The sequence below is a fragment of the Rhodanobacter aciditrophus genome, from assembly GCF_050026795.1.
Lineage (GTDB): Bacteria > Pseudomonadota > Gammaproteobacteria > Xanthomonadales > Rhodanobacteraceae > Rhodanobacter_A.
On the sequence record NZ_JALBWP010000012.1, the window covers coordinates 397584 to 453682 of the forward strand.

General features: G+C 68.4%; 52 protein-coding genes, 1 pseudogene and 1 riboswitch (2 of these 54 cut by a window edge). Of the genes and pseudogenes, 21 read left to right on the plus strand and 32 right to left on the minus strand.

Going from position 1 to position 56099, the window contains the following annotated elements:
- A protein-coding gene (locus tag ACQGNW_RS14820) for an NAD(P)H-quinone oxidoreductase (RefSeq protein WP_426664778.1) crosses the window boundary here: on the plus strand, window positions 1-265 show its final stretch. The gene continues 743 nt to the left of window position 1, outside the view; 265 of the gene's 1008 nt are visible here — the last part of the coding sequence; the start codon falls outside the window, past its left edge; its stop codon occupies window positions 263-265.
- Between the two features lie 37 nt (window positions 266-302).
- Window positions 303-974: a thiopurine S-methyltransferase gene (locus ACQGNW_RS14825; RefSeq protein WP_426663993.1), complete on the plus strand. Its 672-nt coding sequence runs from the start codon at window positions 303-305 to the stop codon at window positions 972-974.
- A gap of 16 nt (window positions 975-990) precedes the next feature.
- Here the strand turns inward: ACQGNW_RS14825 and ACQGNW_RS14830 are convergent, their stop codons facing one another.
- Entirely contained in the window at window positions 991-1389 is a 399-nt protein-coding gene (locus tag ACQGNW_RS14830) for a TonB-dependent receptor (RefSeq protein ID WP_426663994.1), read from the minus strand.
- Window positions 1390-1519: 130 nt separating this feature from the next.
- Window positions 1520-2416, minus strand: a complete 897-nt coding sequence (locus tag ACQGNW_RS14835; protein WP_426663995.1) for a sulfotransferase family protein — start codon at window positions 2414-2416, stop codon at window positions 1520-1522.
- Window positions 2417-2600: 184 nt separating this feature from the next.
- On the opposite strand from ACQGNW_RS14835, the gene ACQGNW_RS14840 reads away from it, so the two are divergent.
- The 3 genes from ACQGNW_RS14840 to ACQGNW_RS14850 all read left to right on the plus strand — a co-directional run bounded on the left by ACQGNW_RS14840 (window position 2601) and on the right by ACQGNW_RS14850 (window position 4562).
- The gene (locus ACQGNW_RS14840) at window positions 2601-3524 is read left to right on the plus strand and encodes an MBL fold metallo-hydrolase (protein ID WP_426663996.1); all 924 of its coding nucleotides are present in this window, start codon (window positions 2601-2603) and stop codon (window positions 3522-3524) included.
- 128 nt (window positions 3525-3652) lie between these two features.
- The gene (locus ACQGNW_RS14845) at window positions 3653-4138 is read left to right on the plus strand and encodes a DUF120 domain-containing protein (RefSeq protein WP_426663997.1); all 486 of its coding nucleotides are present in this window, start codon (window positions 3653-3655) and stop codon (window positions 4136-4138) included.
- Window positions 4139-4163: 25 nt separating this feature from the next.
- Window positions 4164-4562 (plus strand): VOC family protein, encoded by a 399-nt coding sequence (locus ACQGNW_RS14850; protein ID WP_426663998.1) that lies wholly within the window; start codon window positions 4164-4166, stop codon window positions 4560-4562.
- A gap of 77 nt (window positions 4563-4639) precedes the next feature.
- Here ACQGNW_RS14850 and ACQGNW_RS14855 read toward each other — a convergent pair whose 3' ends face one another.
- The 13 genes and pseudogenes from ACQGNW_RS14855 to cmk form a co-directional block, all read right to left on the minus strand.
- Complete coding sequence (locus ACQGNW_RS14855; protein WP_426663999.1) at window positions 4640-5074, minus strand: GNAT family N-acetyltransferase; 435 nt, start codon at window positions 5072-5074, stop codon at window positions 4640-4642.
- A 1-nt stretch (window position 5075) separates the two neighbouring features.
- On the minus strand, window positions 5076-5420 hold the full coding sequence (locus ACQGNW_RS14860; RefSeq protein ID WP_426664000.1) for a tRNA-binding protein: 345 nt from the start codon (window positions 5418-5420) through the stop codon (window positions 5076-5078).
- On the minus strand, window positions 5417-6715 hold the full coding sequence (locus ACQGNW_RS14865; protein WP_426664001.1) for an NAD(P)/FAD-dependent oxidoreductase: 1299 nt from the start codon (window positions 6713-6715) through the stop codon (window positions 5417-5419). The genes ACQGNW_RS14860 and ACQGNW_RS14865 overlap by 4 nt, the downstream gene beginning before the upstream one ends.
- 77 nt (window positions 6716-6792) lie before the next feature.
- Window positions 6793-7128, minus strand: coding sequence for a hypothetical protein (locus ACQGNW_RS14870; protein WP_426664002.1), 336 nt, complete (start codon window positions 7126-7128; stop codon window positions 6793-6795).
- Window positions 7129-7212: 84 nt separating this feature from the next.
- Window positions 7213-8088, minus strand: a complete 876-nt coding sequence (gene galU / locus ACQGNW_RS14875; protein ID WP_426664003.1) for a UTP--glucose-1-phosphate uridylyltransferase GalU — start codon at window positions 8086-8088, stop codon at window positions 7213-7215.
- Complete coding sequence (locus ACQGNW_RS14880) at window positions 8089-9984, minus strand: polysaccharide biosynthesis protein (RefSeq protein WP_426664004.1); 1896 nt, start codon at window positions 9982-9984, stop codon at window positions 8089-8091.
- The gene (locus ACQGNW_RS14885; RefSeq protein WP_426664005.1) at window positions 9971-10993 is read right to left on the minus strand and encodes an MraY family glycosyltransferase; all 1023 of its coding nucleotides are present in this window, start codon (window positions 10991-10993) and stop codon (window positions 9971-9973) included. Before ACQGNW_RS14885 ends, ACQGNW_RS14880 begins: the two co-directional genes overlap by 14 nt.
- Window positions 10994-10998: 5 nt before the next feature.
- Window positions 10999-12171 (minus strand): lipopolysaccharide assembly protein LapB, encoded by a 1173-nt coding sequence (gene lapB, locus ACQGNW_RS14890; RefSeq protein WP_426664006.1) that lies wholly within the window; start codon window positions 12169-12171, stop codon window positions 10999-11001.
- On the minus strand, window positions 12168-12425 hold the full coding sequence (locus ACQGNW_RS14895; RefSeq protein WP_426664007.1) for a lipopolysaccharide assembly protein LapA domain-containing protein: 258 nt from the start codon (window positions 12423-12425) through the stop codon (window positions 12168-12170). The genes lapB and ACQGNW_RS14895 overlap by 4 nt, the downstream gene beginning before the upstream one ends.
- Before the next feature lie 9 nt (window positions 12426-12434).
- Complete coding sequence (locus tag ACQGNW_RS14900; protein ID WP_426664008.1) at window positions 12435-12557, minus strand: hypothetical protein; 123 nt, start codon at window positions 12555-12557, stop codon at window positions 12435-12437.
- A 76-nt stretch (window positions 12558-12633) separates the two neighbouring features.
- Window positions 12634-12942, minus strand: a pseudogene (locus ACQGNW_RS14905) (integration host factor subunit beta); the annotation flags it as partial.
- Window positions 12943-13013: 71 nt separating this feature from the next.
- The gene (gene rpsA / locus ACQGNW_RS14910; protein ID WP_426664009.1) at window positions 13014-14687 is read right to left on the minus strand and encodes a 30S ribosomal protein S1; all 1674 of its coding nucleotides are present in this window, start codon (window positions 14685-14687) and stop codon (window positions 13014-13016) included.
- A gap of 171 nt (window positions 14688-14858) precedes the next feature.
- Window positions 14859-15539, minus strand: coding sequence for a (d)CMP kinase (cmk, locus tag ACQGNW_RS14915; protein ID WP_426664010.1), 681 nt, complete (start codon window positions 15537-15539; stop codon window positions 14859-14861).
- A 92-nt stretch (window positions 15540-15631) separates the two neighbouring features.
- On the opposite strand from cmk, the gene ACQGNW_RS14920 reads away from it, so the two are divergent.
- The 4 genes from ACQGNW_RS14920 (at window position 15632) to ykgO (ending at window position 19333) form a co-directional block, all read left to right on the plus strand.
- Window positions 15632-15889: an acyl-CoA-binding protein gene (locus tag ACQGNW_RS14920; RefSeq protein ID WP_426664011.1), complete on the plus strand. Its 258-nt coding sequence runs from the start codon at window positions 15632-15634 to the stop codon at window positions 15887-15889.
- A 71-nt stretch (window positions 15890-15960) separates the two neighbouring features.
- The gene (locus ACQGNW_RS14925; RefSeq protein WP_426664012.1) at window positions 15961-17979 is read left to right on the plus strand and encodes an FAD-dependent oxidoreductase; all 2019 of its coding nucleotides are present in this window, start codon (window positions 15961-15963) and stop codon (window positions 17977-17979) included.
- 238 nt (window positions 17980-18217) lie between these two features.
- On the plus strand, window positions 18218-19129 hold the full coding sequence (locus ACQGNW_RS14930; protein ID WP_426664013.1) for a LysR substrate-binding domain-containing protein: 912 nt from the start codon (window positions 18218-18220) through the stop codon (window positions 19127-19129).
- Between the two features lie 78 nt (window positions 19130-19207).
- Window positions 19208-19333 (plus strand): type B 50S ribosomal protein L36, encoded by a 126-nt coding sequence (gene ykgO, locus ACQGNW_RS14935; protein WP_007080705.1) that lies wholly within the window; start codon window positions 19208-19210, stop codon window positions 19331-19333.
- A 108-nt stretch (window positions 19334-19441) separates the two neighbouring features.
- Here the strand turns inward: ykgO and greA are convergent, their stop codons facing one another.
- From greA to carA, 3 genes are read right to left on the minus strand one after another with little or no spacing between them, the layout of a single operon-like run.
- Entirely contained in the window at window positions 19442-19921 is a 480-nt protein-coding gene (gene greA, locus ACQGNW_RS14940) for a transcription elongation factor GreA (RefSeq protein ID WP_426664014.1), read from the minus strand.
- Window positions 19918-23145 (minus strand): carbamoyl-phosphate synthase large subunit, encoded by a 3228-nt coding sequence (carB, locus tag ACQGNW_RS14945; protein WP_426664015.1) that lies wholly within the window; start codon window positions 23143-23145, stop codon window positions 19918-19920. Before carB ends, greA begins: the two co-directional genes overlap by 4 nt.
- 1 nt (window position 23146) lies before the next feature.
- Window positions 23147-24274, minus strand: a complete 1128-nt coding sequence (gene carA, locus ACQGNW_RS14950; protein WP_426664017.1) for a glutamine-hydrolyzing carbamoyl-phosphate synthase small subunit — start codon at window positions 24272-24274, stop codon at window positions 23147-23149.
- A gap of 212 nt (window positions 24275-24486) precedes the next feature.
- On the opposite strand from carA, the gene ACQGNW_RS14955 reads away from it, so the two are divergent.
- Entirely contained in the window at window positions 24487-25182 is a 696-nt protein-coding gene (locus ACQGNW_RS14955; RefSeq protein ID WP_426664018.1) for a 2OG-Fe(II) oxygenase, read from the plus strand.
- A gap of 21 nt (window positions 25183-25203) precedes the next feature.
- Here ACQGNW_RS14955 and ACQGNW_RS14960 read toward each other — a convergent pair whose 3' ends face one another.
- The 7 genes from ACQGNW_RS14960 to hrcA all read right to left on the minus strand — a co-directional run bounded on the left by ACQGNW_RS14960 (window position 25204) and on the right by hrcA (window position 32783).
- Window positions 25204-26208, minus strand: coding sequence for a sodium:calcium antiporter (locus tag ACQGNW_RS14960; protein WP_426664019.1), 1005 nt, complete (start codon window positions 26206-26208; stop codon window positions 25204-25206).
- A 65-nt stretch (window positions 26209-26273) separates the two neighbouring features.
- Window positions 26274-26424, minus strand: a riboswitch (yybP-ykoY riboswitch).
- A gap of 15 nt (window positions 26425-26439) precedes the next feature.
- Window positions 26440-27237, minus strand: a complete 798-nt coding sequence (gene dapB / locus ACQGNW_RS14965; protein WP_426664020.1) for a 4-hydroxy-tetrahydrodipicolinate reductase — start codon at window positions 27235-27237, stop codon at window positions 26440-26442.
- Between the two features lie 59 nt (window positions 27238-27296).
- Window positions 27297-28421, minus strand: coding sequence for a molecular chaperone DnaJ (gene dnaJ, locus ACQGNW_RS14970; protein WP_426664022.1), 1125 nt, complete (start codon window positions 28419-28421; stop codon window positions 27297-27299).
- Window positions 28418-28996 carry a TMEM175 family protein gene (locus tag ACQGNW_RS14975; protein ID WP_426664023.1) on the minus strand — a complete coding sequence of 193 codons (579 nt, stop codon included), beginning with the start codon at window positions 28994-28996 and terminating at the stop codon, window positions 28418-28420. Before ACQGNW_RS14975 ends, dnaJ begins: the two co-directional genes overlap by 4 nt.
- Before the next feature lie 65 nt (window positions 28997-29061).
- Window positions 29062-30981: a molecular chaperone DnaK gene (gene dnaK, locus ACQGNW_RS14980; RefSeq protein WP_426664024.1), complete on the minus strand. Its 1920-nt coding sequence runs from the start codon at window positions 30979-30981 to the stop codon at window positions 29062-29064.
- 123 nt (window positions 30982-31104) lie between these two features.
- Window positions 31105-31638, minus strand: a complete 534-nt coding sequence (gene grpE, locus ACQGNW_RS14985) for a nucleotide exchange factor GrpE (protein WP_426664025.1) — start codon at window positions 31636-31638, stop codon at window positions 31105-31107.
- Between the two features lie 83 nt (window positions 31639-31721).
- The gene (hrcA, locus tag ACQGNW_RS14990; protein WP_426664026.1) at window positions 31722-32783 is read right to left on the minus strand and encodes a heat-inducible transcriptional repressor HrcA; all 1062 of its coding nucleotides are present in this window, start codon (window positions 32781-32783) and stop codon (window positions 31722-31724) included.
- A 147-nt stretch (window positions 32784-32930) separates the two neighbouring features.
- Between hrcA and recN the strand changes: the two genes are divergently transcribed.
- Window positions 32931-34601 (plus strand): DNA repair protein RecN, encoded by a 1671-nt coding sequence (recN, locus tag ACQGNW_RS14995; RefSeq protein ID WP_426664027.1) that lies wholly within the window; start codon window positions 32931-32933, stop codon window positions 34599-34601.
- Here the strand turns inward: recN and ACQGNW_RS15000 are convergent.
- Window positions 34598-35233, minus strand: a complete 636-nt coding sequence (locus ACQGNW_RS15000; RefSeq protein ID WP_426664028.1) for a response regulator transcription factor — start codon at window positions 35231-35233, stop codon at window positions 34598-34600. The genes recN and ACQGNW_RS15000 overlap by 4 nt on opposite strands.
- A gap of 68 nt (window positions 35234-35301) precedes the next feature.
- On the opposite strand from ACQGNW_RS15000, the gene ACQGNW_RS15005 reads away from it, so the two are divergent.
- Window positions 35302-36903 (plus strand): MASE1 domain-containing sensor histidine kinase, encoded by a 1602-nt coding sequence (locus tag ACQGNW_RS15005; protein ID WP_426664029.1) that lies wholly within the window; start codon window positions 35302-35304, stop codon window positions 36901-36903.
- A gap of 374 nt (window positions 36904-37277) precedes the next feature.
- Here ACQGNW_RS15005 and fur read toward each other — a convergent pair whose 3' ends face one another.
- Complete coding sequence (fur, locus tag ACQGNW_RS15010) at window positions 37278-37700, minus strand: ferric iron uptake transcriptional regulator (protein WP_426664030.1); 423 nt, start codon at window positions 37698-37700, stop codon at window positions 37278-37280.
- Window positions 37701-37780: 80 nt separating this feature from the next.
- Here fur and ACQGNW_RS15015 point away from each other — a divergent pair, with 80 nt between their 5' ends.
- Window positions 37781-38272, plus strand: coding sequence for an outer membrane protein assembly factor BamE (locus tag ACQGNW_RS15015; protein WP_426664031.1), 492 nt, complete (start codon window positions 37781-37783; stop codon window positions 38270-38272).
- Window positions 38273-38278: 6 nt separating this feature from the next.
- Here ACQGNW_RS15015 and ACQGNW_RS15020 read toward each other — a convergent pair whose 3' ends face one another.
- Complete coding sequence (locus ACQGNW_RS15020; protein ID WP_426664032.1) at window positions 38279-38563, minus strand: RnfH family protein; 285 nt, start codon at window positions 38561-38563, stop codon at window positions 38279-38281.
- Window positions 38556-38987: a type II toxin-antitoxin system RatA family toxin gene (locus ACQGNW_RS15025; protein WP_426664033.1), complete on the minus strand. Its 432-nt coding sequence runs from the start codon at window positions 38985-38987 to the stop codon at window positions 38556-38558. The genes ACQGNW_RS15020 and ACQGNW_RS15025 overlap by 8 nt, the downstream gene beginning before the upstream one ends.
- 273 nt (window positions 38988-39260) lie before the next feature.
- On the opposite strand from ACQGNW_RS15025, the gene smpB reads away from it, so the two are divergent.
- Entirely contained in the window at window positions 39261-39755 is a 495-nt protein-coding gene (gene smpB / locus ACQGNW_RS15030) for an SsrA-binding protein SmpB (RefSeq protein WP_426664034.1), read from the plus strand.
- A 114-nt stretch (window positions 39756-39869) separates the two neighbouring features.
- Here the strand turns inward: smpB and ACQGNW_RS15035 are convergent, their stop codons facing one another.
- From ACQGNW_RS15035 to ACQGNW_RS15045, 3 genes are all read right to left on the minus strand, one after another.
- Complete coding sequence (locus ACQGNW_RS15035) at window positions 39870-42995, minus strand: WD40/YVTN/BNR-like repeat-containing protein (RefSeq protein WP_426664035.1); 3126 nt, start codon at window positions 42993-42995, stop codon at window positions 39870-39872.
- Window positions 42996-43101: 106 nt separating this feature from the next.
- Window positions 43102-44586 carry an outer membrane protein assembly factor BamB family protein gene (locus ACQGNW_RS15040; protein WP_426664037.1) on the minus strand — a complete coding sequence of 495 codons (1485 nt, stop codon included), beginning with the start codon at window positions 44584-44586 and terminating at the stop codon, window positions 43102-43104.
- Entirely contained in the window at window positions 44583-45389 is an 807-nt protein-coding gene (locus ACQGNW_RS15045; protein WP_426664038.1) for a class I SAM-dependent methyltransferase, read from the minus strand. Before ACQGNW_RS15045 ends, ACQGNW_RS15040 begins: the two co-directional genes overlap by 4 nt.
- 148 nt (window positions 45390-45537) lie before the next feature.
- Here ACQGNW_RS15045 and ACQGNW_RS15050 point away from each other — a divergent pair, with 148 nt between their 5' ends.
- The 7 genes from ACQGNW_RS15050 to ACQGNW_RS15080 all read left to right on the plus strand — a co-directional run.
- The gene (locus tag ACQGNW_RS15050; protein ID WP_426664039.1) at window positions 45538-47724 is read left to right on the plus strand and encodes a TonB-dependent receptor family protein; all 2187 of its coding nucleotides are present in this window, start codon (window positions 45538-45540) and stop codon (window positions 47722-47724) included.
- A gap of 115 nt (window positions 47725-47839) precedes the next feature.
- On the plus strand, window positions 47840-48259 hold the full coding sequence (locus ACQGNW_RS15055) for a YciI family protein (protein ID WP_426664040.1): 420 nt from the start codon (window positions 47840-47842) through the stop codon (window positions 48257-48259).
- Window positions 48260-48284: 25 nt separating this feature from the next.
- Window positions 48285-48701, plus strand: a complete 417-nt coding sequence (locus ACQGNW_RS15060; RefSeq protein WP_426664042.1) for a VOC family protein — start codon at window positions 48285-48287, stop codon at window positions 48699-48701.
- 49 nt (window positions 48702-48750) lie between these two features.
- A complete protein-coding gene (locus ACQGNW_RS15065) occupies window positions 48751-49311 on the plus strand; it encodes a dihydrofolate reductase family protein (protein ID WP_426664043.1) in 561 nt (186 codons plus the stop codon).
- Window positions 49312-49396: 85 nt separating this feature from the next.
- A complete protein-coding gene (locus tag ACQGNW_RS15070) occupies window positions 49397-50671 on the plus strand; it encodes an RNA polymerase sigma factor (RefSeq protein WP_426664044.1) in 1275 nt (424 codons plus the stop codon).
- Window positions 50672-50795: 124 nt separating this feature from the next.
- Complete coding sequence (locus ACQGNW_RS15075) at window positions 50796-54011, plus strand: WD40/YVTN/BNR-like repeat-containing protein (RefSeq protein ID WP_426664045.1); 3216 nt, start codon at window positions 50796-50798, stop codon at window positions 54009-54011.
- 849 nt (window positions 54012-54860) lie between these two features.
- Window positions 54861-56099: the 5' portion of an RICIN domain-containing protein gene (locus ACQGNW_RS15080; RefSeq protein ID WP_426664047.1), read on the plus strand. 273 nt of this gene lie beyond the right edge of the window; 1239 of the gene's 1512 nt are visible here — the first part of the coding sequence; its start codon is at window positions 54861-54863; the stop codon falls past the right edge of the window.

Sequence of the window (56099 nt, forward strand, 5' to 3'; positions counted from 1 at the left end):
GGGCGGGCGCGAGGCGCGGATCGACGCCGGTCTGCTGATGCGCCGCCGCCTCACGCTCACCGGTTCCACCCTGCGCAACCGGCCGGTCGCCTTCAAGGGCGAGCTGGCCCGCGAGTTGCACCGCGAAGTCTGGCCGCTGCTGGAAGCGGGCAAGCTGCGCCCGGTGATCCACGCGGTACTGCCCGCGCGCGACGCCGCCCGCGCACATGCGCTGATGGAGGCGAGCGCACACATCGGCAAGCTGGTGCTGCGCTGGGACGACTGAGCGTCGGCGCACCGAAACCATCCGGAGGAGACGAACCATGCAAGCGGAATTCTGGCTGCAGCGCTGGCGCGAAGGTCGCACCGGCTTCCATCGCGACACGCCGCTGCCGTTGCTGCTGCAGCACTGGCCGGCGCTGGCGCTGCCGCGCGACAGCCGCGTGCTGGTGCCGCTGTGCGGAAAGACACTCGACATGCCCTGGCTGGCCGGACAGGGACATCGCGTGCTCGGCGTGGAGCTGTCGCCGCTGGCGGTGGAACAGTTCTTCGCCGAACAGGGGCTGACGCCCGAACGGCGCGAGTCGCCCATGGGCGTGCACCACGTGGCCGGCAATATCGAGATCATCCAGGGCGACGTGTTCGCGCTGGACGACGCCACGCTTGCGTCCTGCACCGCGGTGTACGACCGCGCCGCCGTGATCGCGCTGCCGCCGCCGCTGCGCGAGCGCTATGCGCGCGAGGTCTACGCCCGCCTGCCGGCGGGCTGCCGCGGGCTGATGATCACGCTGGAGTATCCGCAGCACGAAATGGAAGGCCCGCCGTTCGCGGTGGACGCCGACAGCGTGCATGCCCTGCTCGATCGGGACTGGCAGGTGGAGCAGATCGACCGCCGCGACATCCTCGCCTCCCAGCCGAGGTTCCAGGAGGATGGCGTGACGGCACTGCACACCGCCGTCTACCGCCTGCGGCGCCGGCCCGCGCCGCGGCGGTGACCGCGGCGGCGGCGGATCAGCGCGACGCGGCCGGGTCAGTCCGGCCCGACTGGCGCACCAGCCAGATCATCAGCAACGCGGCCAGCAGCACGCCCAGCGAGCCGACGCCCAGCAGCGGCGCCAGCGTGGATTCCGGCAACACGCCGCCGTAGAGCAGCAGCAGGCCGACGCACATCGCGATGGCGGCGGCCTGGTGCAGGGCGAACTGCGCGGTAGCCAGCCCCCTGGCCGGCCGTTCCAGCCACAGCCGATGGATGACGCTGTAGATGAAGGACACCGCGAAGCCGACCATCAGGATATGCGCGTGTGCCACCAGCTGCGCGTGGTTCTTCGAGGCCGCCATGTACAGCCCCACGCCCATGCCGACGATCAGGTAGCCGAGCGCCCACACCAGGTATTTCCTGTCGAAGTTCATGCCGTCCCCTCCCATTTGAAGGATGCGATGGCCGCGGTGCCGCCGCGGCCTGTCACGCAGGGGACAGCGTATACCGCTTCGGCCGCCGCTGCCGGGGCCGCGCGCCACCGGTCCGCGGAGCCGGTGCGCCTCAGCGGCGCAGCTGGCGGACGGCTGCCTCCGCGTGCCGCCCGCCGTTCCGGCACTCGCGGCGGAGTTCCTCGTACGGCGTCAGCTGCCGAAGCAGCCATTCGCGCGTCTGCGGGCCGAACAGGTTCTCCGCCTTGCGCCGCGGCCTGCCCAGCTGGCCGCTCACTGCCTCGTGCTTCCAGGGCTCCTCGTGCAGGTCGGCGATCGACTGCACGCGGCTGGATTCGAGCTCAACCCTGGGGTCCAGCCCCAGGAAGGCGCACAGGCTCCGCCACTCGCGTTGCGTGTCGCGCACCAGATCGTCCAGGAACACGAAATGGTGGCGGGGGGAGGCGGCATGCATGCCATGGATCATGGCCGCCCGGTTCCAGCGTCGCGACCACTTCGCCAGGCCGCCGCTGAAGGCGGCCTGATCCTCGTAGCGCAGGCTCGCATCCGTGATCGAGGCCAGCACGTCCTCGCCATGGCGGATCACGTGCACGAAATGCGCATCGGGCAGGTGCTGCTCGATTTCGGGGATGTAGAGCAGGTGGCAGGGCGTCTTCTCGATCCACGCCGTGCGTCCCTCGGCCCGCGCGCTGGCATCGAGCAGGCCGATGAAACGGCGCGCGCAACTCGCCGTGCGCAACGGCCAGTACGGCAGGCCGCGCAGAGACGGCAACTGCCTGCGCAAGCGCCCGAGCGTCGCGCGCGCCTGCTGGTGCGCCAGGCCCAGCCGCTGCCGCAGGCGCCGCCGCTGTCTGGCGCCGCTGTCGCCCCAACGCCATTCGAGATTGCCGTACAGGTGTTCGAAGAACGCCGTCTCCGGCAAGGTCAGCACGGCGGGATGCCGCGCCAGCATCGCCTGCACCAGCGTAGTTCCGGAGCGCGGACAGCCGACGATGAAGATGCGCTGCATGCTGGCCCTGCCGTACCGAAGCGACAAACTCGCAACCGTCCGCGAACCTACCAGCTCGTCCACCCGCGACGGCGACGCATTACATAACTTTACAAAGCCCGGCCGCCTGGCGCCGGCCGGTGCCAGGCAGGGTGCCGGCGGCGCATTTGCTACGCTGGGAACACCCGCAGCAACGGAGCCGGCGATGACGGCACATGGCATCCACACCATCGACACCGGCTTCGTGCGGCCGTGTTTCGATGCGGCATACCTCATCGTCGAGCGCGGCCGCGGCGCCTTCGTCGACTGCGGTACCAACTTCGCGGTGCCGCGCATGCTGGCCGCACTCGACGCTGCCGGCCTCGCGCCGGGCGACGTGGACTGGCTGATCCTCACCCACGTGCACCTGGACCATGCCGGCGGCGCGGGCGAGCTGCTCGCGCGGCTGCCGAACGCGAGGCTGGCGGTGCATCCGCGCGGGGCGCGGCACATGATCGATCCCTCCAGGCTGTGGGCCGGCGCCAGCGCGGTCTACGGCGAGGAAGTGATGGAGTCCACCTACGGCCGCCTGCGCCCGGTGCCGGCCGAGCGCGTGGTCGAGGCGCCGGACGGCCACGTCGTCGATCTCGCCGGCCGCACCCTGCTGTGCCTCGACACGCCCGGCCACGCGAGGCACCACCTCGCCGTGCACGACGAGCGCAGCAACAGCTGCTTCACCGGCGACGTGTTCGGCCTGTCCTACCGCGAGTTCGACACCGCGAACGGCCCGTTCATCCTGCCCACCACCTCGCCGGTGCAGTTCGATCCCGCGGCGCTGCACGCCTCGATCCGCCGCCTCGTTGCGCTGCAGCCCGCGGCGATGCATCTCACCCACTACGGTCGCGTCGAGCACGTGGCGAAGCTCGCCGGCGACCTGCATGCGCAGATCGACGCGATGGTGGCGATTGCCCGCGCCGCGCAGGACCAGCCCGATCGCCACGCCGTGCTGACCGGGGCGCTCACCGATCTCTACGCCGGGCGTGCCGCCGCACACGGCTGGACGCAGGGGCGTGCGGCGCTGGTCGCGCTGCTTGGCATGGACATCGAGCTGAACGCGCAGGGGCTGGAGGTGTGGCTGGACCAGCAGTGAGGTCCGATCCGCGGCGCGCCGCGCGGTCACGGCAGAGAGACGGTTCTGCTTGCGACCGGACGGCTTCTCCTCCTGACGCCAGGCATCCATTGCCGAGAAACCCCGGTCCTGAAGGTATGCTTCGTGTGATGCAGACCGTCCCTACGCCAACGACACTCGTGGGCCGCGTGCAGCCCGGCAAAGGCGATGCGTCCCGCTGGCTGGCACGTTTCAGCGCCGCCTATCAGGGCAAGCTGGGAATAGCCGTATTCCCCGGGTCGCTGAATCTCGTCCTGCCGCAGGCGTTCGACTGGCATTCCGCGGAGCTGAAGCCCCACCTCATCTGGTTCGGGCGCGAGGACTATGGCGGGGAACGGGACGTCTTGCTGCTCCCGTGCCGGCTGCGGAGCCTGGGCGTACAGCGCGCGTTCCTGTGGACGACGACGACAGCGGCGCGGGAACGCCCCGATCCCGAGGTCATCGAGATCATCGCGCCGCTCGGACTGCGGGCGGCATTCGGACTCCAGGATGGCGACGAGGTGACGCTGGAGGTTCCCGCCGGATGGGCAACGGGCGCATGCGGGCGCCCTGGTGTCCGGTCAGCGCATTCATTGCCGCCGGTCAGGGAGGGTTGATGGTGAAGCGTGAGGCAACCGGCCGATGAAGCAGGCTCTCGGTCTCGTTTCGCTCGTCGTTCGCGATTACGACGAGGCGCTGGAATTCTTTGTCGGCAAGCTCGATTTCACGCTTGTCGAAGATACCTACATCCCCGGGCAGGACAAGCGCTGGGTCATCGTGTCGCCGCCTGGCGCAACGGAGTCCAGGTTGTTGCTTGCCAGGGCATCCACGGAAGAGCAGGAGTCCCGCGTCGGCGCGCAGACGGGCGGTCGCGTGTTCCTGTTTCTCTACACCGACGATTTCTGGCGGGATTACGAGCGCTATCGAAGCCGGGGCGTGGAATTTGTGCGGGAGCCCAGGGAAGAGCCCTACGGGGTGGTTGCGGTCTTCCGGGATCTCTGCGGCAACCTGTGGGATCTCCTGCAGCCCCGCGAGTGGTAGGCGTGCGCGTTCCTCTCCCCGCGCAGACGCAGGCACGGAGAACGGTGAGCGGAGCGGCTTCACCACCAGCGCGCTGTTCACCCCAACGGCTTGCGATACGCATGCTGTGTCTTGGTCCGTACGTACCCCAGGTTCTCGTAGAACGGATGCGAGCCTTCGCGCGCCACGTTTGAGCGCACGCCGATCGCCTCGAAGCCCTGTGCAAGCGCCCACTTCTCGGCATCCGTCACCAGGGCGCGCCCGATGCCGGTGCCGCGCGCGGCGGCGTCCACCACCAGTCCCGCGATCTCGATACGCTCGCCCGACTCCAGCGTGAGCCGGCGCTCGACCGCGATCCAGCCGAGCAGGCCGCCGCGTTCGCCCTGCGCCACCATCACGCGGTGCTGCGGCAACGGCAGGATTGCGCGCAGGCGGGCATCCATCGCCGCCACCTCCGCCGGGTAGCCGAGTTCGCCGGCCAGGCGGGCGATCTCCGCGGCGTCCCCGATGCGTGCCGGGCGCAGCGTGGCCATCTCAGGCCAGCCGCGTGCCGTTCGGCACCGGGCGCTCGAGCGCGGTGAGCACCACGCCCTCGGACGTGGGGAAGCCGGTGAGCAGGAACTGCGAGCGGAACGGGCCGATCTGCTTCTCGGGGAAGTTGATCACGCCCACGATCTGCCGGCCCACCAGGTCTTCGGCCTTGTAAAGCGCCACGATCTGCGCGCTGGTCTTCTTCTCGCCGTAGGGGCCGAAGTCGGCCCACACCTTCCACGCCGGCTTGCGCGCCTCGGGAAAGGCTTCCACCCGGGTGATCGTGCCGGCCACGATCAGCACCTTGGCGAAATCCGCCCAGCCGATCTCCGTCGTCGCTTCGCTCATCCTTCCAGCCTCGTCTTGAATCCGTCGCGCGCCTGCTGCCACCAGTAGCTGCATTGCGCGGCGAGCAGGCCCAGCGGCTTGTACGCGCTGGCCAGCCCGTAGTCCGCGAACTGGCGCCAACCCTCGTCGCCCTCGGCGATCGCCGCGGCGAGCAGTTCGCCCGCCGCGCAGGTGGGCGCGAGGCCATGGCCGCCGAAGGCCTGCGCCCACCACAGGCCGGCGTCCTCGCCTTCGCCACGGCCGAGCTGGGGCATCTGGTGGCGGGCATAGCTCATCAGGCCCGACCACGCATAGTCGATCTTCGCATCCCCGAGCTTCGGGAACACCCGCGACAGGTCATGCCTGAGCAGCCGCTGCACCGCCTGCGGCGAGCGGTTGCGGATGGAGATGCGGCCGCCCCACAGCAGGCGCGTGTCGGGCAGCGCACGGTAGTAGTCGAAGGCGAAGCGCGTGTCGTAGACCGCCGCGCGCGTGGCGAGGCATTCGGCGAGGCGTTCGCCCAGCGGCTCGGTGGCCATCACGTAGGTGGCGATCGGCAGCACCGCGCGGTCGATGGGCTTGCGCAGGCCGGCGAGGTAGCCGCCGCAGGCCAGCACCACCTGCTCGGCGAGCAGTTCCCCGTGCGGCGTGCTGAGCAGCCAGCGCGACCCCTCGCGCTTGAGTTGCCACACTTCGCTCTCTTCGTGGATGCGCACGCCCTGCCCGGCCGCGGCCTTCGCCAGGCCGATGGCGTAGTTGAGCGGGTGCAGGTGCAGCGCGTTGCGCTCGTACAGGCCGTCGTGATAACGCTCGCTGCGCACGCGCTCGCGCAGCTCCTCCCGCGGCAGCCAGACCCAGTGCACGCCGTAGCGGTCGGCCAGCAACTGCTGGCGCTGGCGCAGCACCTCGGGATCGCGGAACCAGTTCGCCCAGATCACGCCCTCGTCCACCGCGTCGCAGGCGATGGCGTAGCTGGCCACGCGCGCGCGGATGCGCTGCACCGCCGCCGTGGTCAGGCCGAACAGGGCGCGGGCGCGCGCCTCGCCGAGCTGGTCGAGCAGCGCCTGCTCGCCCAGCGAATAGCCGGCGAACACGAAGCCGCCGTTGCGTCCGGAGGCGCCGAAGCCGATCTGCTCGCGCTCCAGCAGCACCACGTCGCGCACGCCGCGTTCGGCCAGGCCCAGGGCGGTGTTGAGTCCCGCGTAACCGCCGCCCACGATGGCCACCCGTGTTTCATGCCGCCCTTGCAGCGGCGGATACGTCTCGTATGGCGTGGCCGTGGCGCGGTAATACGACGGAACCGGTGCTTGCTTCATGCCTGGCGCCCCTGTGCGACAGCGAAGCGTCCGAGCATAGCCCATTCAACGCACGGCGCTTATTGGACCAGGCTTACCTAGAGCAGGCGCTCGTCGCCGCGGCCGTGATCATCCACCACGCGCACGCGGTAGCTGCCCGCGCTGCGCGGCTGCCAGAACAGGCTGGTGCCGGGGGATCCCTGCCCCGCGTAGGCGTCATCGACGAACCAGTACAACGCGCCGGCATCGGCGGTGGCGCTGGACGCGATCGGCGTCGGGGGCCGGTGCTGGTGCAGCCGCATCGCGTAGGTGCCGGCGCGCAGCGGCGAGGTGATCTGCTGCGGATCGCCCGCGGGACGGCCGGCGTCGCGGCAGGCCGGGTTCCACGGAAAATGCCGGTGGATCTGAGGCGAATGTGCGAGATTCAGGTGCACCCCGTGCACCTCCTGCGCAGCAAAGATGGCGGGATGCAGCCGCGATCCCGGCACGGCAAGGCCGTGCCACGACAGGCTAGGGCATCACAGCGCGGCGGCGATCTCGCGCACCACCGGCACCAGCGCCGGATCCTGCAGCGCCATGTGCATGGTGGCGCGCACCAGGCCCGCCTTGTTGCCGCAGTCGAAGCGGGTGCCCTCGAAGCGGTAGGCCAACACCTTGCCCTGCTCTTTCAGCAACGCGTCGATCGCATCGGTGAGCTGGATCTCGCCGCCGGCACCCGGCGTGGTCTGCTCCAGCAACTGGAAGATCCGGCCCGGCAACACGTAACGACCCACCACGGCCAGGTTCGACGGCGCATCGGCGGGCTTCGGCTTTTCCACCATGTGGCGGATGCGCGCGCTGCGCCCGTCGATGCGCACGGCATCGACGATGCCGTACTTGTCGGTTTCGTTCTGCGGCACTTCCTCCACCGCGATCACGCCGGCGCTTTCGCGCTCGCCCAGTTCAGCCATCTGGCGCAGGGCGCCCTTGCCGGCGCCGTTCCAGATCAGGTCGTCGGGCAGCACCACGCCGAACGGTTCATCGCCCACCACCGGCTTGGCGCACAGCACTGCGTGGCCGAGGCCCAGCGCTTCGGGCTGGGTGACGAAGATCGCGCGCACGTGCTTGGGCAACGTGCCCTGCACCAGCGCCAGCAGCGCATCCTTGCCCTTTTCCTGCAGCTTCGCCTCCAGCTCGTAGGCCTTGTCGAAGTAGTCGGCGATGGCGTGCTTGTAGCGGTTGGTGACGAAGATCAGCGTGTCGGCGCCGGCGTCCACGGCCTCGTCCACCGCGTACTGGATAAGCGGCTTGTCCAGCACCGGCAGCATCTCCTTGGCCACCACCTTGGTGGCGGGCAGGAAGCGCGTGCCCAGGCCAGCCACGGGGAACACCACCTTGCGCAACGGCTTGCTCACTCACTTCTCTCCTGTTTCGTGACGGCGGATCGAAACCACGTTGTCCGGCTGCGCCGTCTCGCTCCAGCGGAACGAGGGCAGCAGGCTGGATACGCAGCGCCGCAGCTCTTCGTCGTTGTCCGTGGCGACCATCTCGTCCGCCTTGTGCATCATCGCCTGCAGCAGCTCCCACGGCACCTGGCGATGCTGGGCGAGGAAGATCTTGGCGTGGGTGGTGGCGCTGTACTGCTCCAGCGGATGGAACAGTTCCTCGAACAACTTCTCGCCCGCGCGCAGGCCGGTGTAGACGATCGGGATCTCGCTGCCCGGCTTCTTGCCGGCGAGGCGGATCATCTGCTCGGCAAGGTCGCGGATCTTCATCGGCTCGCCCATGTCCAGCGCGAAGATCTCGCCGCCCTTGCCGAAGCTGGCCGCCTGCAGGATCAGCTGGCAGGCCTCGGGGATGGTCATGAAGTAGCGCGAGACCTCCGGATGGGTCACCGTGACCGGGCCGCCTTCGCGGATCTGCTGGCGGAACAGCGGCACCACCGAGCCGGCGGAGTCGAGCACGTTGCCGAAACGCACCGTGATGTAGCGGGTATCGGCATGCGCGTTGAGGTTCTGGCACCAGATCTCGGCGATGCGCTTGCAGGCGCCCATCACGCTGGTAGGGTTGACCGCCTTGTCAGTGGAGATCAGCACGAAGCACTCGACACCGGCATCGCGCGAGAGGTCGGCCATGGTGCGCGTGCCGAGCACGTTGTTGAGGAAGGCGGCGCGCAACTGGCCCTGCAGCATCGGCACATGCTTGTAGGCCGCGGCATGGAACACCACCTGCGGCTGCGCCTCCGCCAGCACCTTGCGCATCAGTACAGCGTCGCAGCAGCTGGCCAGCACGCCGTCGAGCAGCAATTCCGGAAAATTCGCCCGCAACTCGCGGGTGATCCGGTAGAGGTTGTATTCGCTGTGGTCGATCACGACCAGCGACTGCGCGCCCAGCCGCGCCACCTGGCGGCACAGCTCCGAGCCGATCGAGCCGCCGCCGCCCGTGACCAGCACGCGGCGGCCGCTGATCGTCTCGCGGATCGCCGTCCAGTCCAGCTCCACCGCGTCGCGGCCGAGCAGGTCCTCGATCGCCACTTCCTTGATCTCGTTGAACTGCGCACGACCGGCGACCACGTCATCCAGCCGCGGGATGGTCCGGTACGGCAGCCCGCTGGCGTCGCACAGCGCCACCACCCGGCGCATCTCGCTGACCGAAGCGCCAGGCAAGGCGATCAGCAGCATCTCCACCGCCGCCTCGCGAGTGATCTCGGGCAACTGCTCGAACTGGCCCAGCACCGGATGGCCGTTGATGCTGGCCCCCCGCAGCGCGGGGCGATCGTCGATGAAACCCACCACGAGGTAACCGCCATCGCGTTGAAGATCGCGCGACAGGACCTCGCCGGCACGGTCGGCGCCGAGGATCAGCACGCGGCGCATCGGGCGCTCTCCGGTGACGCCGAGGCGGCTGTCCTTCCAGTAGCGATAGGCCAGCCGCGGCACGCCCAGCACCATCGCCAGCACCACCGGATACAGCAGCAGCATCGAGCGCGGCACGCCCTGCAACCGGTTGAACATCGACAGCAGCAGCCACACCGCCGCCGATCCGAGCACGACGGCGCGCAGGATGTTCCACAGGTCCGGCAGGCTGGCGAACCGCCAGACGCCCTTGTACAGACCGGTCCAGCGGAAGACCAGACCCTGCGCCAGCAGCACCACTGGAAACTCGAACCAGCGGAAGTGCATCACGTCTTCCGGCCGCACCGCATAGCGCAGCAGCTTGGCGATCCACCAGGCCAGCGCGGCCATGGCCAGGTCATGCAGCATGACGGCCACGCGGGGATGGATGATGCCGACGAGCCTACGCAGCGACATGGCGGTCCTTGTTCGAGCGGCGCCGCAGGCAACGGCGCTTGAGCAGCAGCCATAGCGCCGCCGCAGCCAGGTAGGCGCCCATGGTAGTCGGCAGGGCCTGCCGTGGATGACTCCACGCCAACCAGGCCAGCGGTGCGGCAAACAGCAGGTTCCATGTCATGTAGATCACGCCTCCCCCGGCATGCGTGAGACCGCACCTGACCAGCCACTGGTACAGGTGCTCGCGGTGGGCAGTGTACCAGCGGCGGCCGCGCCAGAACCGCGACAGCAAGGTCAGGCTGGCATCGACGACGAAGGCCGAGGACAGGATCAGCGCCGGCCACAGCAGCCATGCCCCGGCCCGCCCCAGCATCACCGTGAACGCGAAGATCAGCAGCCCCACGCTGCCGCTGCCCACGTCGCCCATGAAGATCCGTGCCGGCGAACGGTTCAGGCACCAGAAGCCGAGGCTCGCCGCAGCGAGGCAGCCGGCAGCCAGCGCGAGTGCCTCCTGCCCGCCGCCCCAGGCCAGCAATGCCAAGCCGGTCCCAACGAACATCGCCTGTTGGGCCAGCAGACCGTCGATGCCGTCCATGAAATTGTGCAGGTTGATGCTCCAGGCGCCACCCAGCACGAGCACGGGCAACCACCACCACGACAGGCCGGCCACTCCCGATGCAACGGCGAACAGCAGCACGGCCAGCAGCTGTGCACCGAAGCGTGGCAGGATCGGCAGCGACCGATGGTCGTCCCACCAGCCAGCCAGCGCCACCAGCAACAGCGCCACCAGCAGGCCGATCAGCACCCTGGGTGGCCATGGCTCCGCCGTGCCGAGCAAGACGCCGGGCAGGCACAGCAGGCTCGCGACGACGATGCCGACGCCGCCACCGCGTGGCGTGGGGATGCTGTGCGAGCGTCGCTGGCCGGGACGATCCAGCATGCCGCGACGATGCGCGTAGGCGATCGCCGCCCGCGCCGACAGCCAGGCGACGAGGAAAGACGACAGCAACCATCCGATGGCCGGGATCATGCGCGTCACTCGTTGGCGACGCCGTGGATCGGCCGGATCGTGCTCCAGCTCTTGCAGCTGGGACATTGCCAGTGGTGCGCCTTGGCGCCGAAGCCGCAGCGGCTGCAGCGGTACATCGCCTGCCCTTCCAGCAGCTTCTTGGTGAGGTCGCGCAGGATCAGGAAGTTCTCGCGCGCCTCGCCCTCGACCCGGTCCATGGTGGCGTCGATCAGAGCCATCAGGCCGCGCACCGATGGACGCTGGCGCAGTTGCCCGGTGAGGAAACCCACGGCCGCGCGCTGGCCGTCGCGCTGCTGGTACAACCGGGTCAGCGCCAGCACCGGCGAGATGCCGTGGTAACGCTCCAGCATCTCGCGCAGGAAACGCTCGGCCCGTTCCATCTGCTGCGAGCAGGCATAGCTGTTCAGAAGCGGCGGCAAGACCTCGGGCACGAAGGCGATGTCCGCGCCGATCGCCGCCTCGTAGGCCTGCACCGCCTCGGCATGCCGCCCTTCCTCCGCATGCAGCCGGCCGGTCAGCATCCATGCGCGCACGCAATCGGGCTGGCAACGGAACGCCTGCTCCAGGTAGTCACGCGCCTCGACCCGCGCGCCGTGCTGGCGCGAACGTTCGGCCAGCTCGCAATAGAACTGCGCGATCATCGGCGCCTCGTCTTCGCCGGTCATCACCTCGAGCCGGCGCGCATGCTCGATCGCCTTGTTCCAGTCGCGCTCGTGCTGGTAGATCGCGATCAGGTGCCGCAGCGCCGAAGGCGCATGGGCGTTCATTGCCACCAGGTCGGCGAACAGTGCCTCGGCGCGATCGAGCAGGCCCGCGCGCATGTAGTCTTCGCCCAGTTCGAGCAGGGCGACGGTCTTCATCGGCTCGGACAGGTTCGGCCGCGACACCAGGTGCTGGTGCAGGCGGATGGCCCGGTCCACCTCGCCGCGGCGGCGGAACAGGTTGCCGAGCGCGAGATGCGTCTCCACCGTGTCGCGGTTGTACTCGGCCAGGCGCAGGAACACCTCGATCGCCTTGTCCTGCTCCTCGTTGAGCAGGTAGTTCAGGCCGCGGAAATAGTCCGAGGACAACTCGTTGACCGCCGCGCCGGAACGCCGCGCGCTGGCACGGCGGGATGCCCACCAGCCCAGCGCGAAGGCGACGGCCGCCAGCGGCAGCAGTGCGTACCAGGGCATCATGCGCCGGCCGTCGTCCTGCCGGCTTCCTTGCGGCGTTGCCGCTGCAGGCGCCGTTGCCGCAGGCTCGTGCCCAGCCACGCGGTGAGCCCCCCCAGCAGCCAACCCAGCACCAGCGCCGCCAGCAACGCCGCCCCTTTGGGCAGTTGCAGGCGCGCAAAGGCGAAGTCGTAACTGACCAGGTCGGCGTTGAGCGCACCCACCACCACGCCGGCGGCGACGAAGAACACGAGGACGAAGATCACGATCAGGCGCATCCGGCGACTTTACCCGATCATCCACGCACGGCGCAGCAGCAAGGCCCGTCCATGCTGCCGTGATTCGGTCATGAAGACAGAAATCTGAAGGGTGCTGCCACGGATGGCCGCCCATTTGATCTTCGCGATCATGGACGATCGCAATAGCTAAAGAAAAAGGCAGGACCGGCTCGCGCCGCCTGCCTCGGTACATCCGTCCTGGTAGGCGTCAGCCGGTGACGGCCTCTTCCAGCCGCTGGTTGACGCGCTCGCGCAGTTCCTTGCCCGGCTTGAAATGCGGCACGTGCTTGCCGGGCAGCGCCACCGATTCGCCGGTCTTCGGGTTGCGTCCCATGCGCGGCGGCCGGTAATGCAGCGCGAAACTGCCGAAACCGCGCACCTCGATCCGCTCGCCCTGGGCCAGCGCCTGACTCATCTGCTCGACCACGCTCTTGACCGCGAGTTCGACGTCGGCAAACGCAAGATGGGTCTGGCGCCTGGCCAGCGCCTCGATCAATTCGGATTTGGTCATGGTCCCCGTGTCCGCGACGTGTGTCCCTTGCGTTGCACGGCGCGGGGCGTCGCCGCCCCGCGCCGGTCCTGCAACGCTTACTCGGCCTTGTTGAGCTGCTCCTTGAGCAGCGCACCGAGCTTGGTCGTGCCACCCGCGGCCGACGAGTACTCGGCCAGGGCTTCCTGCACGTCCTCCTCGTCCTTGGCGCGGATCGACAGCGACAGCTGACGGCCCTTGCGGTCCATGCCGGTGAACTTGGCCTCGACCGTGTCACCCACCTTCAGGTGCTGGGTGGCATCGTCGATGCGCTCCTTGGCGATGTCGTTGGCGCGGATGTAACCCTCCACGCCCTCGCCCAGGTCGATCACCGCCCCCTTGGCGTCCACTTCCTTCACCGTGCCGGTGACGATGCTGCCGCGCGGATGGTTGGCCATGAACTGGCCGAACGGATCCTGCTCCATCTGCTTGATGCCGAGCGAGATGCGCTCGCGCTCCGGATCGACCGCCAGCACCACGGCCTCGATCTCGTCGCCCTTCTTGAAGTTGCGCACGAGGTCTTCGCCGGACATCTGCCAGGAGATGTCGGACAGGTGCACCAGGCCGTCGATGCCGCCTTCCAGGCCGATGAACACGCCGAAGTCGGTGATCGACTTGATCTGGCCGGAAACCTTGTCGCCCTTCTTGTGCATGGCGGCAAAGGCTTCCCACGGGTTGGAGCGGGTCTGCTTGATGCCGAGCGAGATGCGGCGACGCTCTTCATCCACGTCCAGCACCATCACTTCGGTCTCGTCGCCGACCTGCACCACCTTGGCCGGGTTGACGTTCTTGTTGGTCCAGTCCATCTCGGACACGTGCACCAGGCCCTCGACGCCCGGCTCGATCTCGACGAAGCAGCCGTAGTCGGTGACGTTGGAGACCTTGCCGAACAGGCGCGAACCCACCGGGTAGCGGCGCGAGATGTTCACCCACGGATCGTCGCCCAGCTGCTTGAGGCCAAGCGAGACGCGGTTGCGCTCCTTGTCGAACTTCAGCACGCGCACTTCCAGCTCGTCGCCGACGTTGACGACTTCGCTCGGGTGACGCACGCGCTTCCACGCCATGTCGGTGATGTGCAGCAGGCCGTCGATGCCGCCCAGGTCCACGAACGCGCCGTAGTCGGTGAGGTTCTTCACCACGCCCTTGATCACGGCGCCCTCGACCAGGCGCTCCAGCAGCTGCTCGCGCTCGGCGGAGAACTCGGTCTCGACGACGGCGCGGCGGCTGACCACCACGTTGTTGCGCTTGCGGTCGAGCTTGATGATCTTGAACTCGAGTTCCTTGCCCTCGAGGTAGGTCGGCTCGCGTACCGGGCGCACGTCGACCAGCGAACCCGGCAGGAACGCGCGCACGTCCTTGATGTCGACGGTGAAGCCGCCCTTGACCTTGCCGGAGATCATGCCCTTGATGGTCTCTTCCTTGTCGAACGCCTCCTCGAGGTCGTCCCACACCATCGAGCGCTTGGCCTTCTCGCGCGACAGCTTGGTTTCGCCGAAGCCGTCCTCGAGCGCCTCGAGCGCCACCTTCACGTGGTCGCCGACGTTCACCTCGAGGGTGCCGTCTTCGCCCTTGAACTGCTCGATCGGGACGATGCCTTCGCTCTTCAGGCCCGCGTTGATCACGACGACGTCGTTGCGGATTTCCACCACGATGCCGGTGACGATGGCGCCGGGCTTCAGCTTGGCGATGGCCTGCTGGCTCTGTTCAAACAGTTCGGCAAAACTTTCGGTCATGTTGATTCCAGAATGGGAAAGGACGGCTGCGATGCCCCGCGAGGGTCTGCGTCGACAGCGATCCACCGGTTTGGGGTGCCTCGGGAACGTCCTTGCGGGATGTCCGTCGTCACCATGGTTGAGCCCCGGCCGCCACACGGCCGGGGAACGAAAACCGCCGCGCCGCCCCGCTCAGGGCCGCACGACGGCAAGAACTTTTGCGACCACCTCGTCGATATCCATGCCGGTGGTATCCACCAGCACGGCCTCCGGCGCGGGCTTGAGCGGCGCGACCGCCCGCGACGCATCGCGGTGGTCGCGCGCCTCGATCTCGCGCTGGAGACTCGTTAGTGTAACGCTGAGCCCCTTTTCCTTCAACTGCTTATAGCGCCTTCTCGCCCGCTCGGCAGCACTGGCGGTGAGGAACACCTTGTACGGCGCGTCGGGAAAGATCACCGTGCCCATGTCGCGCCCGTCGGCCACCAGGCCGGGCGCCCTGCGGAAGCCCAGCTGCAGCTCCACCAGCGCCTGCCGCACCGGCGCGATCGAGGCGATCGCCGAAGCCGCCGCACCGGCGGTCTCGGTGCGCAGTTCGTCGGTGGCGTCGTGGCCGTTGACCAGGATGCGGGTGTCGCTGCCATCGGCGCTGGGCTGGAAGCGGATCTTCGTGGACTGGGCGCAGCGGGTCACCGCCTCGGCGTCGGACAGGTCCAGCCCCGCCGCCCCGGCGGCATAGCCCACTGCCCGGTACAGGGCCCCGGAATCGAGCAGCCGCCAGCCCAGATGCTCGGCCACCCGCCGGCTGATCGTGCCCTTGCCCGAGCCCGAGGGGCCATCGATGGTCAGCACGGGAACGGGGATGGTTCGGCTCATGACGGGTCCAGGCCAGGCGGAGGCTGGCATGGTATCGCGCCGACCCGTGCGGCATCGCTTACCATGGCGAAATCACGTGCCGCCGATCCGCCATGAACGACCTTCGCCACGCATTCGAACAGGCCGCCGAGGCCGTCAAGCGGCTGGACTACCGCCCCGACAACGACACCCTGCTCAAGCTCTACGCGCTCTACAAGCAGGGTGCGGAAGGCGACGCGCACGGCGAGCAACCCGGCTTCTTCGATTTCGTGGGCACCGCCAAGCACGAGGCCTGGGCGCAGTTGCGCGGCCTCCCGCAGGACGAGGCGATGCGCCGCTACGTCGCCCTGGTCGCGCAGCTGCAGGCCTGAATTCCGGCGGCCGCTTGCACCCGGGCCCGGCAACGGGCACATTCATACGATCGTTTGAACACGGTCGTGCCATGAACTTCCCCCATCTGTTCGCCCCGCTGGACCTGGGACACGTCACGCTGCCCAACCGCATCCTGATGGGATCGATGCACACGGGGCTGGAGGACAAGGCCGCCGACTTCGACAAGCTGGCCGCCTATTTCGCCGAACGCGCCCGGGGTGGCGTAGGCCTGATGGTCACCGGCGGCATCGCCCCCAGCATCCGGGGCTGGCTGAAGCCGTTCGGCGGCCGGCTCTCGATGCCCTGGCACGTGGCGCGCCACCGCAAGCTCACCGCAGCCGTACATGCCGAAGGCGGGCGCATCTGCATGCAGATCCTGCATGCGGGCAGATATGGCTACCACCCGCTATCGGTGGCGCCCTCGCGCATCAGATCGCCGATTACCCCATTCACGCCGCACGCACTCACCGCCCGTGGCGTGGAGCGCACCGTCCGCGACTTCGTGCGCTGCGCCGAACTGGCCCGCGAGGCGGGCTACGACGGCGTCGAGGTGATGGGCTCCGAGGGCTACCTGATCAACCAGTTCATCGCCGCGCGCACCAACCATCGCGACGACGCCTGGGGCGGCGACGCGGCGCGCCGCATGCGCTTCCCGGTGGAAATCGTGCGTCGCACCCGTGCAGCGGTGGGACGCGACTTCATCATCATCTACCGGTTGTCGATGCTGGACCTGGTCGAAGACGGACAGAACTGGAAAGAGATCGTGGCGCTGGCGAAGGCGATCGAGACCGCCGGCGCCTCGATCATCAATACCGGCATCGGCTGGCACGAGGCGCGTGTGCCTACCATCGTCACCAGCGTGCCGCGCGCCGGCTTTGCCTGGGTGACCGGGAAGCTCAAGGGCGAGGTTTCCATCCCGCTGGTCGCCACCAACCGGATCAACATGCCCGAGGTGGCCGAGCGGGTGCTCGCCGGGGGGGCCGCGGACATGGTGTCGATGGCGCGCCCGCTGCTGGCCGACCCCGAGTGGGCGAACAAGGCGAAAAATGGCCGCAGCGAACGCATCAACACCTGCATCGCCTGCAACCAGGCGTGCCTCGACCATGTGTTCCAGAACCGCCGTGCCAGTTGCCTGGTCAACCCGCGCGCCTGCCACGAAACCGAACTGCGGATCGAGCCGGCGACGCAGCGCAAACGCGTCGCCGTGGTCGGCGCGGGGCCGGCCGGCATGGCCTGTGCCGCCACGCTGGCGGAGCGCGGCCATGCGGTCACCCTGATCGACAGGTCCACGGAAATCGGCGGCCAGTTCAACTACGCGAAACGCATCCCGGGCAAGGAGGAGTTCCACGAGACCCTGCGCTATTTCCGCCATCGCCTCGCCGATGCCGGAGTCGAACTGAAATTGGGCCACGAGGCCGACGCCGCCTCGCTGAAGGCCGCCGGCTACGGTGAGGTGGTGATCGCAACCGGCGTGGTGCCGCGGAAGGTGCATTTCCCCGGCAGCGACGACCCCCGCGTGCTCGGCTACCTCGACGTACTCGCCCTCGATCGGCCGGTGGGCGCGCGGGTGGCCGTCATCGGCGCCGGTGGCATCGGTTTCGATGTGGCGGAATTCCTGGTCGAGCACCCACCGTCACCCGCTACCGACGTCGCGCGCTGGTCGCGCGAGTGGGGGGTGGACATGCAGCTCGCGCAACGCAGCGGCCTCGTGCCGCCACAACCTGAAGCACCGCAGCGCCAGGTCTGGCTGCTCCAGCGCAGCGAGGGCCGCCCGGGTGCCAGGCTCAACAAGACCACCGGCTGGGTGCACCGCGCCACGCTCAAGGCCAAGCATGTGGCCATGCTGGGCAAGGTGTCCTACGAGCGCTTCGACGATGAGGGCCTGCACGTCGCCATCGACGGCAAGGCGCAACTCCTTCCGGTCGACAACGTGGTGATCTGCGCCGGCCAGGAGCCGGACCGCCGCCTGGCGGAGGAACTGGCGGACCTCGGCGTCACCGCGCACCTCATCGGCGGTGCCGACGTGGCCGCCGAACTCGACGCGAAACGGGCCATCGACCAGGGGACGCGGCTGGCCTGCCGGCTCTGAATCCACCCGTCCAGCGGCGGAGACATGCATGCCGACCGCCCAAAGAAAACGCCTCGCGAGGCGACGCATCGATAGGGCCCGGGGGGGGGGGTGGCCAGTATCGTCTTCAGCGTCGCTGCGAGGCGAGGGTCACCACCATCGGGGGGAGGGGGAGGATGGTGGGACGGGAGGCATTTTATGAGCGACACGTTCAAGTATCTAATATATATTTAGAACGATATTTATATCGAACTCATATATGTTTGACTTCCGCCAACTGCGCTACTTCATCGCCGTCGCCGAGGAGCTGAGCTTCACCCGCGCCGCGATCCGCCTGCACATCTCCCAGCCGCCGCTCTCGCAGCAGATCCAGGCGCTGGAGCGGGACCTGGGAGTGATCCTGCTGGAGCGCACCAAGCGCAAGGTGGAGCTGACCGAGGCCGGACGGGTCTTCCTGGAACAGGCGCGCCAGATCCTCGCCCAGGCCGAGCAGGCACGCAGCCGCACCCGGGCTGTCGCGGCCGGCCACAGCGGCCAGCTGCGGCTGGCCTACACGCTGTCGGTATCCTTCCACCCCGCCCTGCCACGCGCCCTGCTGCGCCATCGCCAGACGGCGCCCGAGGTGAGCATCCGGTTGTGCGAGATGAACACCGAACCGCAGTTCGCGGCGCTGCTGGCCAACGAGATCGACGTCGGTTTCGTGCGCGACGAGCCGCGCCACATCCAGGACGCGCGCCAGCTGCGGCTGCACGTGCTCGATCGCGAGGCCCTGCTGCTCGCCCTGCCCTCCAGCCATCCGCTGGCCGCCCGCGACGGACTGCGCATGGGCGAGGTGGCCGACGAGGCTTTCGTCACGCAACCGCGCGAACTGGCCGCCACCCTGCATGACCGGCTCAGGACGCTGGCCGGTGAAGCTGGCTTCCAGCCCCGCATCGTGCAACAGGCGCAGCAGATCAACGGCCTGCTGGCGCTGGTGGCTGCCGGCCTGGGACTGGCGCTGGTGCCCGCGACGATGCGGGCAGTGCACCTGGCGGGAGTGAGCTACGTGCCGCTGGCCGACCGCGGGGCCCACCTGCTGTTGGCGGTGGCCAGCCGACTGGGCGATCCCTCGCCGGCGCTGGCGCAATTCCTCGCCACGGTGGAGGAGTCGGCCGACAAGCTCGGCGGCTGATCCGGCGACTTGTCGCTGACGATTCAGCAAGTTATACTTGCGCGCTGACGTTTTTCCGTTTGGTATCAGGAGCTGGCCGTGAAGGTGCTTAACTCGTTGAAGTCCGCCAAGGCGCGGCACCGCGACTGCAAGATCGTGCGCCGTCGCGGCAAGGTGTTCGTGATCTGCAAGAGCAACCCGCGTTTCAAGGCCCGCCAGCGCTGATTCCGGCGCGGCTGGTGCCGACGAAAAGGCCGCGCGATGCGCGGCCTTTTTGTTGTGCGGCTTCCGCGGAGGCAAAGGCCCCGCGGAGGCGGGGCCCTTGCCGGCCGGCTACTCGTAGCGTACGCCGGTGATCTCGTAACGCTTCACGCCGTTCGGCGCATTGAACTCGAAGCTGTCGCCCTCGAGCTTGCCGATCAGTGCACGGGCGATCGGCGACGACACCGCGATCAGGCCCTGCTTGATGTCGGCCTCGAGGTCGCCAACGATCTGGTAGGTGACCTCGGTGTCGCTGTCCTCCTCCGCCAGGTCGACGATCGCGCCGAACACCACCTTGTTGCCAGGGTTGAGGCGCGACACGTCGATCACCTGGGCGGTGGAGAGCAGCGCCTCCAGCTGGGCGATGCGGCCCTCGATGAAGCTCTGCAGTTCGCGCGCGGCGTGGTACTCGGCGTTCTCCTTGAGGTCGCCGTGCGCACGGGCCTCGGCGATCGCGGCGATGATGCGCGGGCGATCCTCCGATTTCAGGCGCTCCAGCTCGGCGCGCAGACGCTCCGAGCCGGCCTTGGTGATGGGGGCGCGAGCGCTCATGCGTTCAGCTCCTTGTGCAGTTCCTGCAGGCTGTGCACGTCTTCGCTGCCGTGGAAATCCAGCGAGTGGACCAGCGCACGCGCGCCCGCGACGGTGGTGGAATAGGTGACGCGCTGCTGCAGCGCCTCGCGCCGGATCGAGAACGAGTCGGCGATCGCCTGCTTGCCCTCGGTGGTGTTGACGATATACACGATCTCGCCGTTCTTGATCAGGTCGACGATGTGCGGGCGGCCTTCGAGCACCTTGTTGATGCGCTCGCAGGCCACGCCGTGGCCATTGAGGTAGGCCGCGGTGCCGGAAGTGGCGACCAGACTGAAGCCGCGGCGCAGCACCTCCTGCGCCACCGGCAGCAGGCGATCCTTGTCGGCATCGCGCACCGACACGAACACCTTGCCCTTCGGCGGCGTCTTGATGCCGGCGGCGTCGTGGCCGCGGGCGAACGCGGCGCCAAAACTGCGGCCCACGCCCATCACCTCGCCGGTGGAACGCATCTCGGGGCCGAGGATCGGGTCCACGTTCTGGAACTTCAGGAACGGGAAGATCGCCTCTTTCACCGAGTAGTACGACGGAATCACTTCCTTCGTGGCGCGCTGCGCCGGCAGCGACCTGCCGGCCATCGCGCGCGCGGCGATCTTGGCCAGCGGCACGCCGGTGGCCTTGGAGACGAACGGCACCGTGCGCGAGGCGCGCGGGTTCACTTCCAGGATGAACACGGTATCGCCCTGGATCGCGAACTGGGTGTTCATCAGGCCGACGACCTTCAGCTCCTTCGCCATCGCCGCGACCTGGCGGCGCATCTCGTCCTGCACTTCGGCGCTGAGCGAGTACGGCGGCAGCGAACAGGAAGAGTCGCCCGAGTGCACGCCGGCTTCCTCGATGTGCTCCATGATGCCGCCGATCAGCACGTTGCCTTCGACGTCGGCGATGATGTCCACGTCCACCTCGACCGCATGATCGAGGAAGCGGTCCAGCAGCACCGGCGAATCGTTCGAGACCTGTACCGCCTCGCGGATGTAACGCGCGAGGTCGGCGTCGTCGTACACCACCTCCATCGCGCGGCCGCCGAGCACGTAGCTGGGCCGCACCACCAGCGGATAGCCGATCTCGCGTGCCAGCGCCAGCGCCTCGTCGGCATTGCGCGCCGTGCGGTTGGGCGGCTGGCGCAGGCCCAGCTTCTCGATCATCTTCTGGAAGCGCTCGCGGTCTTCGGCGAGGTCGATCGAGTCGGGCGAGGTACCGATGATCGGCGCGCCCGCGGCCTCCAGCGCACGCGCCAGCTTCAGCGGGGTCTGGCCGCCGTACTGCACGATCACGCCCTTCGGCCTCTCGACATCGACGATCTCCAGCACGTCCTCGAGCGTCAGCGGCTCGAAGTACAGGCGGTCGGAGGTGTCGTAGTCGGTGGAGACGGTTTCCGGGTTGCAGTTGACCATGATGGTCTCGAAGCCGTCCTCGCGCAGCGCGAGTGCCGCATGCACGCAGCAATAGTCGAATTCGATGCCCTGGCCGATGCGGTTCGGGCCGCCGCCGAGCACGACGATCTTGTCGCGGCCGGTCGGATTCGCCTCGCACTCTTCCTCGTAGGTCGAGTACATGTAGGCAGTGGTGGTGGCGAACTCGGCGGCACAGGAGTCCACGCGCTTGTACACCGGGCGCACACCCAGGGTATGGCGCAGATGGCGCACGGAAGCCTCGTCGGAACCGGTCAGCTCGGCAAGGCGCCCGTCGGAGAAGCCCATGCGCTTCAGCTCGCGCATGCGGGCTGCGTCCAGCGCGGCGATGCCCTGAGCCTGCACTTCGTTCTCGGCCAGCACGATGTCCTCGAACGCCGCGAGGAACCAGGGGTCGACGCGGCTGAGGCCGTACACCTCTTCCAGCGAAAGGCCGGCACGGAAGGCGTCGGCGAGGTGGAACACGCGGTCGGGCCGCGGCTCGCGCAGCTCACGCTTGAGCGTGGCCAGGCCCTCGTCGGTGCCGATGTCCAGCCCCGTCGGGTTGAGCCCGGTCTTGCCGATCTCCAGGCCGCGCAGCGCCTTCTGCAGCGACTCGTGGAAGCTGCGGCCGATCGCCATCACCTCGCCCACCGACTTCATCTGGGTGGTCAGGCGGGCGTCGGCCTGGGGGAATTTCTCGAACGCGAAGCGCGGAATCTTGGTGACCACGTAGTCGATGGTCGGCTCGAACGACGCCGGGGTGAGGCCGCCGGTGATGTCGTTCTTGAGCTCGTCCAGCGTGTACCCCACCGCCAGCTTCGCGGCGATCTTGGCGATCGGGAAACCGGTGGCCTTGGAGGCCAGTGCGGACGAGCGCGACACGCGCGGGTTCATCTCGATGACGACCACGCGGCCGTTCTCGGCGTTGATGCCGAACTGCACGTTGGAGCCGCCGGTGTCCACGCCGATCTTGCGCAGCACCGCGATAGAGGCGTCGCGCAGGCGCTGGTATTCCTTGTCGGTGAGCGTCTGCGCCGGCGCCACCGTGATCGAGTCGCCGGTGTGCACACCCATCGGGTCGAGGTTCTCGATCGAGCAGACGATGATGCAGTTGTCCGCGGTGTCGCGGACCACTTCCATCTCGAACTCCTTCCAGCCCAGCACCGACTCCTCGACCAGCACTTCGTGCACCGGCGAGAGGTCGAGGCCACGCTTGACGATCTCCTCGAACTCCTCCTTGTTGTAGGCAATGCCGCCGCCCGAACCGCCCAGCGTGAAGCTGGGGCGGATGATGGTGGGGAAGCCCACCTTGGCCTGGATCTCCACCGCCTGCTCGAAGCTCCTGGCGACCTCGGCCTTCGGGCAGTCCAGGCCGATCTCGGCCATCGCCTGCTTGAACAGCTCGCGGTCCTCCGCCATGCGGATCGCGTCGCGCTTCGCACCGATCAGCTCGACGTCGTACTTCTCCAGCACGCCGTGGTCGGCGAGGTCGAGCGCGCAGTTGAGCGCGGTCTGCCCGCCCATCGTCGGCAGCACCGCGTCAGGCCGCTCCTTGGCGATGATGCGCTCCACCGTCTGCCAGTTGATCGGCTCGATGTAGACCGCATCGGCGGTCTCCGGGTCGGTCATGATGGTGGCGGGGTTGGAGTTCACCAGGATCACCCGGTAGCCCTCCTCCTTCAGCGCCTTGCAGGCCTGTGCGCCGGAGTAGTCGAACTCGCAGGCCTGGCCGATGACGATCGGGCCGGCGCCGATGATGAGGATGCTCTTGAGGTCGGTACGCTTGCCCATCTCAGCGGGCCTCCTGCATCAGCTTGGCAAACCGGTCGAACAGATAACCGATGTCGTGGGGGCCGGGACTCGCCTCCGGGTGGCCCTGGAAGCAGAACGCCGGGCGGTCGGTGAGTGCGAAGCCCTGCAGCGTGCCGTCGAACAGCGAGCTGTGGGTGACGCGCACGTTCGCCGGCAGCGTGGCCGGGTCCACCGCGAAGCCGTGGTTCTGGCTGGTGATCAGCACGCGACCGTCGTCGTGGTCCTTCACCGGATGGTTCGCGCCATGGTGGCCGAACTTCATCTTCAGCGTCTTCGCGCCCAGCGCCAGGCCCATGATCTGGTGGCCGAGGCAGATGCCGAACAGCGGTATCTTCGCGTCGAGGAACCGCTTGGTGGCTTCGATGGCGTAATCGCAGGCCGCCGGGTCGCCGGGACCGTTGGAGAGGAACACGCCGTCGGGCTTCATCGCCAGCACTTCGGCAGCAGGCGTCTGCGCCGGCACCACCGTGATGCTGCAGCCCTGCTCGGCGAGCAGGCGCAGGATGTTGTGCTTCACGCCGAAGTCGTAGGCCACCACCTTGAAGCGTCCGGCCGGCTGGTTGAAAGCCTGGCGGTCGAGGTCGTAGACGCCCGCATTCCACGCATAGGCCTTGTCGGTGCACACCACCTTGGCCAGGTCCATGCCGTTGAGGCCCGGGAAGGCGCGCGCCTTGGCCAGGGCGGCCTCGGCGTCGATCCGCTCGCCCGCGGCGATGCAACCGGCCAGGGCGCCCTTGTCGCGCAGGATGCGAGTGAGGCGGCGCGTGTCGATGCCGGCGATCGCCACGATGCCATGGCGCTTCAGGTAGTCCGGCAGGCTTTCCATGCTGCGCCAGTTGCTGGCCCGGCGCGGCACGTCGCGCACGATCAGGCCGGCGGCATGCACCGTGCCGGATTCGACATCCTCGGCATTGCAGCCGGTGTTGCCGATGTGCGGGTAGGTCAGGGTGACGATCTGCCGGCTGTACGAGGGATCGGTAAGGATCTCCTGGTAGCCGGTCATGGCGGTGTTGAAGACCACCTCGCCGACGGTTTCGCCAGTCGCGCCCACGGCATGGCCGTGGAACACGCTGCCGTCTTCGAGGGCAAGCAGAGCGGGGATGGACATGAGAACCGCCTTTCGGGTGCAGCAAAGTCCGCAAGCCGCGCGAGGCAGGCTTGAGAACCTTGGAAGGGAGGACATTCGGGCGGGTCCCAATGATAGGCGCCGCGACGCCGACTGTCCACTTCGATCGAGGCAAAAGGCTGCACTTCCGTCAGCCTCCGTATTGCTGCCCGGCGCTACACTGCCGCGAATTTTCAGGGGAGTTAAGCCTGTTCATGAGTCCGGACGCCCTGCTCGATCCCGCGCGCCTCGATCGCCCGGACACCCTGGTGCGGCACGAACCGTTCCCCTTCATGGTCGCGCACGGCCAGTTGCCCGACGAGGCGCGCGGCGACCTGGATCGCGACTTCCCGCGCTACCCCAGCGCCGGTTTCTTTCCCTGGGACCCGGCCGATTGCGGCCCGTCGGTCAACGCGCTGGTCGAACAGCTCACCTCGCCTGCCTTTGCCGGACTGATCGGCCACCGGCTGGGCATCCCCGACCTCGGCAGGTACCCGACTCTGGTGACGCTGTGCCGGCTGCTGAACAAGCGCCACGGCACCATCCACACCGACAGCAGGTCCAAGGTGGCCACGGCCCTGCTCTACCTCAATCCGCAGTGGCCCGACACCAGCGACGGCTGCCTGCGCTTCCTCGACAAGGTCGACGACATCGACGCCACGCTGGCGCCCGAGCTGCCGCCGCTGTACGGCGAATTCGCGGTGTTCAAGCGCTGCGACAACTCCTTCCACGGCCACCTGCCCTACGAGGGTGAGCGCCGGGTGATCCAGGTGGCCTGGCTTACCAGTGAGGAGGAAAAACTGCGCAAGACCAGGCGCGGCAGGTTCTCCCGCCTGTTCAAGAAGCTGTTCGGCAAGCTGGACACGCGTTACGGCGCCGGTCGCGACCGCAACGCCGCGCATCCGGACTGAGAACCCGCCCGAACGAGCGTCTCAGCCGATGAAATGCCAGGCCACGGAAGCGGCGAACACGCCGTACAGCAGCCCCACCGGCAGCAGGTGGCGCGCATCCGTGCGGCCTCGCCGGAACAGCCGCCACAGGTAGACGATGGCGGCTGCGGTGAGTGCACCGGACACGATCAGCTGGGTATCGAACAGCCAGGGTGTGGCGAAGATCGCCAGCGCGCTGGGGACAGTCGCCTGAATCATCATCGCGCCGGAGATGTTGGCCAGCGCCAGCCGCTCCTTGCCCTGGCGCACCCAGATCAGCGCATTGAGCGTTTCCGGCAGCTCGGTCGCCACCGGACTCAGCAGCAACGCCACCAGGTGCGGGGGCAGCGCGAGGGCCGTCCCGATCGCCTCCAGCTGCCCCACGAACACCCGTGAGGCCGCGGCGATCACCGCCAGCGCGGCCACCGTCTGCACCAGCACCCAGCGCGTCGCCGGCTCGGCCTGCCGCGGACGCAACTTGAGCGGCTCCAGCACCTCCTCTTCGGGCGTACCGTCGTCGCTGCGCATCTCGCGCCATACGTACAACGCATAGGCCAGCAGGAACAGCACGCCCAACAGCGGCTTGAGCGCGAATGCCACCAGGCCCAGCCCCACCTTGACCGCAAAGATGGCCAGGAACCACGACTGGTCGTTCGCCAGGCGCTGATGGTCGACCCGCACCAGCCAGTCGTCGCGCCTGAGTCGTCGGCGATTGCCCCAGAGCGCGACGCCGACCACGGCGTAGGCGATCGTGGCCAGCACCAGCGGTCCGCCCATCGCCGCCCCCACACCGATGTCGCGCGCCGCGGGGTTGCTGCCGAAGACCACCGCGACGAAGGTCACCGCGCTCTCGGGCAAGGCAGTGCCGAACGCAGCGAGCACCGTGCCGGTGGCGGTCGCGCCGAGGCCGAGTTTGCGGCCCAGCCATTCGATGCCGTTGACGAAATACTCGCAGGCGAGATAGATCGCGCCGGCCGAGACCAGGAACAGGCAGAGGGTAAGCAGCATGGGATGTGCGGGGCCGGGCGAACGGTACGACCGATGGCACAACGGCACCGTTCGCCCGGCCGGGTGAACATGCCGCTGGCCAAAGGTCTCGCCGGGCAAGGCGCTGCCGGACGGCGACGCCTGCTGTCCGCACCATGGCGCCGCGGAAACGGCGACCAAGTCTGTTGATGCGGACGCCTCCGGGGACGAGGCTGGCTACTCCCCAATGACAGCCTGATGATGCTAGCGGATTCAGCGCGGCGACGCGAGCACGTCCTCCAGCCGCCAGTGTCCGGCCGCACGGCCGACCAGCCAGTGCGCTGCCTGCAGCGCGCCGCGCGCGAAGATCACGCGGTCGGTGGCGCGATGTCCCAGCTCCAGCCGTTCGCCCGGCGCGATCAGCAATGCCTGGTGCTCGCCCACGATGTCGCCGCCGCGCACCACCGCAAAACCGATGCTGCCAGGGACGCGCTCGCCGGTGCGCCCCTCGCGGCGGTAGACCGCGGCGGCATCCAGCGTGGTGTCGCGCGCCGCGGCGGCGGCCTGCCCCAGCGCCAGCGCGGTACCCGAGGGTGCGTCCTGCTTGCGACCGTGATGGGCTTCGACGATCTCCAGGTCCCAGTCCGGCAGCGCCGCAGCGGCCTCGCGCAGCAGCCGCGTGAGCAGCGCCACGCCCAGGCTGAAATTCGCTGCGCGCAGCAGCGCGATGCGTGCGCCGGCCGCGTCCAGCCGCGCCTGCAACGCCGGGTCGAGACCGGTGGTGCCGGTCACCAGCGGGATGCCGTGCGCGAGACAGTGATCCAGCGCCGCCGCCAGGCCGGCTGGGCCGCTGAAGTCGACCACCACGTCGAGCGCGGGCGCCTGCGACCAGCCGCGGGCGTAGCGCAAGGCATGTCCAGGCCATATCGCCTGGCCGTCATGTGCCGAGCCAGGCGACACCAGCGCGTACGCCAGCTCGAAACGGTCGTCCGTGCGCAACAGCGACAGCAGGGCCTGGCCCATCCGGCCGGAGGCACCGTTGATGGCGAGGCGGATCGGTGCGGAGGTCATGGCATGCATCCCGGCGCTGGCGGCAAATGGATGTCCAAACTAGCAGAGAGCGGCGCGGCCTAGGACGTCACCCGCGACCAGAACTGCTTCACGCCGTCGACCCAGTTCTTCGCGCGTGGCATGTGTTCCTCGGCCTTGCCTTCGTTGAAACTGGCTTCGAGCTGTTCGAACAGCTCGCGCTGCTGCTTGGTGAGGCGCACCGGGGTCTCCACCACCACGCGGCAGATCAGGTCGCCGGCACGGCCGCTGCGCACGGACTTCACGCCGCGGCCGCGCAGGCGGAAGGTCTGGCCGGTCTGGGTTTCCGGCGGGATGCTGATCGGCACCTCGCCGTCCAGCGTAGGCACCGGCAGTTCGGCGCCCAGCGCCGCCTGCGAGAAGCGGATCGGCACCTCGCAAAACAGGTCGTTGCCTTCGCGCTGGAAGATGCGGTGCTCGCGCACGTGCACTTCCACGTACAGGTCGCCGGCCGGCGCTCCGGCCGGGCCGGCCTCGCCCTGGCCGGTGAGGCGGATGCGGTCGCCGTTATCCACGCCGGCCGGGATCTTCACCGCCAGCGTGCGGGTTTCCTCGAGGCGCCCTTCGCCATGGCAGTGCTTGCACGGCTTCTCGATGGTCTGGCCGCTGCCGCTGCAATGCGGACAGGTCTGCTGGATCGAGAAGATGCCGTTCTGCATGCGGACGCGGCCATGGCCGTGGCAGGTCCGGCACTGCACGGTCCTGCCGTCGGCCGAGCCGCTGCCGTTGCAGTGGTGACAGTTGACCTGGGTGGGAATCTCGATCTTCTTGTCGACGCCGAACACGGCCTCCTCGAGATCGAGCTCCATGATGTAGCGCAGATCGGCGCCGCGGCGCGACTGGCGGCCGCGGCCGCCACCGAAGATGTCGCCGAAGATGTCACCGAAGATGTCGCCCATGTCGCCGAAGCCGCCGCCACCGCCGCGACCGCCCATGCCGCCCTCGAAGGCGGCGTGGCCGTACTGGTCGTACAGCGAGCGCTTCTGCGCGTCGGACAGCACCTCGTAGGCCTCCTTGGCCTCCTTGAACTTCTCCTGCGCGTGGGGATCGTCCGGACAGCGGTCCGGGTGGTATTTCATCGCCAGCCGGCGAAAGGACTTCTTGAGTTCGGCCTCGGTGACGGTGCGTTCGACACCCAGGACTTCGTAGTAATCACGCTTGCTCATTGCTCAATCCGCGATTCGATGCGCCGATCGGGAATGAACCAGATCGCTGCCACCGTGGCATACAGAAGACAGGACAGCCAGGGCGCCACGAACGCCAGCAGGATGCCACCCAGATACATGGCGACGGCGACCTTGCCTTTCCAGTCGCCGCCGATCGCCTGCGCCAGCAGCGAGGTCCTGCCGCCGTTCGCGCAGATCAGGCTGTATTGCAGCGGCAACCAGGCGATGGCGCACATCAGCAGCACGAAACCATAAACCGCCACCGGCAATCGTGCGAACTCGTTTTCGCCCATCCATCCCGTGGCCGCCGGCATCAGCGACAACCAGAACAGCAGATGCAGGTTGGCCCACAGCACGCGGCCATCCACCTTCCTGGCCGTGTGCAGGAAATGATGGTGGTTGTTCCAGTAGATGCCCACGTAGACGAAACTCAGGATGTAGCTGATGAACACCGGCCACTGCGCGGCCAGTACGCTCCAGCCGGCCCCGTGCGGCACCTTCAGCTCCAGCACCATGATGGTGATGATGATGGCCAGCACGCCGTCGCTGAAGGCTTCCAAGCGCCCCTTGCCCATCGCTTCCCCTTCAAACAGGAAAACGAGCGCCGCTCGCGCGGCGCCCGTTCCGGGTCAAGACAGCCTTACTTCTTGTCGTCCTTCACTTCGGTGAACTCGGCATCCACCACGTCGTCGGGCTGGGCCGAACCGTGCGGCCCGGCCTGCGCGCCGGCGTCGGCCGGACCGCCCTGGCCCTGGGCCGCGGCGTACAGCGCCTGCGCAGCCTGTTCCAGCTTGGCGATCTTCGACTCGATCAGCGCCTTGTCGTCGCCCTCCTTGGCCTTCTCCAGTTCCGACAGCGCTTCCTCGATGCTGCCGATCTGCGCACCAACCTTGCCGCCGTGCTCCTTCAGCGCGCTGCGCGTGGCGTGCACCAGCTGGTCGGCCTTGTTGCGGGTGCCCACCAGCTCGTGGAACTTCCTGTCCTCTTCCTTGTTCGCCTCGGCGTCGGCCACCATGCGCGCGATCTCCTCCTCGGAGAGTCCCGAGCCGGCCTTGATCTCGATCTTCTGCTCCTTGCCGGTCTTCTTGTCCTTGGCCGACACGTGCAGGATGCCGTTCGCGTCAATGTCGAAGGTCACCTCGATCTGCGGCATGCCGCGCGGTGCGGGGTCGATGCCGGTGAGGTCGAACTTGCCCAGCGACTTGTTCGCGTTGGCGCGCTCGCGCTCGCCCTGCAGCACATGCACGGTCACCGCGGTCTGGTTGTCGTCGGCGGTGGAGAACGTCTGCGCGGCCTTGGTCGGCACCGTGGTGTTCTTCTCGATCAGCTTGGTCATCACGCCGCCCATGGTCTCGATACCCAGCGAGAGCGGGGTGACGTCGAGCAGCAGCACGTCCTTGACCGAACCGCCCAGCACGCCGCCCTGGATCGCGGCGCCCACGGCCACGGCCTCGTCCGGGTTGACGTCCTTGCGCGGTTCCTTGCCGAAGAAGTCCTTCACCGACTCCTGCACCTTCGGCATGCGGGTCTGGCCACCGACCAGGATCACCTCGTCGATGTCGGACACCCGCAGGCCGGCGTCGTTGAGCGCGGTGCGGCAGGGATCGATGGTGCGCTTGACCAGGTCTTCCACCAGCGCTTCCAGCTTGGCGCGGGTGAGCTTGATGTTGAGGTGCTTCGGACCGGAGGCATCGGCCGTCACGTACGGCAGGTTCACCTCGGTCTGGTGGCTGGAGGACAGCTCGATCTTGGCGCGCTCGGCGGCGTCCTTCAGGCGCTGCAGGGCCAGCGGATCCTTGCGCAGGTCGATGCCCTGGTCCTTGTTGAACTCGTCGACCAGGTAGTCGATGACGCGCTTGTCGAAGTCCTCGCCGCCGAGGAAGGTGTCGCCGTTGGTGGCCAGCACCTCGAACTGCTTCTCGCCGTCGACTTCCGCGATCTCGATGATCGACACGTCGAAGGTGCCGCCGCCCAGGTCGTACACCGCGATCTTGCGGTCGCCGCCCTTCTTGTCCAGGCCGTAGGCCAGCGCTGCCGCGGTCGGCTCGTTGATGATGCGCTTGACTTCCAGGCCCGCGATCTTGCCGGCGTCCTTGGTGGCCTGGCGCTGGCTGTCGTTGAAGTAGGCAGGCACCGTGATCACCGCCTCGGTGACCGGCTCGCCGAGGTAGTCCTCGGCGGTCTTCTTCATCTTCATCAGCACCTTGGCCGAGATCTCCTGCGGCGCCATCTTCTTGCCGTCGGAGGTCTGCACCCAGGCGTCGCCGTTGTCGTGCGCGACGATGCCGTAGGGCACGATGTGCAGGTCCTTCTGCACCTCGGCGTCGGTGAACTTGCGGCCGATCAGGCGCTTCACCGCATAGAACGTGTTCTTGGGATTGGTCACGCTCTGGCGCTTGGCCGGCGCGCCCACCAGCACTTCGCCGTCCTTGCTGAAGGCCACGATGGACGGCGTGGTGCGATCGCCCTCCGCGTTCTCGATGACCTTGGCGGTGCTGCCGTCCATCACGGACACGCAGGAATTGGTCGTACCCAGGTCGATGCCGATGATCTTGCCCATGTGCTTAGCTCCCGAATCTCGTATGCGGCCCCACGACCGCGCAATGGTTTCCCAGATGGGGCCCGCGTGCGGCGAATCAATGCCGACGGGGCTCCGGATGCGTCGCGTTCAGCGCCGCGAGGTTCAGTCCTTCGCCACGGCGACCAGCGCCGGGCGCAACAGGCGGTCGTTGAGCACGTAGCCCTTCTGCAGCACGCTGACCACGGTACCGGCCACGGTGCCGGGCGCCTCGACCATGCTGACCGCGTGGTGGCGCTCCGGGTCCAGCGGCTGGCCCAGCGGATCGACCTGCGCCAGACCGTGGTTCTCGCCCACCTTGAGCAGGGACTTCAGCGTCAGGCCCAGACCCTCGCGCATCGCCGCCACGTCGGCGGTTTCCACTGCCAGTCCGCTTTCCAGCCCGTCGAACACCGGCAGCAATTCGTTCAGCAGCTTCTCGTTGGCGAAACGCCGGGCCTGCTCCAGGTCGCGATGCAGGCGACGGCGCTGGTTCTCGATCTCGGCCTTCTCGCGCAGCACGGTCTCGCGCAACTCCGTGTTGCTGGTCTCCAGCTCGGCCACGCGGGCCTTGAGCGCCGCCAGGTCGGCCTGGGCAGCCGCGTCGGCGGCATTAGCGTCGGGCGCCGCCTGGGGCGCCTGCGGGTCGTTGTTCTGCATGCAATGACTCCAAACCTCGTCCATGGCCGGCGTGCGGCGCCGACCGGTCCAGTATCCGCGGGCTATCCCGCTCCCCGCGACGGTTATGAGGCCGTCGCGACGCGATTCAAGGCATCGCTGAGCAGGCCGGCGGTGGCCTGCACCACCGGAATCACCCGCTCGTAGGCCATGCGTGTGGGGCCGATCACGCCGACCGCGCCCAGCATGCGCCCCTGCGCGCCGTAGCTGGCGGTCACCACGCTGCAACCATCCAGTGCGGCGAAACCCGATTCCTCGCCGATGAACAACCGCACGCCGGGCGCCCGCGCGCACGACTCCATCAGCTGCAGCAGCTCGTTCTTCTGCTGGAACGCTTCGAACAGCTCGCGCAGGCGCTGCAGGTCGGCCAGTTCGGCATAACCCATCAGGTTGGTCTGGCCGCTGACCAGCACCTCGTCGCCGCCGGCCTGCGGCGCGAACGAGGCGGTGGCGAGTTCGGTGGCGGAGGCGACCAGGCGGTTCAGCTCGCTGCCCGCCGCGCGCAACTCGGCCAGGAGGTGGGCGCGGATATCGTCCACGCGCAGGCCCGCGCAATGCGCGTTGATGTAATTGGCCGCCTGCTCCAGCTCGCGCCCGTCCAGCGGTTTGGCCAGCTGTACCACCCGGTTCTGCACCTGGTTGTCCGAGAACACCAGGATCACCAGCACCCGCGCGTCGGGCAGCGGCACGAAGTCGATGTGGCGCAGCGGGAAGTCGGCCTGCCGCGGCACGGTCACCACGCCGGCGAAATGGGTCATCGCCGAGAGCAGGGTCGAAGCGTTGCCGAGCAGATCGCGCGTGGTGGCCTGCCCCGGCGGCAGCTCGCGCTGCAGGCGCGCCAGTTCCTCGCGCGGCAGCGGCTGCAGCTCGATCAGGCTGTCCACGAACAGGCGCAGGCCACGCGGCGTGGGGATGCGCCCCGCCGAGGTATGCGGCGAGGCGACCAGACCGGCCTCTTCCAGGTCGGCCATGATGTTGCGGATCGTCGCCGGGCTCACGTCCAGCCCCGACGAACGCGACAGCGTGCGCGAGCCCACCGGTTCGCCATCGACCAGGTACTGCGCAATCAGGCTGCGCAGGAGGCGCCGCGTGCGTGCATCGAGTTCGTGGCCGTGGAGACGGGACATGCGCTGCCGTAGCAAGGAATGAGACGACAAAGAGATAAGGTCTGCCGGCCCGCCATGCAAGCCGGCGGGCATCGATCAGGCCGGCATTGTAGCGGCAGGCCTGCCGTTACAATCGCCCGACCTTCCCCGGACTGCCGCCAGCCCGCCATGCTCACTTCGCTCCACGTCCGCCAATTCGCCGTCGTCGAACAAGCCGAAGTCGACTTTGGCGCCGGCCTCACCGTGGTCAGCGGCGAAACCGGCGCCGGCAAGTCGCTGCTGGTGGACGCGCTGTTGCTGCTCGCCGGCGCCCGCGCCGACAGCGGGATGGTGCGCACAGGCAGCGACCGCGCCGAACTGTCCGCCGAATTCGACCTCGCCGCCCTGCCCGAAGCACGCGCCTGGCTGGCACAGGAGGAACTGGACGACGGCGAAGCCTGCCAGTTGCGCCGCGTGATCCGCGCCGAGGGCAGCTCGCGGGCCTGGATCAACGGCCGCCCGGCCAGCGCCGGCCAGCTCGCCGAACTGGCCGGCCTGCTGGTGGAGATCCACGGCCAGCACGAGCACCAGGCCCTGCTTTCGCGCAGCCACCAGCTGGCCCTGCTCGATGCCTTTGCGGGCCACGAGGCGTTGGCCCTGCAGGTGCGCGAGCTGGCCGTGCAATGGCGCGAGCTGGGCGCACGCATCCGTCGCCTGAGCGGCGGCGAGGATCGCGAGCAGCGGCTGGAACTGCTGCGTCACGAACTGGAAGAACTGGAGCAGTGGGCACTGTCGCCCGCCGAACTGGCCGAGCTGGAAGCCAGCCACCGGCGCCTTGCCAATGCCGGCCGACTCGCCGAGGGCGCGGCCGGCGTGGTCGAGCTGCTCGACGGCGACAGCGAGTTCGCGCTGCGTCGCGCGCTGGGCCGCGCCCACGCCGAACTGGGCAAGCTGGCCACGCTGGACGACTCCCTCCATCCCGCGCTGGAGCTGCTGGACAACGCAGCGATCCAGCTGGGCGAGGCTGCCGACACGCTGGGCCGCTACGCGCAGGACATCGACCTCGATCCCGCGCGTTTTGCCGAAGTCGACGCCCATCTCGCCCGCCTGCACGAACTGGGCCGCCGCCACCGCCTGCCGATCGCCGAGCTGCACGACAAGGCCGCTTCGCTGCGCAACGAGCTGGCCGAGCTGGAAGGCGCCGGCGAGGCGCTGGAACGGCTTGCCGCCCAGCGCAGCCACACCCGGGCGGACTACGACAAGGCCGTCGCCGCGCTGGGCAAGTCGCGCCGCAGGGCCGCGGACAAGCTGGGCAAGGAAGTCAGCGCGCTGATGGCCGAACTCGGCATGGCCGGTGGCGTGCTGCAGGTCGAGCTCGAACCAAGCGAGGGCGAGGAACCCGACCCGCAAGGCCGCGAGCGCTGTGAATTGCTGGTCAGCGCCAACCCCGGGCAGCCGCCGCGTGCGCTGCGCAAGGTCGCCTCCGGCGGCGAACTGGCGCGTATCAGCCTTGCCATCGAGGTCGCCACGCTGGGCAAGGACAGCATCGGCACCATGGTGTTCGACGAGGTCGACAGCGGCATCGGCGGCGCGGTCGCCGAGGTGGTGGGCCAGAAACTGCGTGCGCTGGGCGGCCGGTGCCAGGTGCTGTGCGTCACCCACCTGCCCCAGGTCGCCGCGCAGGGCCACGCGCATCTGTACGTCAGCAAGCACAGCGACGATGGCCACACCCGCACACGGATCCAGTCGCTGGACGCCGAGGGTCGCCGCGACGAGCTGGCGCGCATGCTGGGCGGCGTGGAGATCACCCGCGAGACCCGCGCCCACGCGAAGCAGATGCTCGAACGCGCCCAGGCCTAGCCGGTGGCCGGCAACAAACCGCGCTCGCTGGCCATGCGGTACAACTCCAGTTCCGAGCCGGCGTTGAGCTTGCCCATCACGCTGGCCCGGTGGATGTAGACCGTCTTCTGGCCGATGCCGAGCTCAGCCGCCACCTGCTTGGGCGTCTTGCCGCAGGCCAGCAGCAGGAACACCTCGTGCTCGCGGGCGGTGAGGCGGTGCAACGGGTCGAGCGCGGATTCCGGCTGCTCGGCGCGGCGCTGGCGCAGGTCGGAACTCAGGAACTGCTCGCCATGCATCACCGCGCGCAGCCCCGCCACCAGTTCCTCCGGCGCCACGCCCTTGGTGACGTAGCCGCTGGCGCCGCGGCGCAGCGCCTCGGACACGTAAGGTTCGCCGTCGTGCATGCTCAGCACCACGATGCGCGTATCCGGCGCCACGCTGCGCAAGTGCTCGATCAGCGGCAAGCCGCTGCCGTCGGGCAGGGACAGATCCAGCGCCACCAGGTCGGGGCGATGCTGGCTCACCGCCTCCACCGCATCGTCGGCGCTGCGGCACTCGCCCACCACCTTGAGATCGGGCTCCAGCCCGATCAGCCGCTTGAAACCTTCGCGCACGATGGCGTGGTCGTCGACCAGGACAATGCTGTACATGGGCCTACTGTATACGGAGCAGGACCGGTGTGCGCCAGCACAGCCGGACGCCCGTGTACCATCCCCGGATGCGCCTGACACCGTTCCGCCCGCTGCACTCCGGCCCCTTGCTCGGCGTGCTCTACGTGTTGCTGTGGCTGCTGCTGTGGCCCACCACGCAGTCGTACTGGATGCTGCCCTACGGCCTGCGCTTCGGCGCGCTGCTGCTGTTGCCCATGCGCAGCTGGGGCTGGCTGATCGGGGCGGAACTGGTCGCTTCCGCCGGCATGAACCTCCGCGCGGGCCTGCCGATGGGCTGGAGCGGCTACTTCCTGGGCGAACTGCCCGAGCCGCTGGTGACCGCAGCTGGCCTGTGGCTGCTGCGCCGGCTGAACCCTCATGCAGGCGCGAACCTGCACAACCCGCAGGAAACCGCCCGCCTGCTGCTGGCCGCGATCCTTGTAGTGCTCTGCACCTCCGCGGTGGATGTGGGTCTGCTCAGGGTGATCCACACCGCCACGGCCGAGGATGCGCTGATCCACCTGCTGGGCAAGGAGCTGCTGGGTGGCTATCTCGGCGTGCTGCTGGTGGTACCGGTGATGGTATTGCTGTTGCGTGCCCCGCCGGATCGACACGCGATGGCCGGCCTGCTGCTGGACGGCCTGCAGGTGATGCTGCCGGCGATGGCCATCCTCGCGCTGCTGTCCGAACAGGCGTCGTCGCAGCCGCAGTTCGCCCGCGCGCTGTCGCTGGCACCGGTGTTGTTCTTCGCCTTCCGCCACGGCTGGCGCGGCGCCGGCCTGGCCATGATCGTCTCCGGCCTCGGCATGACCTGGTTGGACCAGCGGCTTGCCCACGAACCCTCGGCGGCCGGCTACCTGTTCCTGGCCGTGGCCGGTACGGGCACCCTGATGCTCGGCTCCGCCACCGACGCACTGCGGCGCAGCAAGCTGCGGGTGGCGGAACAGAACACCCACCTCGCCGCGGTCAACCGGCGCCTGGACCAGTTGGCACGGCAGCTGCGCGCCGCTGCCCGCGGCAACCTGCAGGCCGACGAAAACCAGCGCCGGCACCTTGCCGCCGAACTGCATGACGAACTGGGCCAGAACATCACTGCGATCCAGACCCACGTGAAACTGGCGCAGGCACGCCTGCGACAAGCCGGGCTGGAGGACATCGGTGCCTCGATCAACGGCATCCTCGCCCACATGCGGCGGGCCCTGCATCGGCTGCTGGACGACCTGCGCCCTGCCGTGCTGGATGAGTTCGGCCTGCTGCGCGCGCTGGACGAGGGCCCCATCCGCGACCTGCTGAACGCCGCGGGCATCAGTTACCACACGGAACTGCGCGGCGACCCGCGCCTGCTCGACGACGACACGCGCACCACGATCTACCGGCTGGCGCAGGAAAGCGCCACCAACGCCGTCAAGCACGCCCGGGCCAGCGAGTTCCGCCTGCGCCTGCGCATTGGCGAGCGGCATGGCACGACACTGGCCCTGCTCGACCTGCGCGACAACGGTATCGGCCTACCCGAGCGCCTGCCGCGCGGCGGGCGCGGGCTGCAGGGCATGCGCGATCGGGTGACCTCGCTGGGCGGGTTGTTCCGGCTGCGACCGGTGCCGCACGGCGTGCACCTGCGTGTATTGCTGCGAAGCAACATCGAATCGCCTGTCACAAGTCGGAATACCTAGGAAATTTTCCGATACACAGACCGTAAAAGCCTCGTTACGATCCATTCATCGATGTGGGGGAGCCGCCATCGTGAGATGGCGTACCGGAGTCCTCGTGGGGACGGTGACTCCGGAGAGATGGCAGGACGCCATCTGGTCGTTACCTTGGACGCGCACGGCCCGAGCGAGCAATTCGCCCTGCCGGACGTCCAGTCAGGTACCGAGGCAATCGCGAGGTGGACAGGAGTCCTTCCTCGCGATTTTTTTGTGCTCGCCATTCCGCTCGTCCCGCCAGCAACACCACTGCCGATGCGAAGCCCGGCCATCGTTCCGGCGATCGTTGTTTCGCCCGTGAATCAGCCTGCGTCGACTGGCGCGACGCCCGGGGTGCCGGGTCAGGCCTTGCGCGCGCGATGCTTGGGGCGCACGTACAGCACCAGGCTGTGATCCTCGATCACGTAGCCATGGCGGGCGGCGATCTCGTGCTGCAGGCGCTCGATCTCCTCGCTGACGAACTCGATCACCTTTCCGCTGTCCACATCGATCATGTGGTCGTGGTGCCGGCCGCGGTCGAGTTCGTAGACGGCCTGGCCGCCCTCGAAGTTGTGCTTGATGATGATGCCCGCCGCCTCGAACTGGGTCAGCACGCGGTACACCGTCGCCAGGCCGATGTCCTCCTGATGGGCGAGCAGCTTCTTGTAGACGTCCTCGGCGGTGAGGTGGTTGCCCTCCTCCTCGTCGAAGATCTGCAGGATGCGCATGCGCGGATGGGTCACCTTGAGTCCGACCCGGCGCAGCTCCTTGGTTTCCTGTTCCATCGTTGCCACCTCACCCCGGCGCGGCGATGCCGAACCGGTAGTGTATCATCCGACACCTTCACGATCTGGACGCGACACGCATGCAAAAGCTGATTTCCCTGCCGGTTGTCGCCGTGCTGGCGCTTGCCGTTTCCGGCTGCCATCTGGTCTACACGCCGGATGTGCGCCAGGGCAACCTGCTCGACAAGACCATCGACCAGAAGGCGGTGGATCAGCTCAAGCCCGGCCTGACCAAGCGCCAGGTGCTGCTGCTGCTGGGCACGCCCTCCGTGACCTCGCCGTTCGACCAGAGCCGGTGGGACTACACCTCCACCTATTCGCACCGCGGCGGTCCGATGCAGGTCAGCACGATGACCCTGTACTTCGACAACGACACGCTGGCGCGTGTCGAGGGCAGCCCCTTCCTCGAGAGCAACAAGAACCTGCTCAAGGAAAGCAAGAAGTTCCACGTCGACTACCCGGTCAACGAGGCAAAGGGCGACAAGGACATCAAGGGCAAGGACGACAAGGATTCCGGCGGCGCCGCCGGCAATCCCCCCGCTGGCAATCCCGCCGGCGGCGGCAGTCACTGACCAGACTCAGGCCTCGCCGGCCCGTCGCCGACGCGCGGCCATCGGATCCAGTGCGAGCGGCCGGTAGATTTCCACCCGGTCGCCGTCGCGCAGCACCTGGTCCTCGCCGACACGGCGCGAATGGATGCCCAGCTGCAGCGGCCTCGGCAGGTTTGCCGGCAGTTCCTGCAGCCAGCCCGCTGCCTCGACCGCCTGCATCGCGGTGCTGCCCACCGGCAGCGAAACGCAGCGACGCCACAGGCGCCCCGTTCCGGCATGCACCACTTCCACCTGGATCGCCGGCTCAGCCATACACTTGGTCCGCGGCGCGACAGAAGTCGTCCACCATGCGGTTCGCAAGGCTCTGGAAACCGAGCTTGAGCACACTGCCGCCGATGCGCCCGGCGTAATCGAAATCCAGCTCCAGCGCCACCCTGCAGCCGTCCTCACCCAGCGCGGTGAAGCTCCACAGGCCATCCAGCGAGCGGAACGGGCCGTCGACCAGGCGGATGTCGATGCGCCGCGGGCGCTCGGCGGTGTTGCGCGTGGTGAAGCTGTGCCGGAGGCCGGCGAAATGCAGGTCGAGTCGCGCCACCAGCAGATTGTCCGCACGCTCGATCACGGTGACCGACGAGCACCATGGGAAGCGCTTTGGGTATGCTTCCACCGCATCGACCAGGTCGAACATCTGTTCCGGCGAGTGTCGCACCAGTGCGCTGCGGCGAATCTCGATCACGGTATCCTCTTGGGCTTGTGCATTCGTCCCTGGATGCGAAGATCAGGTGAGCGCCCATCCATGAACGCGCTCGGTAGTCATTGCATTCGTCCATGAATGTGAGGATCAAACGCGCATCCATCCGTGGATGCACGCGCGGTTTATGCATTCGTCCATGAATGCGAAGGTCAAGTGAGCGCCCATCCATGGGCGCACTCTTATACTTATCAAATAAGGCGTCGCTCCGATGGGCGACAGGCAATGCGGCCGCCCAGTGCCGGCAGTTTAGCGGACATGGCCAAGAGCAAGGACAAGGACACCACCAAGGGCACCGGCACCATCGCGCTGAACAAGCGCGCCCGTTTCGAGTACCACATCGACCAGCGTTACGAGGCCGGCATCGCGCTGCAGGGCTGGGAGCTGAAGGCGCTGCGCGCGGGCCGGATCAACTTCGGCGACGGCTATGCGATCGTGATCAAGGGCGAGATCTTCCTGGTCGGCGCCTCGATCCCGCCGCTGATCAGCGCTTCCACCCACGTGATCGCCGAGGACCGGCGCACGCGCAAGCTGCTGCTGCACCGCAAGGAGATCGACCAGTTGATCGGCGCGGTGGAGCGCAAGGGCTACACCCTGGTACCCACCGCGATGTACTGGAAGAACGGCAAGGTCAAGGTGGAAATCGGCCTGGCGCGCGGCAAGCAGGAGCACGACAAGCGCGATACCGAGAAACAGCGAGACTGGCAGATCGAGAAGCAGCGCACGATGCGCTCGCACAACCGCCAAGCGTAGCCCCGGCCCGAGAGCGCAGCGGCCCGCTTCCGGGAGCTGACGTTCCCGCTGGGCGACGCGCCCATTCGCGTCTCGACCGCGCCGGCGAGGCATATGCCTCGCCGGCGCGGCTGCTCAATGGGTGTCGACGGGCTTCTGCCCCACCTTCTGCAGGCCGGCGTCCAACGCCGCCAGTTCGCTCGTCTGCAAGGCATGCCATTCGGCCAGCGTGGCGCCCAGCGTCTTCGACAGCAGCGCATAGGACGCCCGCGCATCCGCGCCGGGATCGGCGTCCGCGCCATCCACCGCCTGCTCCAGCTTCATCAGGTTCATCGACAGCGCGCGCAGGCTGTCGACGCGCTTCGGCGGTGTGCCCATCGAATTGCGCGGATCGGGATGGGCCACCACACCGGACACATCGGCAATCTTGCCGGCCACGGATTCGATGCGCGCACGGGTGGCCGCATCGGCATGCGCCTCGCGCGCCTCCAGCGACTTCAAGCGGGCCGTGGCTGCCTGGGTGGCCTCCGCCGCCTGCACGGCGGCATCTTCCACCTGGCGGGCCAGCACGAACTGGCGTTGGTAGGCGGCGGCCGGCAGGTGCACGCGCGGGTCAGGCTGCACGCTCAGCGGCTGGCGCAGGCGGTGGCCGTCGACGTCGAGCTCCACGCTGTACTGTCCCGGCGGCGCCCACACGCCGTCCTTCTGCGGCTGACGAGCCTTGTCGGCGCCGGGCCGCGGATAGCGCAGGTTCCACACGAAGCGGTGCATGCCCGGCGCGGTGGACAGCCGCATCGGCATCGGTACCCATTCCGGTGCGATCGCCAGCTTGGCCGGGTCGGGCGCGGCGGACTTCTCGGCGCTGCTGTAGCTGCGTACCAGCTGGCCTTGCGCATCACGCACGGTGAGCGTCACCGGACCGTGTACGCCGGCGGGGAGCAGGTAATCAATGACCGCGCCGTCGGGCGGGTTCGCCGCCATCGGCTCGTCCTTGGGAAACGGCGTGCCGGTGAAGCCGGCCGGCCGCACGCGCAGTGCCACCGCGGGCTTGAACAGGGTGGCCGTCTCCGCGTGTACGTCGACCAGCTGCCGCAGCGCGGTGACGTCATCCATGATCCAGAAGCCGCGGCCGTGGGTGGCGATCACCAGGTCGTCGCCGTGCACGTCGATGTCGCGCACCGAGGTCATCGGCAGGTTCTGCTGCAGCGGCTGCCAATGCGCGCCGTCGTCGAACGAGACGTACATGCCGCGCTCGGTGCCGGCGTAGAGCAGGCCGCGCCGCTGCGGGTCCTCGCGCACCACGTTGACGAAGCTGTCGCGGGGAATGCCGCTGTCGATGCGCGCCCAGCTCTTGCCGCCGTCGGCGGTGCGGTAGATATAGGGCGTGTCGTCGTCGAGGCGGTGGCGGTCGACCGCAAGGTAGGCCACGCCCGGATCGAAGTGCGAGGGCTCGATGCCGGCCACCTTGGACCACGGCGTGAGCGCCTTCGGCGTGATCGGCTGCCAGTGCGCGCCGTCGTCGGTGCTGCGCCAGACCAGGCCGTCATCGGTGCCCACCCACAACGTCTTCGCGTCCAGCGGCGAGGGTGCGATGCTGTAGATCACGCCGCGACGCTTGCTCACGTGGCTGTCGTCGGCCGCGGTGGGCGCATCGAGGTTGGACGGGGTGCCGGCATCCTCACGGGTGAGGTCGGGGCTGATCGGCGCCCAGTGGTCGCCGCCGTCGGTGGTGCGGAACAGGCGCTGGTTGGCGAAGTACAGCGTCCGCGTGCCGCGCTTGGAGAAGCTCAGCGGCAGCGTCCATGCGCCGCGGTAGTGCGCCAGCGGATAGGCCAGCGTGGGATCGACGCTGCGCACCTGCTCGGTGCGCGTGTCCAGCTTTTCCACGGCGCCGCCGTAGACGATGTGCGGATCGTCCGGGTCGGGTGCGATCATGCCGCTCTCGCCGCCGGGGGTGATCTCGTGGAACTGTTCCATGGTGATGCCGTCGCCGCTGCCGCTGCGGCTGGGCAGCGCCACCGCACCGGAATCCTGCTGTGCGCCGTACACCCAGTACGGGAAGCGGTTGTCGGTGCTGACGTGGTAGATCTGCGCGGTGGGCTGGTTGTACCAGCTGCTCCAGGTCTTGCCGCCGTTGAGTGTGACCAGGGTGCCCTGGTCCACGCCGAGGATCTGCCGGTCGGAATCGGTGGGGTCGATCCACAGTGCGTGGAAGTCGTCGCCGGTGGGGTCGCCCTTCAGCGCGATGAAGTGCGCGCCACCATCGTCCGAGCGCAGCACGATGGTGTTCATCACGTAGACGCGGTCGGCGTCCTTCGGGTCCGCCGTGATGCCGCCGAAGTACCAGCCACGCTGCCACAGGCGCTGGTCGCCGGTGACGTGCTTCCAGTGCGCGCCCGCGTCGTCGGAACGGTAGAGGCCACCTTCACCGTCACCGGCGTCCACCAGCGCGTAGACGCGATCCGGCCGCGCCGCCGAGGTCGCCAGGCCGATGCGGCCCGGATGTGCGGGAAAGCCGTTCCCCTGCACCTGGCTCCAGTGCGCGCCGCCATCGTGCGACACGTACAGGCCGCTGCCCGGACCGTTCGAGGGCGGATACACGCTCCACGGCGGCCGGCGGGTCTGCCACAGCGCGGCATAGATCGTGTCCGGATCGCCGGGCTTGAACGCGAGGTCGATCGCGCCGGTGTCGTCGTTCTTGAACAGCGCCTTGGTCCAGGTCTTGCCGCCGTCGCGGCTGCGGAACACGCCGCGTTCGGCGTTCGGCCCGTAGGCATGGCCGAGGGCGGCCACGTACACCACGTCCGGATTGCGCGGATCAACCAGGATCCTGCCGACCTGGTAACTGTCCGCCAGCCCGATGTGCGTCCAGTGGCTTCCTCCGTCCACGCTCTTGTACATGCCGTTGCCATGGGCGATGTCCGAGCGCATGTCGGCTTCGCCGCTGCCCACGTAGATGACCTTGGGGTTCGAAGGTGCCACGGCCAGCGCGCCGATCGAGCCCACCGGCTCGCTGTCGAAGATAGGCTGCCAGGTGCGTCCCGCATCCTGCGTGGCCCACACGCCGCCGTCCACCGCGCCGAAATAGAAATGCCGCGCATCGCCTGGGATGCCGGACACCGCCAGCACCCGGCCGCCACGGAACGGTCCGATCATCCGCCACTGCAGCGCCTGGTACGACGAAGGCGCCACCGTGGCCTGCGCGGCCCAGGTGACCGCGGCTCCAAGGACAAGCACAGCAAGGCGGCGCGGCAGACGCATGATCGATTTCCCCTGGGGATGGGCAAGGCCAAAAGAAAACTGTGGGCGTGATGCTGCGCGAGGCTCAAGGGCCAGAAGTCATGGAGGATCCGTCATGGGGAGCTCGTCACGGCGCTGTCGAAGAACCAGCGCGCCCCGACGTCCCCTCAGGCAGGCTCCAGATATCCAGCACGCCGCTGGTGGCGTGCCCGTTGGCATTGCCTTCGGGAAGGATTATCTCGCCCTGCAGGACAATGGGGCTGTTCCAGTGTCCCGGACCGCAGGGCAGCGTGGCGACACGCTTGCCCGAAGCAGCCTCGTAGACGTTCAGGCCACCCTCACGGGCGTAGACGAACAACAGGTCATCCGCCTCGAACGGACTGGTGCCGCCGGTGCCGTTCTTCCACTTTTCCCGCAGCCGGCCGTTTTCCAGTTCCCAGGCCGCCGTGCCTCCGTTGTCGGCGGCGAACATCCAAGTCTGGCCACCGTGCTGCCATACCGCTGGCTGGGTGAACAGGTCGGTGCCGCTGGGCGTGCTGACGATCTGCAGCTCGTGGCCCTTGTGGGGAGTCGTGCCGGCCATGGCCTTGCGGCTGAGCAGGCGGATCTTGCCGTCCTTGCCGCCCTGGGCGATCAGGTCGCTGCCGAGCAGCACGGGCGAAGTCGATCCCAGGTCGAGATCCTGGTCGTTCAATTCGTCGGTGTTGGCCGGGGCGTAGTTGCCCCGCATCTTCGTGACGCCGGCACCGAGCTCGATTACCGCGTCGCCCCAGTCGGTCGTGCCGTTCCAGTCGGCATTGCCGGTGGCGACGAAGATGTCGCCGCTGCGTGGATCGATCACCGCACCGGCGCGCCCCCAGATGGCCGAGTCGCTGTGCGGACACGAAGCCGGCTGCAGCAGGCCGGAGCGTTGACTGCACAGCGAGTTCCACACCGCGAGCAGCTTGCCCGAGCCACCGTCGAGCGCGACGACGTGGCCCTGGTAGGGCGGCCGATCGCCGATGTAGCCCGCCGTGACGGCAATCACGCGGCCCCGGAAGAATTTCAGCGGCGAATCCATCTTCTCGCGCGACGGCAGCCGGGTGATGGCGGTGCGCCAGACGACGTGGCCGTCGCCGACGGCGAGTTTCTGGACATGGCCATCGGGCGATGCGGCATAGATCGACTGCCGGGAGGGATCGGCCACGGGAGTGGAGTTGGTGATCTGCCGCGTGCCCGCCAGCGCCTTGTAGTCAGGCGGCGTGTACTCCCACAGCACGGCGCCGCTGTGGGCGTCCAGCGCCAGCGTCTTGCCGTAGGTGGTGGTGACGAAGATGGCGTCGTGGCGGGCCCCGCGGATGGCGACGCCATGCAGGTAAATGGGGCTGGCGTCCACGGTGCCGTCCAGCCTGACCTGGCGCCGCACGAGTCCGGCGACGTTGGCCGCGGTGATGCCGGTGGGCTGCGAGTTCGCGCTGGTGCTTTCCACGTTGCCGCCGAACATCGGCCAGTCCTGCGGCGGCAGGCTCTGGGCAGCCGCCGCGGTCACGCCCACGCCAAGCAGCAAGGCAACGGCGATCCGGCATCCCCGGGATGGGCGCGCCAACGCGAAAGCATCTGCAAGTCTCTTCATGGCTTCACGAACCGCAGCGTCATCCGGTCCGATTCGCCGACCGCCTGCATCGCCGCATGCTCGCTGACCGGGCCGGCGAGATCGGGTGGCAGGCGGTGCACGTTCACGTCCTCGGGGTCCTTCGGGTTCGCGTTGACCTCCGAAGCGCCGTCGAGGCGGAAGCCGGCGTGGAGGCCCAACGTGATCAGGTAATCCTCCGGCAGGCGATGCAAGGCCTTGCTGCTTTCCTGTGCGTCGGCGAACGGCTTCGCACGATGCTCGGTGATGCCGAACACGCCACCCGGCTTGAGCACGTCGTAGGCCGCCTTGAACACCGCGGCCAGGGCATCGGGACTGCGGTTGAGCCAGTCATGGGTATTGCGGAAGGTGAGCACCATGTCGGCCGACCCCGGCGTCCCGAGCGCGACCTGCGCTGGCGGCTTGAACGGCAACACCTGTGCAAAGTGGCCGAACACCGCCGGATCGGCCTGCATCCGCGCCATGAACGCGGGCGACGGCGACGGCGCCTCGACCAGATGGCCGTGCTCACGCAGGAACGGTGCGAGGATCTCGGTGTACCAGCCGCCGCCCGGTGCCAGTTCCACGACGGTCATGTCCGGCCGGATGCCGAAGAACTGCAGTGTCTCGAGCGGATGGCGGTAGCGGTCGCGCGCCTTGTTCGCGGTGGATCGCCAGCTGCCGTCCACGGCCTTCTGCAGGGCAGCCGTGCTCGCCGACGACGTGGGAGCAGGCGAGGCAACCGCAATGCCGGGCAACAGCACCGAGGCCAGCACGATCAGCAGCTTGCGGATTCGACGCGACATGACGCAACCCTCCCGATGCGGAGCGCCCAGCGTACTCCCGCACACGCAGCTTCGCGTCGAGAGCACGTCATGGCCCAGCGTCTGGCCTATGGCGATACGGCCTGGAATGCGCGATAACGCTGCGCTCTCCCCCCACGGCAAATCCTCGATGCCGCGTCGCGCCGCCCTGCCCTTCGCCCTTGCCTGCGCCCTCGCACTGCCCGCTTTCGCGGCTGCCGCGCGACAGGCCGACACGACACCGGACCACGCCACACCCACGCCGCAGTCCGTCACCAACCTGCCGCGCGTCGACGTGCACGGCTACGACTGGCGCCGCTACGTGGCGGCCAAGCTCAGGCACCAGATGGCGGAAGTGGCCGGCACGAAGATCACCGTGACGAAGAAGACCACGGTCACCCACCTCGACCTGCAGCCCACCGTGATCGGCAACAACCTGGAGCAGCTGCTGGCGCGCTCGCCCGGCGTGCTGGTCTCGCAGCAGCCCACGCCCACCCAGTTCAACCTCGGCTACCGCGGCCTCGGCAATCCGCAGGAATCGGAATACGTGCTGGTGATGCAGGACGGCATTCCGCTGGAGAGCGACTGGATCGGCTTCCCCACGCTGTACGTGATGCCGCTGGCGCAGAGCCTCTCCGAGGTGCAGCTGATCCGCGGCGGCTCCAGCCTGCTGTACGGGCCGGAACCCGCCCCCGTGATCAACCTGGTCACGAAGCGGCCCAAGCCTGGCACTCCGTTCTCGGCCAGCACCGGGCAGGTGGTGGGCAACCACGGCCTGTACTCCACCTACAACACGCTCGAGGGCAGCGGCGGCGCGTGGACCTTCCGCTTCGATGCCGCCTACGTGCGCAGCGACGGCACGCGGCCGAACGCGCAGTCGCAGATGCGCCAGGCTGACTTCTACCTGGAATACCGCCCCAGCGACAGGAATCTCTGGTGGCTGGACCTGCATGCGACCGCCGCCGACTCCGGCGACGCAGGCCGCCTCGGCTATCCGCAATGGCAGGCCGATCCGCGCGCCACGCCCACGCCGTGGAACCGCGACTGGGTGGACCGCGACCAGCTGGTGCTGGGCCACACCCGCGAGTTCGGCGACGGCTGGCGGCTCACCGGCAAGCTGTGGTTCGCGTACCAGGACCTCGCCAGCCGCGCGGCGAGCGGCGCACTGGCACCGCTGCCGCCACCCGCCAGCACCACGTTGCAGGACGAACAGTTCCGTACCCAAGGACTGGACCTGCGCGTGCGCAAGGCCTGGGGTCACGGCAACGCGTTCACTGCGGGCACGGTGCTGTTCCACGGTAGCGACCCGTTCCGCCAGTGGAGCAGTCCCGACCTCTACGTCGACCGCCACGACCGCAGCGGCACGCCGCGCCTGCGCCAGGCGCGCAGCTCCGATTACTACGCGGTGTTCGCCGAGAACGTGTTCCGCCTGCCGCACGAGATCCACGTCGTGCCCTCGGTGCGGCTGGAGCGCGAACGCGTGGCGGTGGACGAGACGGTGCGCCCGCCCTTCCTCAGGCGGCCGCTGATCCACGAGGCCGACGCGCGCACCGTGCCGCTGTTCGGCCTCGGCATCGGCAACGACTTCGGCCACGGCAACGAGACCTATCTCAATGTCTCGCAGGGCTGGCGACCGCTGCGCTATTTCGACATGGCCTCGCCGTTCGCCAACGTCGTGCCCGGCCACGCGCCCGATCCGTCGAAATCGCTGTCGTGGGAAGCCGGCGTGCACGGCGTGCCCGCCACCGGCCTGTACTACGACGCCAGCCTGTTCTGGATCGACTTCCGGAACCGCATCGAGGCACGGCACATCAACGCCACCGACGTGATCGAGGTGAACACCGGCGACACGCGCAGCCGCGGATTCGAAGGCCAGCTCAGCTACGACTTCCTCGCGCCCACCGCGCGGGCCGCGCGCGGCGAGCACCTGGAGGCGTTTGCCAGCGTGAGCCTGCTCGACGCGAAGTTCACCGCCAGCACGATTCCCGGCCAGGTAGGCAAGGTGCCGGCCTACGCGCCACGCTACCTCGCCAAGGCCGGCCTCTCCTGGCGCGTGGAGCAGCGCGTGAAGCTCAGCCTCACCGCGGTCTCGTCGGCGGCGCAGTACTGGCAGGACTCTGACCAGCCGCTGGGCAGCGGCGCCAGCTACCTGCCGGCGCGCATCCCCGCCTGCACCGTGCTCGACCTCGCCGGCGACTGGCAGCTCAACCGCCACGTGAAGCTGCTGGCCGGCATCAGCAACCTCGCCGACCGCCGCTACTACGACCGCGTGTGGCAGACCGGCCTGGAGCCGGCCTACGGGCGCTCCTGGTACACCGGCGTGCAGCTCAAGCTCTGATTCGCGCCTCCCGTTTCCGGGCATCGGAAGAATCTTCGCGCGTCGTGTCGATCCGGCACGGCGTCGTTCGTCGTACCCGTGAAAGCGGAATCATCCGCCCACAGGAGGCAAACCGATGCGCTGCATAGTGATCGTCAAAGCGACCAGGGAAACCGAGGCCGGCGTGATGCCGAGTACCGAGCGGCTCGCCGCGATGGGCAAATTCAACGAGGAGCTGGTGAAGGCCGGCGTGATGCTGGCCGGTGAGGGCCTGCATCCCAGTTCGCGCGGTGCACGCGTACGTTTCGAGGGCACCCAGCGCAGCGTGATCGACGGCCCATTCGCCGAAACCAAGGAGCTGATCGCCGGCTTCTGGCTGTGGCAGGTGAAATCGATGGCCGAAGCCATCGAATGGCTGAAGCGGGCTCCGTTCGACAACGGCACCGAGGTGGAGATTCGCCCGGTGTTCGAGGCCGAAGACTTCGGCGACAAGTTCACCGACGCCTTGCGCGCGCAGGAAGCAAGCCTTCGTGAACAGATCGGCAGCCGCCAGTAAACCCCACCCAGCGAGGAGAACCGCCATGCAATTCGTCGCCTATCTCACCTACGACGGCAACGCCGAGGCCGCCTTCGATTTCTACGCCCGTTGCTTCGACGGCAAGGTCACCATGCGCGCACGCTACAGCGACGCGCCGCCGGAAATGCCCTCGCCCCCGGAACTGCGCGACAAGATGATGCACGTGCGTCTGGAAGTCGGCGACCAGGTGTTGATGGCCTCGGACGCGATGGCGCCGCAGTGCCCCTACGAACCGATCAAGGGCTGTTCGGTGTCGATCCAGCTGGATTCGCCGGCCGAAGCCGAACGCATCTTCGGCGCGCTGGCCGAGGGCGGCACGGTGCAGATGCCGATCGGCGAGACGTTCTGGGCAGCGCGTTTCGGCGCACTGGTGGACCGCTACGGCGTGCCGTGGATGATCAACTGCCCGCACCCGCAATGACGCCGCCATTCCCAGGTACACGGAGGACCCGATGAGAAAGCTCAGGATCATGGAACACATCTCGCTGGACGGCGTGATCCAGGCCTCCGACGAAGACGGCTTCCCCTACGCCGACTGGACCGCAGCCTATCGCACACCCGCCGGCCGCGATGAACTCCTCGCCGCACACGGCGGACGCTTCGATCTGCTGCTCGGCCGTCGGACCTACGACCTGTGGTCGGGTTTCTGGCCGACGGCGCCGAGCAGTCCGATGGCGGACAGCCTCAACGCGGCAACCAAGCATGTCGCCACCCACCGGCCGGAAAGCCTGGCGTGGGGTCCGTTCGAAAGCCTTGGGCCGGACGTCGTCGCGGGCGTCCGCCGCATCAAATCGCAGGACGGCCGGGACCTGGTTCTCTGGGGCAGTTCCACGCTGACGTCGGTGCTGCTGGAACACGAGCTTGCGGATGAAGTCGTGCTGATCGTCTACCCGGTCTTGCTGGGCACGGGAAAGCGCTTCTTTGCACGGGGCACGCCGCCACGCTCATTCGAGCTCGCCAGCACGAAAGCCCTGCCGTCCGGCATCGTCCTCAGCACCTACAGGGCCACCGGGTCCCTGAAGACCGGCTAAGCCGACGACGCGACAACGCCCGTGAACACCCACCCCTGGCCGCTCCACTTGCCGCCACGGAACGATGATGGTCTGATCGGTCGCCATGACGGCGACCGACACCCATCGCAGCATCGAGGCCATCTGGCGGATCGAATCGGCGCGGATCATCGCCGGGCTCGCGCGCATGCTGCGCGACGTGGGCCTGGCCGAGGAACTGGCGCAGGACGCGCTGGTAACCGCGCTGGAACAGTGGCCGCAAACCGGCGTGCCGGACAACCCCGGCGCCTGGCTGATGACCACGGCGAAACACCGCGCGATCGACCGCCTGCGCCGCCACCAGCTGATGGAGCGCAAGCACGAGGAGATCGCCCGCGAGCTGGAGGCCGAGCAAGCCGATGCCATGCCCCGCTTCGACGCCATGCTTGACGACGACATCGGCGACGATCTGCTGCGGCTGATCTTCACCGCCTGCCACCCGGCGCTGCCCGCCGAGTCGCGAGTGGCGCTCACGCTGCGCCTGCTGGGCGGCCTCAGCACCGCGGAGATCGCGCGCGCCTTCCTGCAACCGGAGCCGACCATCGCCCAGCGCATCGTGCGCGCCAAGCGCACGCTGGCCGAGAAGCAGGTGCCGTTCGAGGTGCCGCGCGGCGACGAGCTGGCGGAACGGCTGGATGCCGTGCTCGGCGTGATCTACCTGATCTTCAACGAAGGCTACACCGCCACCGCCGGCGACGACTGGATGCGCCCTGCGCTGTGCGAGGAAGCGTTGCGGCTGGGCCGCATCCTGGCCGGGCTGATGCCGCGGCAGGCACCGGTGTTCGGCCTGCTCGCGCTGATGGAACTGCAGGCTTCGCGCACGCATGCGCGCAGCGGCCCGGACGGCGAACCGATCCGCCTGCTGGAGCAGAACCGCGCACGCTGGGACCGGCTGCTGATCCAGCGCGGCCTCGCCGCGCTGGATCGCGCACGCCAGCTGGGCGGCGACGCGGAGCCCTACACCCTGCAGGCCGCGATCGCCGCCTGCCATGCCCGCGCGAACACCGCGGAGCAGACCGACTGGGACCGCATCGCCACGCTGTACGCCACGCTCGCCACCATCGCGCCTTCGCCGGTGGTGGAGCTCAACCGCGCCGTGGCGGTGGCGATGGCCAGCGGACCGGCCGCCGGCCTCGCCCTCGTCGACGCACTGCGCGACGAACCGGCCCTGGCGAACTACCACCTGCTGCCCGCCGTGCGCGGCGACCTGCTGGAGAAGCTCGCGCGCCATGGCGAGGCCCGCGCGGAGTTCGAGCGCGCCGCCACGCTCACCCGCAACGCGCGCGAACGCGAGCTGATGCAGACGCGCGCCGCTGCCTGCGCGCAGCACGCACCCGGCTGAAACCGGCCGCAGGGAACGCCAGCGCACGGCGCAAGATTTCACGCCACTCCCCATGCCTCCTGGCACCTGCATTCGCGCGGCGACGGCGCTATCTTCGGCGACTGCCTTCCATAGGGGTATCGCCATGCCGTTGCGTCGCGCCGTGGGTCCGCTGCTCGTGTTCGCCTGCCTGTCACCGGCCTTGCCCTCGTTTGCGGCCGGCAATGCACCGCCGCCGGCACCGGCGGCCAGTGCGCTGGAATGGCGTCTGGTCGGTCCGTTCCGGGGTGGCTGGGCCACCATGGCCGAAGGCGTACCTTCGCAGCCGGACACGTTCTACATCGGCACCGCCGGCGGCGGCGTGTGGAAGACCACCGACGCGGGCCGCACCTGGCATCCATTGATGAACCACCTGCCGGCCGCCGCGATCGGCGCCGTCGCCGTGGCGCCGTCGAACCCCGAGGTTATCTATGCCGGCACCGGCCAGGTGGCCGCGCGCTACGACGTCGCCGCGGGCAACGGCGTGTACCGCTCCGGCGACGGCGGCAAGACCTGGACGCACGTGGGCCTGGCCGACAGCCGGCACATCGGCAAGATCCTGGTCGATCCGCAACACCCGGACACCGTCCTGGTCGGCGCGCTCGGCCACTATTTCGGACCGAACCACGAGCGCGGCGTGTTCCGCTCCACCGACGGCGGCAAGACCTGGCAGCAGACGCTGCACGTGGACGACGACACCGGCGTGGTGGACATGGCCGCCGATCCCGCCAACCCACGGGTGGTCTACGCGGCGACCTGGCAGGTGCGCAACTGGCCGTGGCTGTCGTACTACCTGCCCAACGCGGGGCCGGGCAGCGGCGTATACAAGTCCACCGACGGCGGCGTGACCTGGAAGCGCCTGGGCGGCCACGGCTGGCCCACCGGCGACCTCGCGCGCATCGGTATCGCCGCCACCCGCGGCAGCCGTGTCTATGCTGTGGTAAACGACGCCACGCATCCCGGGCAGAGCGGCCTGTACCGTTCCGACGACGGTGGCGCGACCTGGCAGGCGGAGAGCCACGCCAGCTGGCTGCCGAACGACTACTTCAGCCGCATCACGGTCGACCCCACCGACCCGGACCGCGTGTACTCGGCCGGCCAGTCGATCCGCCGCTCGGACGACGGCGGCAAGACCTGGCACATCTTCAAGGGCGCGCCGGGCGGCGACGACTACCACTACCTGTGGATCGACCCGACCAACACGCAGCGCATGATCACCGCCAGCGACCAGGGCGCGGTGGTCACAGTCAATGGCGGCAAGAGCTGGAGCAGCTGGTACAACCAGCCCACCGCCCAGCTCTACCACCTGGGGGCGGACAACCAGTTCCCGTACTGGATCTATGCCGGCCAGCAGGATTCCGGCACCGTGGGCATCGCCAGCCGCAGCGACTACGGCTCGATCTCCTTCCGCGACTGGAACCCGGTGGGCGGCGACGAGCGCGACTACGACCTGCCCTACCCGGGCGACCCGGGCATCGTGTTCGGCTCCGGCTTGGGCGGCCGCGTGTCGCGCTGGAACCGCAGCACCGGCGTGGTGCAGAACGTCGCGCCGTGGCCGGTGAGCAGCTATGGCCAGCGCGCCACCGACTTCAAGTACCACTACACCTGGATCACCCCGATCGCGTTCTCGGCCAAGCCGCCGTACGCGCTGTACATGGGCGCCCAGGTACTGTTCCGCAGCACCGACCAGGGCCAGCACTGGAGCGTGATCAGTCCTGAATTGAACGGCAAGACGGCCGGCGCGCAGAACTGCAAGGGCAATCCCACGCCGCAGCAGGCACGCGATTGCGGCTACGGCGTGATCTACAGCATCGCGCCCTCGCCGCGCGACAACGACGAGATCTGGGTCGGCACTGACGACGGCCTGGTGCAGCTTACCCGCGACGGCGGCAAGAGCTGGCACAACGTCACGCCCAAGGGCCTGCCGGCGTGGGGCAAGGTCAGCTCCATCGACGTCTCCGCATTGCAGCCCGGCACCGCCTACGTCGCGGTGGACAACCGCCGCCAGGACGACCACACGCCGCACGCGTGGCGCACCAGCGACTACGGCGCGCACTGGACGAGCATTGCCGCCGGCCTGCCCGCGCACGACTTCGTGAGCGTGCTGCGCGCCGATCCGCAGAAGGCCGGGTTGCTCTATGCCGGTACCGACCGCGGCGTGTACGTCTCCACCGATGACGGCGCACACTGGTCGTCGCTGCAGCGCAACCTGCCCACTGCCTGGGTGCGCGACCTGCTGGTGCACGGCGACGACCTCATCGCCGCCACCCAGGGCCGCGCGATCTGGATCCTCGACGACGTCAGCCCGCTGCGCCAGGCCAGCACCACGGCCGCGGTGCAGCTGTATGCGCCGGCGCCGGCGGTCCGCGTGCGCGAGAACGAGAACAAGGACACGCCGCTGCCGCCCGGCACGCCGCTGGGCACCAACCCGCCCACCGGCGCGATCATCGACTACCGCCTCGCGAATGCGGCCCACGGCCCGGTGATGCTCAGCATCTACGACGACAAAGGCCAGCTGGTGCGCCGCTATGCCAGCGACGAGAAACCCGAGCAACGCGATGCGGAGCGCTACTTCGACAAGGGCTGGCTGGGCTTGCCGCAGCGGCTCTCGGCCGCCGCCGGCATGCACCGCTTCGTGTGGGACCTGCGCTATCCGCGCCCGCACGCGATCGAATACGGCTACAGCATCGCGGCCACCTGGGACAGCGATACCCCGCTCACGCCGGAAGGACCGCTGGTGCTGCCCGGCCGCTACCAGGTGGTGCTGCACGCGGACGGCAAGGACTACCGCGCGCCGCTCACCGTGACGATGGATCCGCGCGAACACGTGGCCAGCGCCGACCTCGCCGCCGGCCTCGCCTTCTCGCGCCGCATCGGCAACACCCTGCAGCAGGTCTGGAGCGGCTACGGCGAGGTGCAGTCGCTGCGCAAGCAGCTGACCGCGCTTCACGCCAGGCTGGCCGGCGATGCCGCGCACAAGCCGCTGCTCGACGCGGTCGACGCGCTGGATGCGAAAACCAGGCCGCTGGTCAGCGGCAGCGGCGAGTACGCCGCGAACCTGCACGCGATGAGCGATGCGCTCACCGCCATCGCCACCGACGTCGAAGGCGCCGACCGCGCGCCCACCGAGGGCCAGCGGCAGGCGCTGGCCGAATACGATGCCAACCTCGGCAAGGCGCTGGCGCTGTGGCAATCGATCCGCGGCACCGACCTGCCGCAACTCGACCGCCAGTTGCAGGCGGCCCACCTTCCGGCGGTGACGCTGGCGGCGGCGAAGCTCTCGCCCTCCGACGATGGCGACGAATCGGGGGCTGCGCCGTAGCCGCTGCTGCACGGCACGGCGAGGCAAAGGGCCGCCGCTGGGCGGCCCTTTGCCGTCCGGATCGAGCTTTTCGGCGCCTTCGACGGCAGCGCGGCACCAGCAGCTTCACCCCGGGGCAGCCGGAATCCCGACAGTGCCACGCGTTGACTGGAGCGCCGGGCATGCCGCAGGCACTGCCACAAGGGACGATTGCCGACGCAGGTCTGACCGCCGCGAATTCGCGAGAAATGGCGACAGAAGTCGGGGCGGCATCGCCTCGCCTACCCATGCATCGCGTGGCGCGGTTCGCACTCCGACGCGCCGCTGACGAGTCATTCATCCATTTCCTCGGGCTGCATCACATTTTGATGCATTCACTCTCTGCTAGGGCAGTTCAACTGCCGCATACTGACGGCGGGTGGCAGTCCACGCCAGACGCTGCTCCAAGGTGCATACGGTGCATGCATGCCATCTCAAACGGTCCATGCATCATGAGCCGCGTCATCAGGCTTACCAGCGCGGCCTGACACCTCTCGAACCAACGGGCACGCCGCCATCCCACGAGTCGAGCCGAGGCGGAGCAACACATGCTTCCAGCGCGCCGGCCGGTCCGTTCCCTATCCGTCCAACCACGGGGAGGTCATCGCCATGAAAGCACGTCCACCGGCCACGGTCCTTCGCTGCGCCCTGGTCGCTGCCGTCGCAGTCAGCGCCGCCGTCAACGCCCCCGTGTCCGTGGCAAGACCACCCGGACATCGAGACCCCGGCTCAGCCCACGAGGCGACCGGCTCATCCGTCAGGGTGCGGACCGGTACCGTATCCGGCAAGGGGACGTTTCGTTCGCAGTCTGCCGCGGCAGCGACCAGCGGCATGATTCCCCGTTATGACCACGTCGTGATCGTGGTGATGGAAAACGTCAGCGCCGGCAACATCGTTGGCAACACCACCGGCGCGCCCTACATCAACTCGCTGATCTCCAGCAGCGCATACTTCAGCCAGTCCTACGCGGTGACCCACCCGAGCGAGCCGAATTACCTGGCGTTGTTCTCCGGCTCTACCCAGGGCGTCACCGACGACGCCTGCCCGTATACCTTCGGCACCGACAACCTCGGCCACCAACTGGTCGCTGCCGGCTACAGCTTCGCCGGCTACTCGGAGACCATGCCGTCGACCGGCTACACCGGCTGCGCGTACGGCACCTCCGGGTACGTACGCCGGCACAACCCGTGGGTGGACTTCACCAACCTCGCGTCGTCGGCCAACCTGCCCTACACCGCGTTCCCCGGCGACTACAGCCAGCTGCCGACGCTCTCGTTCGTGATCCCCAACCTGTGCGACGACATGCACGACTGCTCCATATCGGTCGGCGACAGCTGGCTGAGCGCGCACATCAGCGACTACATCAACTGGGCCAAGACCCACAACAGCCTGCTGATCCTGACCTGGGACGAGGACGACGACCTCACCCAGGGCAACCGGATCGTCACGCTGTTCGCCGGCGCGAACATCAAGCCGGGCACCTACGCGGAGCAGATCAGCCACTACAACGTGCTGCGCACGCTGGAAGACATGTACGGCCTGACCGCACTCGGCAACGCCTCCGCCGCCACGCCGATCACCGGCATATGGAGCACCAGTGCGCCCGACTTCGGCATCACTGCGTCGCCGACCTCGATCGGCTTGAGCGAGGGAGCGCAGGCCACCGACACGGTCACCGTCTCGAGCCTCAACGGCTTCAGTTCGTCGGTGAACCTGTCGATTTCCGGGCTGCCCAGCGGCGTGAGGGCGACGTTCTCGCCCACCTCGCTGGTGCCCGCGAGCGGCGGCAGCGCCAGCTCCGTGCTTACCCTGTCCGCATCGCCCCTGGCCGCCGTGGGCAGCGCCACGCTCATCGTGACCGGCACCTCCGGCCCGCTCACCCACAACACCCCCGTCAACCTCACCGTCAATGCGCCGGTCGGCGTGGCGTACTGGGTATACAGCGTCAAATCGGGCATGGTCGTGGACGACACCAGGAGTTCGACCACCAGCAACACGCAGCTGATCCAGTATCCGGAGACCGGCTACAACAACCAGAAATGGGTGCTTGCGGCCAACACCGATGGCTCA

Excerpts from the sequence above, each read along its gene's own strand:
- ACQGNW_RS14825 (WP_426663993.1), top strand. The coding sequence starts at position 303 with ATGCAAGCGGAATTCTGGCTGCAGCGCTGGCGCGAAGGTCGCACCGGC.
- ACQGNW_RS14830 (WP_426663994.1), bottom strand. The coding sequence starts at position 1,389 with ATGAACTTCGACAGGAAATACCTGGTGTGGGCGCTCGGCTACCTGATC.
- ACQGNW_RS14835 (WP_426663995.1), bottom strand. The coding sequence starts at position 2,416 with ATGCAGCGCATCTTCATCGTCGGCTGTCCGCGCTCCGGAACTACGCTG.
- ACQGNW_RS14840 (WP_426663996.1), top strand. The coding sequence starts at position 2,601 with ATGACGGCACATGGCATCCACACCATCGACACCGGCTTCGTGCGGCCG.
- ACQGNW_RS14845 (WP_426663997.1), top strand. The coding sequence starts at position 3,653 with ATGCAGACCGTCCCTACGCCAACGACACTCGTGGGCCGCGTGCAGCCC.
- ACQGNW_RS14850 (WP_426663998.1), top strand. The coding sequence starts at position 4,164 with ATGAAGCAGGCTCTCGGTCTCGTTTCGCTCGTCGTTCGCGATTACGAC.
- ACQGNW_RS14855 (WP_426663999.1), bottom strand. The coding sequence starts at position 5,074 with ATGGCCACGCTGCGCCCGGCACGCATCGGGGACGCCGCGGAGATCGCC.
- ACQGNW_RS14860 (WP_426664000.1), bottom strand. The coding sequence starts at position 5,420 with ATGAGCGAAGCGACGACGGAGATCGGCTGGGCGGATTTCGCCAAGGTG.
- ACQGNW_RS14865 (WP_426664001.1), bottom strand. The coding sequence starts at position 6,715 with ATGAAGCAAGCACCGGTTCCGTCGTATTACCGCGCCACGGCCACGCCA.
- ACQGNW_RS14880 (WP_426664004.1), bottom strand. The coding sequence starts at position 9,984 with ATGTCGCTGCGTAGGCTCGTCGGCATCATCCATCCCCGCGTGGCCGTC.
- ACQGNW_RS14885 (WP_426664005.1), bottom strand. The coding sequence starts at position 10,993 with ATGATCCCGGCCATCGGATGGTTGCTGTCGTCTTTCCTCGTCGCCTGG.
- lapB (WP_426664006.1), bottom strand. The coding sequence starts at position 12,171 with ATGATGCCCTGGTACGCACTGCTGCCGCTGGCGGCCGTCGCCTTCGCG.
- ACQGNW_RS14895 (WP_426664007.1), bottom strand. The coding sequence starts at position 12,425 with ATGCGCCTGATCGTGATCTTCGTCCTCGTGTTCTTCGTCGCCGCCGGC.
- ACQGNW_RS14900 (WP_426664008.1), bottom strand. The coding sequence starts at position 12,557 with ATGATCGCGAAGATCAAATGGGCGGCCATCCGTGGCAGCACCCTTCAG.
- rpsA (WP_426664009.1), bottom strand. The coding sequence starts at position 14,687 with ATGACCGAAAGTTTTGCCGAACTGTTTGAACAGAGCCAGCAGGCCATC.
- cmk (WP_426664010.1), bottom strand. The coding sequence starts at position 15,539 with ATGAGCCGAACCATCCCCGTTCCCGTGCTGACCATCGATGGCCCCTCG.
- ACQGNW_RS14920 (WP_426664011.1), top strand. The coding sequence starts at position 15,632 with ATGAACGACCTTCGCCACGCATTCGAACAGGCCGCCGAGGCCGTCAAG.
- ACQGNW_RS14925 (WP_426664012.1), top strand. The coding sequence starts at position 15,961 with ATGAACTTCCCCCATCTGTTCGCCCCGCTGGACCTGGGACACGTCACG.
- ACQGNW_RS14930 (WP_426664013.1), top strand. The coding sequence starts at position 18,218 with ATGTTTGACTTCCGCCAACTGCGCTACTTCATCGCCGTCGCCGAGGAG.
- greA (WP_426664014.1), bottom strand. The coding sequence starts at position 19,921 with ATGAGCGCTCGCGCCCCCATCACCAAGGCCGGCTCGGAGCGTCTGCGC.
- carB (WP_426664015.1), bottom strand. The coding sequence starts at position 23,145 with ATGGGCAAGCGTACCGACCTCAAGAGCATCCTCATCATCGGCGCCGGC.
- carA (WP_426664017.1), bottom strand. The coding sequence starts at position 24,274 with ATGTCCATCCCCGCTCTGCTTGCCCTCGAAGACGGCAGCGTGTTCCAC.
- ACQGNW_RS14955 (WP_426664018.1), top strand. The coding sequence starts at position 24,487 with ATGAGTCCGGACGCCCTGCTCGATCCCGCGCGCCTCGATCGCCCGGAC.
- ACQGNW_RS14960 (WP_426664019.1), bottom strand. The coding sequence starts at position 26,208 with ATGCTGCTTACCCTCTGCCTGTTCCTGGTCTCGGCCGGCGCGATCTAT.
- dapB (WP_426664020.1), bottom strand. The coding sequence starts at position 27,237 with ATGACCTCCGCACCGATCCGCCTCGCCATCAACGGTGCCTCCGGCCGG.
- dnaJ (WP_426664022.1), bottom strand. The coding sequence starts at position 28,421 with ATGAGCAAGCGTGATTACTACGAAGTCCTGGGTGTCGAACGCACCGTC.
- ACQGNW_RS14975 (WP_426664023.1), bottom strand. The coding sequence starts at position 28,996 with ATGGGCAAGGGGCGCTTGGAAGCCTTCAGCGACGGCGTGCTGGCCATC.
- dnaK (WP_426664024.1), bottom strand. The coding sequence starts at position 30,981 with ATGGGCAAGATCATCGGCATCGACCTGGGTACGACCAATTCCTGCGTG.
- grpE (WP_426664025.1), bottom strand. The coding sequence starts at position 31,638 with ATGCAGAACAACGACCCGCAGGCGCCCCAGGCGGCGCCCGACGCTAAT.
- hrcA (WP_426664026.1), bottom strand. The coding sequence starts at position 32,783 with ATGTCCCGTCTCCACGGCCACGAACTCGATGCACGCACGCGGCGCCTC.
- recN (WP_426664027.1), top strand. The coding sequence starts at position 32,931 with ATGCTCACTTCGCTCCACGTCCGCCAATTCGCCGTCGTCGAACAAGCC.
- ACQGNW_RS15000 (WP_426664028.1), bottom strand. The coding sequence starts at position 35,233 with ATGTACAGCATTGTCCTGGTCGACGACCACGCCATCGTGCGCGAAGGT.
- ACQGNW_RS15005 (WP_426664029.1), top strand. The coding sequence starts at position 35,302 with ATGCGCCTGACACCGTTCCGCCCGCTGCACTCCGGCCCCTTGCTCGGC.
- fur (WP_426664030.1), bottom strand. The coding sequence starts at position 37,700 with ATGGAACAGGAAACCAAGGAGCTGCGCCGGGTCGGACTCAAGGTGACC.
- ACQGNW_RS15015 (WP_426664031.1), top strand. The coding sequence starts at position 37,781 with ATGCAAAAGCTGATTTCCCTGCCGGTTGTCGCCGTGCTGGCGCTTGCC.
- ACQGNW_RS15020 (WP_426664032.1), bottom strand. The coding sequence starts at position 38,563 with ATGGCTGAGCCGGCGATCCAGGTGGAAGTGGTGCATGCCGGAACGGGG.
- smpB (WP_426664034.1), top strand. The coding sequence starts at position 39,261 with ATGGCCAAGAGCAAGGACAAGGACACCACCAAGGGCACCGGCACCATC.
- ACQGNW_RS15035 (WP_426664035.1), bottom strand. The coding sequence starts at position 42,995 with ATGCGTCTGCCGCGCCGCCTTGCTGTGCTTGTCCTTGGAGCCGCGGTC.
- ACQGNW_RS15040 (WP_426664037.1), bottom strand. The coding sequence starts at position 44,586 with ATGAAGAGACTTGCAGATGCTTTCGCGTTGGCGCGCCCATCCCGGGGA.
- ACQGNW_RS15045 (WP_426664038.1), bottom strand. The coding sequence starts at position 45,389 with ATGTCGCGTCGAATCCGCAAGCTGCTGATCGTGCTGGCCTCGGTGCTG.
- ACQGNW_RS15050 (WP_426664039.1), top strand. The coding sequence starts at position 45,538 with ATGCCGCGTCGCGCCGCCCTGCCCTTCGCCCTTGCCTGCGCCCTCGCA.
- ACQGNW_RS15055 (WP_426664040.1), top strand. The coding sequence starts at position 47,840 with ATGCGCTGCATAGTGATCGTCAAAGCGACCAGGGAAACCGAGGCCGGC.
- ACQGNW_RS15060 (WP_426664042.1), top strand. The coding sequence starts at position 48,285 with ATGCAATTCGTCGCCTATCTCACCTACGACGGCAACGCCGAGGCCGCC.
- ACQGNW_RS15065 (WP_426664043.1), top strand. The coding sequence starts at position 48,751 with ATGGAACACATCTCGCTGGACGGCGTGATCCAGGCCTCCGACGAAGAC.
- ACQGNW_RS15070 (WP_426664044.1), top strand. The coding sequence starts at position 49,397 with ATGACGGCGACCGACACCCATCGCAGCATCGAGGCCATCTGGCGGATC.
- ACQGNW_RS15075 (WP_426664045.1), top strand. The coding sequence starts at position 50,796 with ATGCCGTTGCGTCGCGCCGTGGGTCCGCTGCTCGTGTTCGCCTGCCTG.